At 39.4% G+C, this 57671-nt stretch carries 56 protein-coding genes (2 of these 56 only partly in view); 3 read left to right on the top strand and 53 right to left on the bottom strand.

Going from position 1 to position 57671, the window contains the following annotated elements; translation table 11 throughout:
• The 36 genes from xerC to MHB44_RS05505 all read right to left on the bottom strand — a co-directional run.
• Window positions 1-485, bottom strand: partial view of a tyrosine recombinase XerC gene (gene xerC, locus MHB44_RS05680; RefSeq protein ID WP_341301917.1) — the 5' portion only. The gene continues 415 nt to the left of window position 1, outside the view; 485 of the gene's 900 nt are visible here — the first part of the coding sequence; the start codon lies at window positions 483-485; its stop codon lies beyond the left edge, outside the window.
• A 275-nt stretch (window positions 486-760) separates the two neighbouring features.
• Complete coding sequence (gene trmFO, locus MHB44_RS05675; RefSeq protein WP_341301916.1) at window positions 761-2074, bottom strand: FADH(2)-oxidizing methylenetetrahydrofolate--tRNA-(uracil(54)-C(5))-methyltransferase TrmFO; 1314 nt, start codon at window positions 2072-2074, stop codon at window positions 761-763.
• A gap of 19 nt (window positions 2075-2093) precedes the next feature.
• Window positions 2094-4172, bottom strand: a complete 2079-nt coding sequence (gene topA / locus MHB44_RS05670) for a type I DNA topoisomerase (RefSeq protein ID WP_341301915.1) — start codon at window positions 4170-4172, stop codon at window positions 2094-2096.
• Window positions 4173-4263: 91 nt separating this feature from the next.
• A complete protein-coding gene (gene dprA, locus MHB44_RS05665; RefSeq protein ID WP_341301914.1) occupies window positions 4264-5160 on the bottom strand; it encodes a DNA-processing protein DprA in 897 nt (298 codons plus the stop codon).
• Window positions 5161-5551: 391 nt separating this feature from the next.
• Complete coding sequence (gene sucD / locus MHB44_RS05660; RefSeq protein ID WP_053993909.1) at window positions 5552-6454, bottom strand: succinate--CoA ligase subunit alpha; 903 nt, start codon at window positions 6452-6454, stop codon at window positions 5552-5554.
• Between the two features lie 17 nt (window positions 6455-6471).
• Complete coding sequence (sucC, locus tag MHB44_RS05655; RefSeq protein ID WP_053993908.1) at window positions 6472-7632, bottom strand: ADP-forming succinate--CoA ligase subunit beta; 1161 nt, start codon at window positions 7630-7632, stop codon at window positions 6472-6474.
• A 162-nt stretch (window positions 7633-7794) separates the two neighbouring features.
• Window positions 7795-8097 carry an EscU/YscU/HrcU family type III secretion system export apparatus switch protein gene (locus tag MHB44_RS05650; protein ID WP_053993907.1) on the bottom strand — a complete coding sequence of 101 codons (303 nt, stop codon included), beginning with the start codon at window positions 8095-8097 and terminating at the stop codon, window positions 7795-7797.
• On the bottom strand, window positions 8094-9980 hold the full coding sequence (locus tag MHB44_RS05645) for a hypothetical protein (RefSeq protein ID WP_341301913.1): 1887 nt from the start codon (window positions 9978-9980) through the stop codon (window positions 8094-8096). Before MHB44_RS05645 ends, MHB44_RS05650 begins: the two co-directional genes overlap by 4 nt.
• A 4-nt stretch (window positions 9981-9984) precedes the next feature.
• The gene (locus tag MHB44_RS05640) at window positions 9985-10740 is read right to left on the bottom strand and encodes a ribonuclease HII (RefSeq protein ID WP_341301912.1); all 756 of its coding nucleotides are present in this window, start codon (window positions 10738-10740) and stop codon (window positions 9985-9987) included.
• A gap of 448 nt (window positions 10741-11188) precedes the next feature.
• The gene (ylqF, locus tag MHB44_RS05635) at window positions 11189-12067 is read right to left on the bottom strand and encodes a ribosome biogenesis GTPase YlqF (protein ID WP_053993904.1); all 879 of its coding nucleotides are present in this window, start codon (window positions 12065-12067) and stop codon (window positions 11189-11191) included.
• A gap of 57 nt (window positions 12068-12124) precedes the next feature.
• On the bottom strand, window positions 12125-12694 hold the full coding sequence (gene lepB / locus MHB44_RS05630; RefSeq protein WP_053993903.1) for a signal peptidase I: 570 nt from the start codon (window positions 12692-12694) through the stop codon (window positions 12125-12127).
• A gap of 105 nt (window positions 12695-12799) precedes the next feature.
• Window positions 12800-13144 (bottom strand): 50S ribosomal protein L19, encoded by a 345-nt coding sequence (gene rplS, locus MHB44_RS05625; protein WP_053993902.1) that lies wholly within the window; start codon window positions 13142-13144, stop codon window positions 12800-12802.
• A gap of 116 nt (window positions 13145-13260) precedes the next feature.
• Window positions 13261-13998, bottom strand: coding sequence for a tRNA (guanosine(37)-N1)-methyltransferase TrmD (trmD, locus tag MHB44_RS05620; RefSeq protein ID WP_053994891.1), 738 nt, complete (start codon window positions 13996-13998; stop codon window positions 13261-13263).
• Entirely contained in the window at window positions 13998-14513 is a 516-nt protein-coding gene (gene rimM / locus MHB44_RS05615; RefSeq protein WP_053993901.1) for a ribosome maturation factor RimM, read from the bottom strand. The genes trmD and rimM overlap by 1 nt, the downstream gene beginning before the upstream one ends.
• Before the next feature lie 182 nt (window positions 14514-14695).
• Complete coding sequence (locus tag MHB44_RS05610) at window positions 14696-14929, bottom strand: KH domain-containing protein (protein ID WP_053993900.1); 234 nt, start codon at window positions 14927-14929, stop codon at window positions 14696-14698.
• Between the two features lie 15 nt (window positions 14930-14944).
• Window positions 14945-15217 (bottom strand): 30S ribosomal protein S16, encoded by a 273-nt coding sequence (gene rpsP / locus MHB44_RS05605; protein WP_010858419.1) that lies wholly within the window; start codon window positions 15215-15217, stop codon window positions 14945-14947.
• 94 nt (window positions 15218-15311) lie between these two features.
• Window positions 15312-16670, bottom strand: a complete 1359-nt coding sequence (gene ffh / locus MHB44_RS05600; RefSeq protein WP_053993899.1) for a signal recognition particle protein — start codon at window positions 16668-16670, stop codon at window positions 15312-15314.
• 12 nt (window positions 16671-16682) lie between these two features.
• Entirely contained in the window at window positions 16683-17018 is a 336-nt protein-coding gene (locus tag MHB44_RS05595) for a putative DNA-binding protein (protein WP_341301911.1), read from the bottom strand.
• 171 nt (window positions 17019-17189) lie between these two features.
• A complete protein-coding gene (gene ftsY, locus MHB44_RS05590; RefSeq protein ID WP_341301910.1) occupies window positions 17190-18437 on the bottom strand; it encodes a signal recognition particle-docking protein FtsY in 1248 nt (415 codons plus the stop codon).
• A 2-nt stretch (window positions 18438-18439) separates the two neighbouring features.
• Window positions 18440-22015 carry a chromosome segregation protein SMC gene (gene smc, locus MHB44_RS05585; protein WP_341301909.1) on the bottom strand — a complete coding sequence of 1192 codons (3576 nt, stop codon included), beginning with the start codon at window positions 22013-22015 and terminating at the stop codon, window positions 18440-18442.
• Between the two features lie 3 nt (window positions 22016-22018).
• Window positions 22019-22777 (bottom strand): ribonuclease III, encoded by a 759-nt coding sequence (gene rnc, locus MHB44_RS05580; protein WP_341302927.1) that lies wholly within the window; start codon window positions 22775-22777, stop codon window positions 22019-22021.
• 324 nt (window positions 22778-23101) lie between these two features.
• Window positions 23102-23338: an acyl carrier protein gene (gene acpP / locus MHB44_RS05575; protein WP_053993894.1), complete on the bottom strand. Its 237-nt coding sequence runs from the start codon at window positions 23336-23338 to the stop codon at window positions 23102-23104.
• A 58-nt stretch (window positions 23339-23396) separates the two neighbouring features.
• Window positions 23397-24143 carry a 3-oxoacyl-[acyl-carrier-protein] reductase gene (fabG, locus tag MHB44_RS05570; protein WP_341301908.1) on the bottom strand — a complete coding sequence of 249 codons (747 nt, stop codon included), beginning with the start codon at window positions 24141-24143 and terminating at the stop codon, window positions 23397-23399.
• On the bottom strand, window positions 24136-25089 hold the full coding sequence (gene fabD / locus MHB44_RS05565; RefSeq protein ID WP_341301907.1) for an ACP S-malonyltransferase: 954 nt from the start codon (window positions 25087-25089) through the stop codon (window positions 24136-24138). Before fabD ends, fabG begins: the two co-directional genes overlap by 8 nt.
• 17 nt (window positions 25090-25106) lie before the next feature.
• Complete coding sequence (plsX, locus tag MHB44_RS05560; protein ID WP_341301906.1) at window positions 25107-26099, bottom strand: phosphate acyltransferase PlsX; 993 nt, start codon at window positions 26097-26099, stop codon at window positions 25107-25109.
• A gap of 2 nt (window positions 26100-26101) precedes the next feature.
• Complete coding sequence (fapR, locus tag MHB44_RS05555; protein ID WP_053994890.1) at window positions 26102-26674, bottom strand: transcription factor FapR; 573 nt, start codon at window positions 26672-26674, stop codon at window positions 26102-26104.
• A 120-nt stretch (window positions 26675-26794) separates the two neighbouring features.
• The gene (recG, locus tag MHB44_RS05550) at window positions 26795-28840 is read right to left on the bottom strand and encodes an ATP-dependent DNA helicase RecG (RefSeq protein ID WP_341301905.1); all 2046 of its coding nucleotides are present in this window, start codon (window positions 28838-28840) and stop codon (window positions 26795-26797) included.
• 101 nt (window positions 28841-28941) lie between these two features.
• On the bottom strand, window positions 28942-30096 hold the full coding sequence (locus MHB44_RS05545; RefSeq protein ID WP_341301904.1) for an amidohydrolase: 1155 nt from the start codon (window positions 30094-30096) through the stop codon (window positions 28942-28944).
• A 121-nt stretch (window positions 30097-30217) separates the two neighbouring features.
• Window positions 30218-31126 (bottom strand): L-serine ammonia-lyase, iron-sulfur-dependent, subunit alpha, encoded by a 909-nt coding sequence (gene sdaAA / locus MHB44_RS05540; protein WP_341301903.1) that lies wholly within the window; start codon window positions 31124-31126, stop codon window positions 30218-30220.
• A 14-nt stretch (window positions 31127-31140) separates the two neighbouring features.
• The gene (gene sdaAB, locus MHB44_RS05535; protein WP_341301902.1) at window positions 31141-31803 is read right to left on the bottom strand and encodes an L-serine ammonia-lyase, iron-sulfur-dependent subunit beta; all 663 of its coding nucleotides are present in this window, start codon (window positions 31801-31803) and stop codon (window positions 31141-31143) included.
• 329 nt (window positions 31804-32132) lie between these two features.
• Window positions 32133-33782, bottom strand: a complete 1650-nt coding sequence (locus MHB44_RS05530) for a DAK2 domain-containing protein (RefSeq protein WP_341301901.1) — start codon at window positions 33780-33782, stop codon at window positions 32133-32135.
• An 18-nt stretch (window positions 33783-33800) separates the two neighbouring features.
• Window positions 33801-34160, bottom strand: a complete 360-nt coding sequence (locus MHB44_RS05525; protein ID WP_341301900.1) for an Asp23/Gls24 family envelope stress response protein — start codon at window positions 34158-34160, stop codon at window positions 33801-33803.
• A 240-nt stretch (window positions 34161-34400) separates the two neighbouring features.
• Entirely contained in the window at window positions 34401-36005 is a 1605-nt protein-coding gene (locus tag MHB44_RS05520) for a M20/M25/M40 family metallo-hydrolase (RefSeq protein WP_341301899.1), read from the bottom strand.
• 37 nt (window positions 36006-36042) lie between these two features.
• A complete protein-coding gene (locus tag MHB44_RS05515) occupies window positions 36043-37473 on the bottom strand; it encodes an amino acid permease (protein WP_341302926.1) in 1431 nt (476 codons plus the stop codon).
• A 101-nt stretch (window positions 37474-37574) separates the two neighbouring features.
• Complete coding sequence (locus MHB44_RS05510) at window positions 37575-38336, bottom strand: arginine deiminase family protein (RefSeq protein WP_341301898.1); 762 nt, start codon at window positions 38334-38336, stop codon at window positions 37575-37577.
• A 13-nt stretch (window positions 38337-38349) separates the two neighbouring features.
• Window positions 38350-39222 (bottom strand): arginine deiminase family protein, encoded by an 873-nt coding sequence (locus MHB44_RS05505; RefSeq protein ID WP_341301897.1) that lies wholly within the window; start codon window positions 39220-39222, stop codon window positions 38350-38352.
• Window positions 39223-39428: 206 nt separating this feature from the next.
• Here MHB44_RS05505 and MHB44_RS05500 point away from each other — a divergent pair, with 206 nt between their 5' ends.
• Both MHB44_RS05500 and rpmB read left to right on the top strand, forming a co-directional pair.
• On the top strand, window positions 39429-40172 hold the full coding sequence (locus tag MHB44_RS05500) for an IclR family transcriptional regulator (RefSeq protein ID WP_341301896.1): 744 nt from the start codon (window positions 39429-39431) through the stop codon (window positions 40170-40172).
• Window positions 40173-40344: 172 nt separating this feature from the next.
• The gene (gene rpmB / locus MHB44_RS05495) at window positions 40345-40533 is read left to right on the top strand and encodes a 50S ribosomal protein L28 (RefSeq protein WP_004227417.1); all 189 of its coding nucleotides are present in this window, start codon (window positions 40345-40347) and stop codon (window positions 40531-40533) included.
• A 226-nt stretch (window positions 40534-40759) separates the two neighbouring features.
• Here rpmB and MHB44_RS05490 read toward each other — a convergent pair whose 3' ends face one another.
• The 17 genes from MHB44_RS05490 to MHB44_RS05410 all read right to left on the bottom strand — a co-directional run bounded on the left by MHB44_RS05490 (window position 40760) and on the right by MHB44_RS05410 (window position 55885).
• Entirely contained in the window at window positions 40760-41170 is a 411-nt protein-coding gene (locus tag MHB44_RS05490; protein WP_341302925.1) for an S-layer homology domain-containing protein, read from the bottom strand.
• On the bottom strand, window positions 41164-41286 hold the full coding sequence (locus MHB44_RS05485) for a hypothetical protein (RefSeq protein ID WP_341301895.1): 123 nt from the start codon (window positions 41284-41286) through the stop codon (window positions 41164-41166). The genes MHB44_RS05490 and MHB44_RS05485 overlap by 7 nt, the downstream gene beginning before the upstream one ends.
• 162 nt (window positions 41287-41448) lie before the next feature.
• The gene (gene spoVM, locus MHB44_RS05480) at window positions 41449-41550 is read right to left on the bottom strand and encodes a stage V sporulation protein SpoVM (RefSeq protein ID WP_099805045.1); all 102 of its coding nucleotides are present in this window, start codon (window positions 41548-41550) and stop codon (window positions 41449-41451) included.
• Between the two features lie 18 nt (window positions 41551-41568).
• Window positions 41569-42222: a thiamine diphosphokinase gene (locus tag MHB44_RS05475; protein WP_341301894.1), complete on the bottom strand. Its 654-nt coding sequence runs from the start codon at window positions 42220-42222 to the stop codon at window positions 41569-41571.
• Window positions 42219-42887, bottom strand: a complete 669-nt coding sequence (gene rpe, locus MHB44_RS05470; RefSeq protein ID WP_341301893.1) for a ribulose-phosphate 3-epimerase — start codon at window positions 42885-42887, stop codon at window positions 42219-42221. The genes MHB44_RS05475 and rpe overlap by 4 nt, the downstream gene beginning before the upstream one ends.
• 2 nt (window positions 42888-42889) lie before the next feature.
• Window positions 42890-43774: a ribosome small subunit-dependent GTPase A gene (rsgA, locus tag MHB44_RS05465; RefSeq protein ID WP_341301892.1), complete on the bottom strand. Its 885-nt coding sequence runs from the start codon at window positions 43772-43774 to the stop codon at window positions 42890-42892.
• Between the two features lie 11 nt (window positions 43775-43785).
• Window positions 43786-45765 (bottom strand): Stk1 family PASTA domain-containing Ser/Thr kinase, encoded by a 1980-nt coding sequence (pknB, locus tag MHB44_RS05460; protein ID WP_341301891.1) that lies wholly within the window; start codon window positions 45763-45765, stop codon window positions 43786-43788.
• Between the two features lie 2 nt (window positions 45766-45767).
• Window positions 45768-46517, bottom strand: coding sequence for a Stp1/IreP family PP2C-type Ser/Thr phosphatase (locus MHB44_RS05455; RefSeq protein ID WP_341302924.1), 750 nt, complete (start codon window positions 46515-46517; stop codon window positions 45768-45770).
• A 6-nt stretch (window positions 46518-46523) separates the two neighbouring features.
• Window positions 46524-47666, bottom strand: coding sequence for a 23S rRNA (adenine(2503)-C(2))-methyltransferase RlmN (gene rlmN, locus MHB44_RS05450; protein ID WP_341301890.1), 1143 nt, complete (start codon window positions 47664-47666; stop codon window positions 46524-46526).
• Window positions 47666-49027, bottom strand: a complete 1362-nt coding sequence (rsmB, locus tag MHB44_RS05445) for a 16S rRNA (cytosine(967)-C(5))-methyltransferase RsmB (RefSeq protein WP_341301889.1) — start codon at window positions 49025-49027, stop codon at window positions 47666-47668. Before rsmB ends, rlmN begins: the two co-directional genes overlap by 1 nt.
• Window positions 49024-49965 (bottom strand): methionyl-tRNA formyltransferase, encoded by a 942-nt coding sequence (fmt, locus tag MHB44_RS05440; RefSeq protein ID WP_341301888.1) that lies wholly within the window; start codon window positions 49963-49965, stop codon window positions 49024-49026. The genes rsmB and fmt overlap by 4 nt, the downstream gene beginning before the upstream one ends.
• 1 nt (window position 49966) lies before the next feature.
• On the bottom strand, window positions 49967-50464 hold the full coding sequence (gene def, locus MHB44_RS05435) for a peptide deformylase (protein WP_341301887.1): 498 nt from the start codon (window positions 50462-50464) through the stop codon (window positions 49967-49969).
• Between the two features lie 40 nt (window positions 50465-50504).
• Window positions 50505-52916: a primosomal protein N' gene (gene priA / locus MHB44_RS05430; RefSeq protein ID WP_341301886.1), complete on the bottom strand. Its 2412-nt coding sequence runs from the start codon at window positions 52914-52916 to the stop codon at window positions 50505-50507.
• Window positions 52913-53917, bottom strand: a complete 1005-nt coding sequence (gene coaBC / locus MHB44_RS05425; RefSeq protein WP_341301885.1) for a bifunctional phosphopantothenoylcysteine decarboxylase/phosphopantothenate--cysteine ligase CoaBC — start codon at window positions 53915-53917, stop codon at window positions 52913-52915. The genes priA and coaBC overlap by 4 nt, the downstream gene beginning before the upstream one ends.
• A 200-nt stretch (window positions 53918-54117) precedes the next feature.
• Entirely contained in the window at window positions 54118-54345 is a 228-nt protein-coding gene (gene rpoZ, locus MHB44_RS05420; protein WP_341301884.1) for a DNA-directed RNA polymerase subunit omega, read from the bottom strand.
• A 4-nt stretch (window positions 54346-54349) separates the two neighbouring features.
• Entirely contained in the window at window positions 54350-54967 is a 618-nt protein-coding gene (gmk, locus tag MHB44_RS05415; RefSeq protein ID WP_053993871.1) for a guanylate kinase, read from the bottom strand.
• Between the two features lie 42 nt (window positions 54968-55009).
• A complete protein-coding gene (locus MHB44_RS05410) occupies window positions 55010-55885 on the bottom strand; it encodes a YicC/YloC family endoribonuclease (RefSeq protein WP_341301883.1) in 876 nt (291 codons plus the stop codon).
• A 261-nt stretch (window positions 55886-56146) separates the two neighbouring features.
• On the opposite strand from MHB44_RS05410, the gene MHB44_RS05405 reads away from it, so the two are divergent.
• Window positions 56147-57671: the 5' portion of an NFACT RNA binding domain-containing protein gene (locus MHB44_RS05405; protein WP_341301882.1), read on the top strand. The gene runs 170 nt beyond the window's last position; 1525 of the gene's 1695 nt are visible here — the first part of the coding sequence; it begins with the start codon at window positions 56147-56149; its stop codon lies beyond the right edge, outside the window.

The raw sequence follows: 57671 nt of genomic DNA, 5'->3' as shown, positions 1-57671 counted from the left end.
ACATCCTCTACTTGAATAGAAGTCAGTTCACTCACACGAATACCCGTCGCATATAACAGCTCTAATATAGCTATATTTCTTAATGATTTCAAATCATCACCTATATTTGCATCAAATAACTGTGTCAATTCTTCTTCGTAGAAAAAATTGGGTAAACGCGATTCCTTTTTCGGATGGTAGAGAGAACGAAACGCACTATCATCTAATCCATATTGTTTATTGAGAAAGCGAAAAAAGGAGCGTATCGAGGAGATCTTTCTTGAAACAGAAGCTCTTGCTCTTTTTTCATCGTACAACTTTGTTACATAAAGACGTGCATGTATATATTCAACACTTGCTAAATTATTGATTCCCTCTGCTTGTAAGAAAGCTAAAAAATTCAACAGGTCTGATTCATATTCGCGCACTGTATGAACAGAGAAGTTTTTTTCTGTCTGGATGTAAAGCATGAACTGTTCGAGTGCATCTTGGGACGAAACTAACATAAAAAGATTCACCACCAATGATTATTAATAATTTCCTTCAATAACTAACACTTGTACTATAACGAATAGACAATGTTTTGTCATCTTTTATAAATTTTTATCATTAATAAACATACATATTGACACTATACTTATCTTCATCATATAGCAAGTGTAAATAGCTATATTTCAAAAAAACCTCCATATAAAATTCGAAAAAATGTTTAAGCAAGCATTTTGTCTACATAAAAGAAAAAGCCTCTAAGAGTATATCAACTTTTAGAGGCTCTTGGCAATTAAATTGTTTGTGAATTCACAAAATTGCGAATTACGCTTAATGCACGTGTTGCATGCATCTCAGCGCGTTCTGGTTTAGAACGACGTCCAGGTGGTAGCTCAGGGAAGATGCCGAAGTTCACATTCATCGGCTGGAAGTTTTTCGATTGTGCTTCTGTTATATAACGCGCCATACTTCCTAGTGCTGTTTCAAATGGGAAAATAATTGGCTCTTGCTCTAACGCTAAGCGGGCGGCATTAATACCGGCTATTAATCCACTGCCTGCTGATTCAACATAACCCTCTACACCTGTCATTTGACCCGCAAAGAAAATATTTTTCTGTTCACGTAGCTGGTATGTTTTCTCTAATACCTTTGGTGAATTAATAAACGTATTGCGGTGCATAACACCATAACGGACAATTTCTACATTTTCTAGCCCTGGAATTAACTGTAATACTTCTTTTTGCGGTCCCCATTTTAGATGTGTCTGGAAGCCAACAATATTATAAAGCGTACCTGCTGCATCGTCTTGGCGTAGTTGAACAACCGCATAAGGTCGTTTTCCTGTTTTAGGGTCTTCAAGTCCAACCGGCTTCATAGGTCCAAATAACATGGTTTTCTCTCCACGAGCCGCCATTACCTCGATTGGCATACAGCCCTCAAAGTAAATTTCCTTCTCAAACTCTTTTAATGGCACAACTTCTGCTTCGATTAATGCTTGGCGGAAACGATCAAATTCTTCCTTTGTCATTGGACAATTTAAATAAGCCGCTTCCCCTTTATCATAGCGTGATTTTAAATACACTTTGTCCATATCGATACTATCTTTTTCGATAATTGGTGCTGCTGCATCATAAAAGTATAAATAATCTAACCCTGTTAAGCTTTGAATTTTTTCAGCTAAAGCCTTGGATGTTAAGGGACCTGTTGCAATAACCGTAATGCCTTCTGGAATTTCTGTAACTTCTTCATGAATAACCTCCACGAGTGGATGATTTTTCACAGCCTCTGTCACATAGCCAGCAAACTCATGCCGATCTACTGCTAACGCGCCTCCAGCAGGGACTGCGCATTGATCTGCCGCCTTTAGGATAACAGAATCTAAAATGCGCATCTCTTCCTTAATAACACCTACAGCATTTGTTAAGCCATTGGCACGTAATGAGTTCGAACAAACAAGCTCTGCAAATTTATCTGTATGGTGTGCAGGTGTTTGCTTTACTGGACGCATTTCATAAAGCTTTACTTTAACACCACGTTTTGCAATTTGCCACGCTGCCTCACTACCTGCAAGTCCTGCTCCTATTACATTTACTACTTGTTCAGTCATGTTTCTTACCATCTTCCTATCATTGAGTTGGTGCTTCTTCATAGTCACATTTTGTACATTGAATTTGCACGCCTTTTTTAATCTTTTTCTCCACTAATAATGCGCTACATTTCGGACATGGCCTACTAATCGGCTTATCCCATGATACAAATTCACATTCTGGATATTGATTGCAGCCATAGAATAAACGCTTGGTTTTACTTTTCCGCTCCACAATTTCACCTGTTTCACAGGAAGGACATTTTACACCAATTGGCTTCATAATGGCTTTTGTATTGCGGCAATCCGGGAAGTTTGAGCATGCCATAAATTTGCCATAGCGCCCAAGCTTGTAAACCATTGGTGAGCCACACAGCTCACAATCCTCCCCAGCAGGCTCATCTTTTATCACAACTTTTTCCATCGCTTCATCTGCATGCTTTACATGAACCTCAAAGTCCTTATAAAACGCATCAACAATTTCTACCCATTGACGACTACCTTCTTCAATATCATCCAAATCCTGCTCCATTTTTGCTGTGAATTCGATATTTATGATATCTGGGAAAAACTCTAATACGAGTTGGTGTACGATTTCACCGAGCTCTGTTGGCATAAAGCGTTTTGTATCTAATACAACATAGCCACGGCGCTGAATTGTATCGAGGGTCGGTGCATATGTGGATGGGCGCCCAATACCTAATTCCTCCATTGTTTTCACAAGACGCGCCTCAGAATAGCGTGGTGGTGGCTGTGTAAAATGCTGTTTAGGCTCAATTTCAAGCGATTTTACTTGATCGCCAATTTCCATCTCTGGTAAAAGCTTTGTTGTTTCTTCTGCCTGATCATCAGTACCTTCGATGTAAAGTTTCATAAAGCCTGCGAATTTAACTTGTGAGCCATTCGCACGAAATAAAACATCACCATTTTGAAGGTCTACTGCTACCGTATCCAATATAGCTGGTGCCATTTGACTGGCAACAAAGCGTTCCCAAATCAAACGATACAAACGCAATTGATCTCTACTTAGCACCGCTTTTAAATCCTCTGGCGCACGCATCGTACTTGTTGGACGAATTGCCTCATGTGCATCCTGTGCATTTGAAGCCTTTTTTGCTTGCTTTGCCTCTGTCGCAATATATTCTTTACCGTATTTTGTTTCGATGTAAGCAGTCGCTTCTGTTTTTGCAGTATCCGAAATACGCGTAGAATCGGTACGCATATAGGTGATTAAGCCGACAGTTCCCTCTTTTTTACCAATATCAATTCCTTCATATAATTGTTGGGCAAGCATCATGGTTTTCTTAGCACGGAAATTTAATTTTCGTGCTGCTTCTTGTTGTAGGGAAGAAGTTGTAAAGGCTGGCGCCGCATTACGTTTACGTTCTTTTTTCGATACGTTGACAACTTCAAAATTTGTGCCTTTTACATTTTTTAATATAGCTTTTACTTGCTCTTCATTCGTTAATTTAATTTTCTCTTTGCCATTGCCATAGTAAAGGGCATCAAAGGCTTTTTTACCTTTTTCAAATGTCCCCTCAATTGTCCAATATTCCTCTGGCTGAAAGTTTTTAATTTCATTTTCACGATCAATAATCAAACGTAAGGCTACAGATTGTACACGACCTGCCGATAATCCTTTTTTTACCTTTTTCCACAAAATTGGACTAATGTTATAGCCAACAAGTCTGTCCAATATTCGTCTAGTTTGTTGGGCATCCACTAAATCTAAATTGATCGGACGAGGATGTTTAAAGGATTCAACAATTGCATCCTTTGTAATTTCATTAAAGACAACACGACAATCTGAGTTAATATCAATGTTTAATGCAGTCGCAAGGTGCCAAGCAATCGCTTCTCCCTCACGGTCTGGATCGGCTGCTAGAAATACTTTCTTCACTTTTTTAGCCGCCGTCTTTAATTCCTGTAAAACAGGCCCTTTACCACGAATTGTAATATATTTGGGCTCATAATTGTTTTCTGTATTAACACCCATTTGACTTCGAGGTAAATCTCGAACATGTCCAATTGATGCTTTTACTTTATATTTTTTGCCTAAATAACGTTCAATTGTTTTTGCTTTTGCTGGTGATTCTACAATCACTAAATAATCCGCCATCTATATCTCCCCCTTAGCGAGGTCTATTACTAATTTTTTAAGTTACCTGTTGCAAAATGTATAACAGATTTTAAGATAATGCAACTTTTTTTCAATTTTTGTTAGAAAAGAGTTCCAGTTGTTCAATAATTTGATGACCATTCATGACTGGAAATGCCCCTTCCAAAAGTAGTTGATTTGTTCCTTTGGACTGCTCTGCATCAATAGGTCCTGGTACAACAAATACATCCTTCCCCTGCTCCAAGGCAAGCTCTGTTGTAATCATTGTGCCACTTTTTAATGCTGCTTCTGTCACAACTAAGGCTTGAGCTAAACCACTAATAATGCGATTACGCATTGGAAAATGCCATTTTTCTGGCTTCATGTAGGGAGGATACTCCGTCACCAATAACTGGTGCTCAGTCATTTGCTTGGCAAGCGTTTGGTTTTCTTGAGGATAAAGATAATTAAAGCCATGTCCAAGCACAGCAATTGTTTGACCACCCATCTTTATCGTTGCCTTATGAGCCATTGTATCAGCACCTTTTGCTAGCCCGCTAACAATCGTATACTCATGCTGAACAAGAGGGGGAATCATAAAGTCCATTGCTCTTAGTGAATACGCTGTGGCCTTCCTAGAACCTATAATGGCTATCTGTTTGTTGTCTGTTAATAGGGAATACCGACCTTTCACATACAATACAGTAGGTGGACTAGAGATTTCAAATAATTGCGCTGGATAGTAGGGATGATAAAAAGGTATGGGGAAAATATTAGCCCGTGCATAGGCCTCTTCAAATGGGATTGTCATAATTTGTCGAAAGTTTTGAGAGATTTGGAACGCTTTACGTGACGATATTTGTAAAACTTTCGCAATCTCATTATAATGAATATTTTCAAAGTGGCTCAATACATCCTCTGGGGACAATAATTGCTGAAGCTTTTGAAGTGGTAATGGATATACATAATGCAAAGCTAGTAATCTCTGTGAATCTACTGCAAAGATCATTTAACATGCCTCCTTATTTTATAGAAGAAATGAAATGACCGCATAATGATTTCAACACAACCTCCATCGAAAATCTTTCCCATCATTTATAATTAAAAATATTTGCTTTATCACAGTAAGTAGGTATTTATTGATCATACCATGAATTTTAAACCCTCCATAAACAAATTTGCAAACAATTATGTCCATGCTAAGATAGAAGGGCTTCCTCGTTCGACACTCGCTTTCCATTTATGACCAATGTGAGGCGACAGAAATCCTCTTCCATCACCATTAAAAGCTCTAGCTCATCATTGGAATTAGTAGTCATTAATTTTACTTTTTTAGAAGTATCGTAAGCAATGTATAAATAATGAAAAAGATGTAGCAACAATGCGCTACATCTTTCATTTTAATGGGTTTTACATTTTTCGTATAGCCCTTTTTCTTTAATGACTTTGATTAATGTTTCACCGATAACAGAAGGTGTTTCAGCTACTTCAATGCCAGCTGCGTTCATCGCTTTAATCTTCTCGGCTGCTGTTCCTTTACCACCAGAGATAATCGCACCTGCGTGACCCATACGTTTTCCTGGAGGGGCAGTTTGTCCACCAATAAAGCCAACAACAGGTTTTGTCATATTGGCTTTAATCCATTCAGCCGCTTCTTCTTCAGCTGTTCCACCGATTTCGCCAATCATCACAACAGCATATGTCTCTGGGTCATTATTAAACGCTTCAAGTGCATCGATAAAGTTAGTCCCATTGACAGGGTCTCCACCAATCCCTACAGCAGTTGTTTGTCCGATTCCTGCTTGTGTTAATTGATGTACGGCTTCATACGTTAATGTACCAGAACGAGAAACAACACCTACATGACCTTTTGTATGAATATAACCAGGCATAATACCAATTTTACATTCATCAGCTGTAATAACACCTGGACAGTTAGGACCAACTAGGCGTGTCTTTTTACCTTCCATATAGCGTTTCACCTTCACCATATCAAGGACAGGAATATGCTCTGTAATACAGATTGCTAAGTCTAATTCTGCATCAACAGCCTCTAAAATAGCATCTGCTGCAAATGGTGCAGGTACATAGATAACCGAAGTTGTGGCACCTGTTACTGCTACAGCCTCTGACACTGTATTGAAAACAGGAACGCCTTCTACTTCAAGTCCACCTTTACCTGGTGTTACACCTGCTACGATTTTTGTACCATACTCAAGCATTTGCTTTGTATGGAAAAGAGCTGTTTCACCCGTAATCCCTTGTACAATTACCTTTGTATCTTTGTTAATAAATACAGCCATTGTTCTCCCTGCCTTCCTTAGCCTACTAGTTCCACAATTTTTTGTGCACCGTCAGCCATTGAATCCGCTGCAACGATGTTTAAACCAGATGCATTTAAAATTTCTTTTCCTAGTTCTACATTTGTACCTTCTAGGCGTACAACTAATGGCACAGCTAAACCAACTTCTTTAGCCGCTGTTACAACACCCTCAGCGATAATGTTACACTTCATAATACCGCCAAAAATATTAACAAAAATGCCTTTTACATGTGGATCAGAAAGGATAATTTTGAAAGCCTCTGTTACTTTTTCAGCTGTGGCACCGCCCCCTACATCTAGGAAGTTAGCAGGGCTTCCGCCATAATAACTAATCGTATCCATCGTTGCCATAGCAAGACCAGCCCCATTAACCATACAGCCAATGTTACCCTCTAATGAAATATAGCTTAAATCATATTTCGATGCTTGGATTTCTTTTGGATCTTCTTCATCGAAATCGCGCAATTCGACAATATCCTTATGTCGATATAATGCATTGGCATCAAAATTAAACTTAGCGTCCAGTGCCATTACATCCCCTTGACCCGTGACAACAAGTGGATTAATTTCTACAATTGATGCATCTTTGTCGACAAATGCTTGATATAGACCTAACATTAATTTAACAGCTTTCCCCACAAGGTTTGCTGGAATATTCATATTAAATGCCATACGGCGCGCTTGGAAGCCTGTTAACCCAATTACAGGATCTACTACTTCTTTGAAGATCTTCTCTGGGCTTTCTTCAGCCACTTCCTCAATATCCATACCGCCTTCTTCAGAGCCCATCATTGTAACACGAGATGTTGCACGGTCTAATACTAAACTTAAATAGTATTCTTTTTGGATATCAGAACCTTCTTCAATATATAAGCGTTTTACTTCTTTTCCTTCAGGACCTGTTTGATGAGTCACTAAAATTTTTCCTAATAATTCTTTTGCGTACGTACGTACCTCGTCAAGGTTTTTGGCGATTTTTACGCCACCTGCTTTACCACGTCCACCTGCATGAATTTGCGCCTTGACTACTGTTACATTTGAGCCAAGTTCCTTCGCTACTTTCACTGCTTCATCAGGGGAAAAAGCAACTTTTCCGTTTGGTACAGCAACACCATATTTTCTCAGAATCTCTTTCCCTTGATATTCATGGATATTCATAATACATCCTCCCATCAAACATTTACATAAAATTGTTTTACTAACATAGACTATTCTAACGAAAGATTCTGATAAAGTCTACACTTTGTCTTTTGTTCGAATTTTCTCTATTATTATGACACTTTTTGCTGTTTCGTGTATTAATACAGCTTATAAAAGTAATCAGAATAATCCATTTTTTCTATACTTCTGTGCATGTTGTTGATCTAAACGATAAATAAAGGCAAAAACCTCTGCCACCGCTTGATATAATTCTTCTGGAATTGACTCATTCAAATCTAATTGACCAAGTAGCTGTACAAGGTTAGGATCCTCATAAATCGGCACATTATGCTCATTTGCACGTGCCAAAATATTCTCTGCAATCTTTCCCTTTCCTTTCGCTACAACAGTCGGACTCTCAACTTGTCCCATCTTATAAGTAAGCGCAATAGCCTCTTTACGCGTAAATTTTTCCTCACTCATACGCGGATATCCACCCCACTCTGCTCCTCACGCTGTTCTACTACAGGGTTTATTTTATCTGCTGGCGTCTTATCAAAGGGTTTTAAAAAGACGCCTGAGAGTTGATAATTTTTTTCTGCTAAGCCCATTTTTAAGGCTGCTTTTAATGGTTCTGCCAGCGACTGCATATCTGTATGCTCATTAAAGACCGTTACAGTAACCACTCGATTTTGCACCTGCATATCTATAACCGTTTCTTTCATGGATTCCATTTGTAAATAAAATAAAACACGGGCATAGTTGGCATCAATTTTGCCATCGTCTTTCATACGTCCATTCCATTGTAATGTGGCATCCATTTTCTTGCCAAAGAATTCAAGAGGTACTTGCATCACAAGTTGATGTTGATGCCCATTTTCACCTGATGATAGCTGCATACCATTCATACGTGTCATGAGCATTTCTGTCGCTTCCTTTAACGGCGGTGTAATCACTGTTTCCTGCAATAATGTATGGAGCTGTGGCTTTAGCTGATAGGCAATCATTTGTAAATCTGCTGACTTGCTATTAAGTGTTGCCTCATAGCTAACGCCCAAATTTTTCAAAACTGTTTTTAGCGCGTGTTCCATTGCCTTACTATCCATTGAATTTTGCACAAGCGCGTCTGCCTGCGTGATCATTTGCTGAATCATCGGCTGCGGTGATTCAACACTGCTTTTCACAAGGCTACGCATCAAGGCTTCATTTTGCAAGGGAGAAGCTGCCTCTTGCCTGATCAGGGATAATAAATGTTCCTTACTAGAAAGTGCATTCGCATCCTGTGTAAATAAACGATCCGCAGTGTTTTGGGCAAATGCTTTTAGTAACTGCTCCTGCATCTGTTTAGCAAAAACATCTAATGTTTGCTTAGTTACAGGCAACTGACTAAAACGATCAATTAACTGATTAACCTGCTGCTTTTGCTCATTTGTTAGAAAATTTTGATTCGCTGTCCATAATTTGAGTTGTTCAATAAGCTGACTAGCATTTTCAGGCTTTGTTGCAAGAATCGTTTGTACAACCTGACCAGCCTGCTGCATTGGTTGGGTGGCCTTTGGATCATTGATCGTTGCCCAATTCTGCAATGTAGCCTGCTGGGGCACAATTCCCGCTTCTTTTAAAAGGGCTAATGTTTGCATTTTTTCACTTATTGTTGCGGCATTATTTGTTAATGTTTGGATAGCTCTCCCTAACATAAGGCTACCTGTTTCGACCTCAAAAGGCTTAGCAATTGCCTGAACCTGCTGCATTAAATTTTGCTTAAGCGCTTCAGGTAAAGCTGTATCCTTTGCTAAAAGCTGTGCAAAATTATCCATTATTGTTGTCATACCAGAAGTTTTTTGACCGCTCATCAGCGCTTGAAAAATATCATTGGTCATTGGCATTTTCAGCTCTACCATTTTTTGAATAACCTGCAATGCATCCGCTTTGGAAACATCCTCTGGCAATGCCTTCAGCCATATTTCAGCCTGTGCTAGCTGATCTTTAGAAATTGGGAGCTGCGCCTTCATAAAATGCCCTAGCAATTGCTGCATCTCTGGCGTTTTAGGTAAACTCATAGATTCTAATAATTGGTTAATCTGCTGGCTTGGAGAGGCAGTTTGTGCCATTGGACCAGTGACAACCTTTAATTCCGTTTGTGGATTTGTGCCTGTTACCTGAAAGAAATGGGCGTCTCCAGCCTTTAAAGGAACCTCTAGCTTTGCGACAAATTTTTGGTTGCCTACTTGCACCTCTGCCATTTGATCTGGGTATAACTGCTTAATTGTGCCATGAAATACTTGTCCTTGCTTTAAGGCAAGTGGTTGATTTGCTGTTAGTGCATTTTGTTGCATTTGAATCGGATTAAATGATGTAGATGTCATGCTCTCACCTCTGTAACATAGATTTTATCGGCTCAAAGCTTGTTCGATGGTGAATTGTCGGTCCATATTTAGTAAGTGCCTCTAAATGCTGCTTTGTGCCATAGCCTGCATGCTGCTCAAAGCCATACTGTGGAAACTCTTTTGCTAGCTCCTCCATATAATGGTCACGCGCTGTTTTGGCTAAAATAGAGGCAGCTGCAATTGCTAGGCTTTTAGCATCTCCTTTAATAATTGATTGCTGTGGTGTGATGATAGGTAGCGTCATTGCGTCTACTATTACAAACTTGGGCTGTATGTTTAGCCTCTTTACACTTGCAGCCATTGATTGCTTCGTTGCTTCATATATATTAAGTTCATCAATGCTGTTAACATTTTGAAAATGAATACTATAGCTAAGGGCATGCTCTTTGACCAATAGGCTCATACGCTCTCTGGCATCCTTCGATAGCTGCTTTGAATCATTTAAGCCAAGCAATGCCTGACAATTTTCAGGTAAAATAACAGCAGCCGTCACAACAGGACCAGCCAATGAACCACGCCCAGCCTCGTCAACCCCTGCCACAAGCTGACCAAACTGCGCATCGAAGGCAATTTTTGCATCATGTTCTTGTTGTAATTGCTGTTGTTGCTTCATGCGCTTAATAAATTGCTGCCATGCCTTTTGTACACCTGCACGACTATCTTGCTGTAGCGCCTCCATCCATGGCTCATATGTTGTAGCAGCTTTTAATGCGAGTGTAATTTCTTTAATCGTTTGCATATCTTATAACCTCATCTCTATTACGTATATCGGCTTATTTTATCCATTATAAAACAAAATAAAGAAGGGCGGAGGGAATAAGCCCACACACCCCTATAGACGCTAATATCTCACATTACAGTTTTTAGACAAGATAGAATTGGATACCTCGTCCTCCTTTAATATTGCAGGCTATTAATAATATCAGCATACTAAATAAACGAAAAGTTTTTTTCATCTGAGATAAAATCACCTTTTTTAAAGATTATACTTTATTAGTAATCTTCATGGAATTACTGTCAGACAGACACCTTTTACCATCTAAAGAAAAAGACCTCATCAATAGTAGTGTGCTGTCGACTATTGACAAGATCCCTTATAAAAAGAATGATTGTAATTTTTCTATTTACACTACTATAAAAAACAGCTATCAAGAAAGTGAATAATCTTGACAGCCGTCTCTTTACTTTTAGTCTTCTACGAATGCTTCTTTCTCCAATTGTTCATTCACGAAATCAAATGTGAGCTTGCCTAATTGTAAACCGCGAATATCTCGCACAATTAGTTGTGCAACTTGGTCATAATCAATTTCTCCACCTGCTCCAAAGACACGGCGCAGTTTGCCAATATGATCAAATGTTTCTACTAAATCTTCATGGAGGAACTCAAAACCATAACGCTCCTCCATACGTTTTGGATAATGAATAGATAAAAAGCGCAAGCCGTAAACTGCTAAATCCTCCATATTGGTAATGGTATCTTTAATAGCGCCTGTTAATGCTAATTTATAGCCTACTTCTTGATCCTCAAATTTGGGCCATAAAATACCTGGTGTATCCAATAATTCAAGTTCTTTCCCAACTTTAATCCATTGCTGTGCTTTTGTAACACCTGGTGTATTGCCCGTTTTCGCAATATTCTTTTTTGCTAAGCGATTAATAAGAGTTGATTTCCCGACATTTGGTATACCAACAATCATGGCACGAATGGCTCTTGGTTTCATTCCCTTCGCTTTCATACGCTCAAATTTTTCTTTTAAAACCTCTTGTGCTGCTTTCGTTACTTGCTGTAAGCCCTTGCCCTCAAGTGAATTAATCGCTACTGCTTTATGTCCACGCTGTGCAAAATACTCCACCCATTTACGTGTTTCCTGCTCATCTGCCATATCTGCTTTATTTAGGATTAATAAACGAGGCTTTTGATGAATCACCTCATCAATCATCGGATTACGAGAGGATAACGGTAAACGTGCATCAATTAATTCAAATATAATATCGACCAGCTTTAATTTTTCAGTTACTTCACGTCGGGCTTTCGCCATATGCCCTGGAAACCATTGTATCGTCACAGCTATACCTCCTAAACTAAAAGAAAAAGGGAGTGATTCTGCGCTCCCTTTCTTGCATTACTTTACAATTTTTATGTCACTAAACGGCCAGAAAATCAAACTTGTGTTACCGATAATTTCCTTTTGATCAACAAGCCCAATATGACGGCTATCTTTACTATATCGGCGATTATCCCCCATCACAAAGATATACCCTTTAGGAATAGTATTGCTCGTCAAGGTCACATCGATATCATTTAATGTAAAATCCTCTGTTAATGTGCCTTCTGTAATTTGCGCTTTATATGCATCTAAATAAGGCTCCTCAATGGCTTCACCATTAATATACAATTGATCGTCTTTATATTCTAATGTATCTCCTGGCAATCCAATAACACGCTTTATGTAATTTTTTTGCTCAGGTGCATGAAACACCACAATATCAAAACGTTTAGGCTCACCTATTTTATAACCAATTTTATTGACAATCATACGATCACCATCTTCAAGGGTTGGCATCATAGACTCTCCATCAACCGCAATCGGTGTAAATAAAAAATAACGAATAATTGCAGCAATCGCAAATGCAATTAATAGTGCCTTTGTCCATTCCCATAACTCATTTTTTTCTTTCACTTGTTTTTCCATCGAGAATTGCCCCCTTGTCTATCACCATTTTAGATGAAAGTGAATTAAGATGACAAGCAAAAAGAAAAGGGGCTTGCCACACAAGCCCCTCTCTTTACACCATAATTATCGAATTTCTTTAATACGAGCAGCTTTACCACGTAGGTTACGTAGGTAGTAAAGTTTAGCACGACGTACTTTACCACGACGTACAACTTCTAGGTTAGCGATTTTTGGTGTGTGTACAGGGAATGTACGCTCAACACCTACACCGTAAGAAATTTTACGAACTGTGAAAGTTTCGCTAATACCGCCACCACGACGTTTAATTACGACACCTTCGAAAACTTGGATACGTTCACGAGTACCCTCTACTACTTTCACGTGTACCTTAACAGTATCACCAGGGCGGAAAGTTGGTAGATCCGTGCGAAGCTGAGATTTTGTAATTTCTGCAATAATGTTTGACATTGTTTTCTCTCCTTAGACAGATGCTCTTGCACGCAATCTATGCCACAGCGGAACACCGTAATTCAGTACTTCACATAGAAGTACAGAATAGATGTTATCATAAATAAAGCAGGCAATCAAGCATCTTGTTGATTGTTTTTTAGTTTTTCTATATACAGTTTTTGCTTGTCTGTTAATGGATAATGCTCAAGTAGATCAGGGCGGCGCTCAAATGTTCTTTGAAGGGACTGTTCCTCTCGCCATTGCGCAATTTTAGCATGATTCCCTGATAATAAAATATCAGGTACTGTCATCCCTCGAAATTCTGCTGGGCGTGTATAATGAGGATGTTCTAGTAGGCCTGTTGAAAAGGAATCCTGTATATGCGAGTCTTCTTGACCTAATACGCCTGGTAATAACCGCACGATACTATCAATAACCGTCATTGCCCCTAATTCGCCTCCTGTTAGAACGAAATCTCCAATTGAAATCTCATCTGTTACAAGGTGCTGGCGAATGCGCTCATCATAGCCCTCATAATGACCACATAAAAAGACTAATTCCTTTTCCTGTGCTAGCTCTTCTGCTTTCTTCTGTGTAAAGCGTTCACCCTGAGGACACATTAAAATAATGCGTGGTTGTTTACCAGCTGTTATTGTCTCAACAGCCTGAAACATCGGCTCTGGCTTTAACACCATACCAGCGCCACCACCATACGGATAGTCATCAACCTGATTATGCTTGTTGCCTGAAAATGTCCTGATATCCGTTACCTCTAACTTTACTGCACCTTTTTCCTGTGCCTTTTTTAAGATGGATGCACCAAAGACACCTGAGAACATATCAGGGAACAAGCTTAAGACATGAATATTCATCATAATAAGCCTTCCATAACATGGATCACTATTTTCTTATTCTCCACATCAATGTCCTTCACAATCTCTTCTATATAAGGGATATAATACTCCTTCTTTGAGTCTTTCACTACCCATACATCATTTGCCCCTGTTTGAAGAATATCATGCACAATACCAATTGTTTCGCCTTCCTCAGAAATCACTGTACAGCCAATTATCTCATGGAAAAAATATTCATTTTCCTCAAGTAAGTCATCTGTCATTTGATCCTTTGTTATTTTTAGCATGCCTTCTTTAAACGGCTCGACCAGATTGATATTATTCATGCCTTCAAACATTAATAAAATAAAGTTTTTATGACGACGCATGGATGTAATCGTTATCCATGTTGGCTTCTTATCACCTTTTTTAAAGGCAGCAAGCTTATTGCCCACTGCAAAACGCTCTTCCTCAAAGTCTGTCGTTGACAATACACGTACCTCACCATGAATGCCATGTGTATTGACAATACGTCCTACATTAAACCATTCCATTCAACGATCACCTCAATTAAAACGTACTTCTCTCGGCATAGATATCGTTAATCATATGCCAAAAAAGGAAGGAACCCACAAGCTCCCTCCTCCTTCGTTCAGACTTTACATATTCTACATCAAGTATTCAAACATCTCTTAAAATGTTCTAGGACTTGTTAGATATATATACATCTTTTCATTTAATCCAATATATCGACGTAGGTCTTTTTTTGATGGTGACTACCTGCCGCTGAATAAACAATTGTACGAATCGCTTTCGCTACTCGCCCTTGCTTGCCTATGACTTTCCCTCGATCCTCTGGATGAACAAAAAGTTTATAAACAATTCGATTTGCATTTTCATCCGTCTCAATACGAACTTCCTGTGGATAATCGACTAGTGGTAAAACGATTGCTTCAATCAGCTGCTTCAAAAACGTCGCCCCCGATTATTTACTGAATTTTTGGTTATGGAATTTTTCCATGATACCTTGTTCTGAGAACAGGTTACGCACTGTATCTGATGGTTTTGCACCGTCAGTTAACCATTTAAGAGCTTTCTCTTCATCAATGTTTACAGTAGCTGGTTGAGTTAGAGGGTTATAAGTACCTACTGTTTCAATTTGACGACCGTCACGTGGTGAACGAGCATCTGCAACTACGATACGATAGAAAGGAGATTTTTTAGCTCCCATACGTTTTAAGCGAATTTTAACTGCCATTTTAATAGCACCTCCGAATAAGTTTCACACAAGATAGTATATTATCAATGTTTAGGTTGTTTGTAAAGTGTTTTTTCTTAACACCTAAGAATTATTATTTAAACAATGAATCAAGGCCTGGTAATTTCATTTTTTTCTTCCCTTTACCACTTGCCATCCCAGTCATTTGCTTCATCATTTTTTTCATATCCTCAAATTGCTTGAGCAAACGATTAACCTCTTGAATAGACGTTCCTGAGCCTTTCGCAATACGCTTTTTACGGCTACCATTCATAATCTCTGGATTTGTCTTTTCAGCAGGTGTCATCGAATAAATAATAGCTTCGACACGACCCATTTGTTTATCGTCTACCTTCACATTATCTAAGCCTTTTATTTTGTTTGCACCTGGGAGCATTTTTAAAATTTCGTCTAATGGTCCCATTTTTTTTAACTGCTGTAATTGCTCAACAAAATCATCAAATGTAAAGGTTTGGGACTTAAATTTTTCTTCAAGTTCCTTCGCCTTGGCTTCATCAACATTTGCCTGCGCTTTTTCAATCAATGATAGTACATCACCCATACCAAGAATACGTGATGCCATACGCTCTGGATGGAATGGCTCAAGCGCATCCATTTTCTCACCCATACCGACAAACTTAATTGGTTTTTCTGTAACAGAACGGATGGATAATGCTGCACCACCACGTGTATCGCCATCAAGCTTTGTTAACACGACCCCAGTAATACCGATTGCCTCATTAAAGCTCTCTGCAACATTAACAGCATCCTGACCTGTCATCGCATCGACCACAAGGAAGACTTCATCTGGCTCTTTTAATGCACGAATATCCTTTAACTCCTGCATTAAGTCTTCATCTATATGCAAACGGCCCGCCGTATCGATAATGACAACATCATGGTGCTCTTCTTTCGCTTTTTCAATTGCCTGACGTGCAATTTCTACAGGAGAAATATCAGTGCCTAACGCAAAAACAGGTAAAGATAACTGCTTACCTAATGTCTGTAATTGTTGAACAGCTGCTGGGCGATAAACGTCAGCGGCAACTAGTAATGGCTTACGATTATATTTTTTTCTTAAAATATTCGCCAGTTTACCTGTAGTTGTCGTTTTCCCTGCCCCTTGTAACCCAACCATCATAATAACAGTTGGGGGCTTGGTATTAAATTTAATGGGACTTTGTTCGCCTCCCATTAGTACTGTTAATTCATCCTGTACAATTTTAATCACTTGCTGACCTGGCGTTAAACTTTGCATAACATCGACGCCGACAGCACGTTCACTTACTTTTTTTACGAATTCTTTGACTACTTTTAAGTTAACATCCGCTTCAATTAAAGCAAATCGAACTTCTCGCATCATTTCTTTTACATCTTGCTCTGATACTTTCCCTTTGCCTTTAATCTTTTGGATCGTTCCTTGGAGTCGTTCCGCTAACCCTTCAAAAGCCATTGCCTTCGCCTCCTAATCCCATTCTTTCAACTGCTCAATAAGCGCTAGCTGCTGTTCAACTGTCATACTTTGTTGTGCAATCCCCTCTGTTAACTGTGAAAGCATTTGGGTACGTTGTTGAAACTTTTCCAGTAAACATAGTTTTTCTTCATATTCCTCAAGCATCGCCTCTGTTCGACGAATATTATCGTAAACAGCTTGACGTGAAACTCCATATGATTCAGCGATTTCTCCTAATGAGAGATCATCCAAATAATAGAGCTCCATATAACTTCTTTGCTTATCTGTTAACAATGCTTGATAAAAGTCGAAGAGAAAGTTCATGCGTGTTGTTTTTTCAAGTAGCATCGAATATTTCTCCTCCCGCTATTAGTCATTTGTATCATAACGAAAAGCGCCTGTTTGTGTCAAGGTAATCTCCTTGTCTAAAGGCTTTCATTATAGCATCGAGGTATTTCCTTTTTTCGGAAGATCATTCACCTTTACCACAGCCCTAGCGCTTTATCGCAATTATGACAATTAATCTTCGCTATTTTGCAGCTCTTTATCTAAGCCCTCTGCAAATAAACCATAAACATAGCGTTCTGCATCAAATGGCTGTAAATCATCCATTTTCTCACCTAGACCAACAAATTTCACTGGAATATGCAGCTTATTACGAATCGCCAATACAATCCCACCCTTAGCTGTACCATCCAGCTTCGTTAAGACAATACCTGTTACATTTGTTGCTTCTTTAAAGGTTTGTGCTTGCACAAGGGCATTTTGACCTGTTGTTGCGTCTAATGCTAATAATACTTCATGTGGTGCATTTGGAATTTCACGTGAAATCACACGATGCACCTTTTCAAGCTCGTTCATTAAATTCACTTTGTTTTGTAAACGTCCAGCCGTATCACAAATTAACACATCGGCTTTTCTATTTTTCGCTGCACGAATCGCATCGTACATCACCGCTGCTGGGTCGGAGCCTTCTGATTGTTTAATAACCTCACAGCCAACTCGATCTCCCCATACTTGTAATTGATCAATCGCACCCGCACGGAATGTATCACCAGCCGCTAACACAACTGTTTTTCCTTGAGATTTTAAACGATGAGCAAGCTTCCCAATTGTTGTTGTTTTCCCAACACCATTTACCCCAACAAATAAAATAACGGTTAGCTCACCAACAGGCTGCATATTTAGCTCAATTAAATCTTCTTCACCTTGCTCATAGATTTCAACAAGCTTCTCAGAAATAACGGCTTGAATCCCATTTGTATCTTTTATATTTTTACGTTGAACCTCAAAGCGTAATTTATCCATCAGCTCCATCACTGTTTCAAAGCCAACATCAGCCTGTAATAATAAATCCTCTAATTCTTCAAAGAAATCCTCATCGACTTTACGATAGCGTGCAACAAGGTCATTTACTTTGGATGTAAAGGAATTACGGGTTTTTTCAAGCCCAGCCTTGAATTTTTGTGTAATGGACCAGGCAGAAGGCTTTTTCTCCTCCACTGGCTCTTCTTCAATAATAGTAAGCTCCTGTACCTCTTGTTGGTCCTCCACTATCACTGGCGGTTCTGTTGCTTGCTTGCTTTCATTTTCTAAAGCTTCCTCTAGTTGTTTAGCTACCTCTACAACATCTGTTTCAATAGCAGCAGGCTCATTTTCTTCTAGTGCTTGTTGGTCGGTATCCTGCTCTGCTTCAACATCTTGTAATTTTTCTTCCTCTGCTGGATTGCCCATTAATTTATCTTTTAAGCGTTTAAAAAAACTCATCCTTATTTGCTCCTTTGCTCCGCAAGTACGGGTTCATCTTCTAATTTGACGGATACAAGCTTAGATACACCTGATTCCTGCATTGTTATACCATACAGAACATCGGCTCCCTCCATTGTTCCTTTACGGTGTGTAATAACAATAAATTGTGTATCACGACTAAATTTTTTCAAATATTGACTATAACGAACAACATTTGCTTCATCTAATGCTGCCTCTACTTCATCGAGAATACAAAATGGTACAGGTCGAATATTTAAAATCGAGAATAATAAAGCAATAGCTGTTAGTGCGCGTTCACCACCAGAAAGTAAACTTAAGTTTTGTAACTTTTTCCCTGGAGGCTGTGCCACAATTTCTATACCTGTTTCTAGTAAGTTTTGCGGATCGATTAACACTAAATCAGCTTGCCCACCACCGAACAATTCACGGAATACATGTTTAAACTGCTCGCGAATCGCATAAAATGTTTCACTAAAGCGCAATGTCATTTCTTCATCCATTTCTTTAATCGCTTCATGCAAGGTTTCTTGTGCAGCAAGTAGGTCCTCGCGTTGTTCTGTTAAGAAGGTATGACGCTCAAGCACTCGTTCATATTCCTCAATCGCACTAATATTGACAGGACCCAGCTCTTCAATTGATTTTTTAAGCAGTTTCACACGTCGACGTACATGCTCCTCGTCCTCTACTATAAGAGCCTCTGCCTTCGCCTCCTCTATTGTGAGTTGATAGTTTTCTTCAAGTTGCTGTTGAAAATTATCCATTTCAAATTCTAAACGATGACGTTTCAACTCATTGGCACGTATAGCTTCAAGGTATCCTTTATGAATACGTTGTACTTCCTTCAATTGTTCTTCTAATGTGGCAAGTTCTTGCTGTTGCTTCGTTTTATCCTCTTTTTTCTGAGAAATCGTTGCTTGGAGTGTATCTCTTGTTGCCTTCCATTGTACAGCCTGTTCATCAATTTCTTCATCACTTAAATGATTTGTCGACGCATCAGATTGCAGCCATGCTATTTCCTGAGAAATATTTTCGACTTTTTGTTGCGCTTTGTTTAATTGTAGCGCTATCTCTGCTGTTGCAATTTGCACCTGTGACATTTGTTCCTGCATAACAGCTAATTGTGAGCGCTTTTCAGCTAGCTGCTCACGCAATACATCCTTCTCTGTTTCACCTTGCAGCTTGACCTTTGTTAATTGCTCTACTGTATGATTAATGTCAATAAGCTCGGCTGCAAGTGCATGTAATCGCTCTGTTGCCATTTGTTTTTGTGTTAACAGTGCTTCTTCACGCGTTTTTACATCCTGTGTTTCGGTTGAGGCAAAAGATACGCGCGCTGATAAGCTTTTTTCAATTGCCTCAAGCTCACGAATACGACCAGCCTGTTGCATTTCATCTTTTCGTAGCTGCTCGCCCTCAAGCTTTCGTTGCTCTACCTGCTCTCTTAATGTGGCAAGCTTAGCTTTTTCTACTGCAACAGCCTGCTCAGCACTGTAAATGGAAGCGTGTAACGACTCTAGTTTAACAATTAAATCTTCTAGCTCAGCTTTTCTTGAGAAAAGAGAAGATTGCTGTTTGCTTGCACCACCCGTTAATGAGCCACCTGCATTGACAATATCTCCATCAAGTGTCACAACTCGGTAGCGAAACCCACATAGTCTAGCAATTTGACTGGCTCCTTCCAAGTTTGCTGCCACGATCACATTTCCTAAAAGATTTTCAACAATTGTGCGATTCGCTTCATTAAATGTCACTAGCCCATCTGCCATTTGAATAAACGCTGGGTGCTCAGTTGCCAGTTGAATGGTTGCTATATTTATTTTACGCGACTTCATAACCGTCTTTGGTAAAAAAGTAGCTCGACCAGCCCTTTTTTGCTTTAACCAATGGATCGCCTGCTGTGCATGACGTTCATTCGTTGTCACAATATGCTGAGAAGCTGCACCTAAAGCCGTTTCAATTGCTTGCGAAAACTTACCCTCCACTTGGATTAACTCAGCCACTGCACCTTCGATGCCCTGTAATTCACCTTTATCACGTGCTAGTAAGACTTCTTTGACACCCTGGAAAAAGCCTGAAAAGTCTGCCTCTAGCTCAGCTAGTGTATCCTTTCGAGCCTTAAGCTGCTGTTGATGCTGGTATGCTTTATAAAGCATCTCTTGCTTATCAGTAAAGCTAGCATTGCTCTTTTTTAATTGTTGTTGTAAGGCATCATGCTGTTCGAGTTTTTCCTGTAGGTTATTCATCGTTGTTGTATAAGCAGCTAGTAGCTTATCTTTTTCAGCAACAATTTGCATAAGCTCCTGTCCAATTTCATTCGTTTGGTCAGACATTCGTGCAGCCATTGCCTTATGCTGTGTTAATTGCTGATCAATATTTTTCAATTCATTTTTAATGGTTGCTTCTTCATTTAATGAATCAATATAACGATTTTTAGATTCTTCAATTTCTTGTTCAATTTCCGTTACTGAGCGATTTAATGATTGCTCTAATTGCTTAATGCTTTGCTTAAGCGTTAACACGGCTTGCTGCTTTTCAGAGAATTGCTCTTTTTTGTCCTGCTCTTGCACAAGCAGTGTTTCCACCTCTGCCTTTGCTTCTTGGAGGGCTCCTTGCAATTGCTGTAGCTGATTGGAGGCATTTTGCCGTTTTTCAGCCATTAATGCCTTGCGTCCATCCCAACGCTCTACCTCCATTGTTGCAACAACAAGCTCAGCCTGTGCAGTATCCAAATACTTATCAAATTCTGTTAAGAGCTTACGGATATTGGTTGTTTGTTTCTCAATAGTCGCAATATTTTGTGCCTGCTTTTGCTCTGTGGCGGATAGCTCTGTAAATTCGGCTTTCAGTGCATGCAAAGATTGTGCACAATTGTTAAAATCATGCACAAGAATCGCAATATCAAAATCTTTTAGCTCTGTAGACATTTGTACATAGTCTCTTGCGTTAGATGCCTGCATTTCAAGTGGCTCTAATCGGTTGTCTAATTCATGGAGAATGTCTAATACGCGATACAAATTTTCATCTGTCTCAACAAGCTTGTGTTCTGCTTTCTTTTTTCTTATTTTATACTTTAATACGCCAGCTGCCTCTTCAAAAATAGCACGACGGTCATCGGGTCGGCTATTTAAAATCTCATCGACACGACCTTGTGAAATAATTGAAAATGCTTCTTTGCCAAGCCCCGAATCCATAAACAAGTCCGTAATATCCTTCAGGCGACACTGTTGGTTATTTAATAAATATTCACTATCACCTGAACGGTATACGCGTCTTGTTACGCTGACTTCTGTATAAGAAAAAGCAAGTTGCTCGTCTGTATTGTCTAATACAAGTGTTACCTCTGCAAAATTAAGTGGCTTACGAGAGTCACTTCCCGCAAAAATAACATCTTCCATTTTTGCTCCACGTAACGACTTTGCCGATTGCTCCCCAAGTACCCAACGAATCGCATCTGTGACATTACTTTTGCCACTGCCATTTGGTCCAACAACTGCTGTAACACCAGGTACAAAATCAATACCAATGCGCTCCGCAAAAGATTTAAAGCCAATCACTTCTAGTCGTTTTAGGAACATCTATTAAGCCTCCTCTTTTGCCGCTTCTTCACGCATTGTTTGCATGGCGCTTTGTGCGGCTTGTTGCTCGGCTTCTTTTTTTGATTTTCCACGACCAACACCTAGCTCCTGTCCATTTAATAACACGCTGGATACAAAGGTACGGTTATGGGCTGGTCCTTTTTCATCAATAATCTCATAATGTAGTAGTCCATTATTAGCTTGCTGTACCATTTCCTGTAATTGACTTTTAAAATCCATTACATGCGAAAAAGCACCGACTTCTACTTTTGGAAACACAATACGTTCTAAAAATGCTACAACTGTTTGTAAATCTTGGTCTAAATACAATGCACCTACAAATGACTCAAACACATCTGCAAGTAATGCTGGGCGCTCTCGTCCCCCTGTGAGCTCCTCGCCTTTTCCAAGTAACACGAAACGTCCAAACCCTAATTCATTTGCAAAAATAACAAGCGATGGCTCACAAACAATGGACGCTCGTAGCTTTGTTAGCTCACCCTCACTCATATGTGGGTATTTCTCAAACAGATATTTAGAAACAGACAGTTCAAGTACTGCATCTCCCAAAAACTCAAGACGCTCATTATCCGTAAATAATTTACGGCGATGCTCATTCACATATGATGAGTGTGTGAATGCTTGATACAATAAATTTTTATTATTAAATGTGATATTTAATTCATGCTGTAATAGCTCGAATTGTTTGCGCACTTTTTCAGGAAGTACGCCAGATTTCTGCATAGTTCCTTTTCTTTTCATAGCCATTGAACAATCTGCCTTCCTAATAGTTTCTACCGTTTTAGTGTACCTTTTTCAAGACGTTTATGCAAAAGTATTTCGGCTTAAATACAATGTTTTGGAAATTTTTTCGCTCATTACAAAAAAGGGGGCGTCTGTAGATCGAAAAACGATCTATTTCGCCCCCTTTAATAGCATCTTCGTCTATTAGATCTGCTTCTTCTAACAAGTAAAAGCAGCAAAACAAATTTCTACTTTATTCAACCTATCATAAATATCTTTATAGATAATGACGATCACATCAATAGAGGTGATAAATTTCTGCTAAATAAAGTGATCATGAAATTAGTTTAATTTACCTTCGATGTATGAAATAGCAGAACCTACTGTTGAGATTTTTTCAGCATCTTCATCAGAAATTTCCATATCGAATTCGTCTTCAAGCTCCATAACAAGCTCTACTACGTCTAATGAGTCAGCACCTAAATCATCACGGAAAGAAGCTTCAAGCGTTACTTCGCTTTCTTCAACACCTAAACGGTCCACGATTACCTTTGTTACACGTTCTAATACTGTAGACAATTGATTCACCTCCCCTCAAATGATTATACAAAAAATTAACGCCTATGCCTAATTGAAATTACATAACCATACCGCCATCAATATGAAGCGTTTGTCCTGTCATATAATTTGCGTCATCTGATGCAAGGAAAGCAACAGCCTTGGCAATATCCTCTGGTTGTCCAAGCTTAGCAAGTGGAATTTCTGTGAGCATCCCTTGTTTAATATCCTCTGGAAGCTGATCGGTCATTTCTGTTTCGATAAAGCCTGGAGCAATGGCATTGACTAAAATATTACGAGAAGCTAATTCTTTTGCAGTCGTTTTCGTTAGTCCAATAACCCCTGCCTTAGCTGCTACATAGTTTGCCTGTCCTGCATTCCCTGCTACACCTACAATGGATGAAATATTAATAATGCGCCCTGCACGCTGCTTCATCATTTGACGTGTCACCGCTTTTGTACAAAGGAATACACCCTTAAGGTTTGTATTTAAGACATCATCCCATTCATCTTCCTTCATACGCATAAGTAAGTTATCTCTTGTAATCCCCGCATTATTGACTAAAATATCAAGCGTACCAAATGTTTTGATAGCCGTATTCATTAATGTTGTTACTTCCTCTGTCTGCGAAACGCTAGCTTGCACTGCAATGGCTTCACCGCCATTTTCCTGAATCATTGCTACAACTTCTTCCGCCTTCGCCTGTGAGCCACTATAATTGACGACAACCTTAGCACCCTCGTCTGCAAGCTTTAAGGCAATCGCACGTCCAATACCACGTGAAGCTCCTGTCACTACTGCTACTTTACCCTCTAATTTACGCATTCACTGACCACTCCTTTGCCGCTTCTACAACCGCTTGTAATGATGCTTCATCATAAACACAATAAGCCGCAACAGAGCGATCAATTTTTTTCAATAAACCTGTTAATACTTTACCTGGTCCACATTCAATAAAGACATCCACACCTTGCGCAATCATTTCACGCATAGATGCTTCCCATTGTACAGCGCTATATACTTGTTCCACAAGCTCATGCTGGATAGCAGGCACATCCTGTAATTCCTTCGCCTCAACATTGCCAATCACAGGAATTTGTGGGGCCGATAGTGGAATATCTGCTAAAGCTGCCTGTAGCTTTTCTGAGGATGGACGCATAAGCTCTGAATGGAATGGGCCACTGACCACTAAAGGTATTGCTCGCTTTGCTCCTGCTTCCTTGGCAGCGATTGAGGCCTTGTCAACGCCAGCTTTTGTACCTGAAATAACGATTTGTCCAGGACAGTTAACATTGGCAACCTGTACAGAATCACCTTCCGCAGACACTTGCGCTGTTACTTCATTTAACGCCTCTAGCTCCATACCTAAAATAGCTGCCATTGCCCCTTGTCCAGCAGGTACGGCTTCATTCATATACAACCCACGTTTATGCACAATCGCTACAGCATCATCAAATGACAGTACGCCTGCTATCACTAATGCGCTGTACTCTCCAAGTGAATGCCCAGCAGCATAGTGAGGCTGAATACCTGCTGCTCGTAGCTTCTCTGCCACCATTACCCCTGTAGTCAGCAAGGCTGGCTGCGCATGATACGTTAATGTTAATTCTTCAGCTGGTCCTTCTAACATTAGCTTTGATAGTTCAAATTGCAGTGCTTGATCCGCACGCTCATAAAAAGCTTTGCTCTCTGCCGCATTGTTAACAAATTCTTGCCCCATGCCGACTACTTGAGAGCCTTGTCCTGGAAAAATAAAAGCTATTTTCGTCATGTAACTAATCCCCTTTATTAATCAATTTCTAAATGACGTACTGTTGCTGTAATCGTTGAAATAACGGTATGCTCAACCATTGTATTGGCTTGGCGGATGGCACTAAAGATTGCTTTGGCATTCGATGATCCATGCGCCTTAATGACAGGTGCTTGCAAGCCGAATAGCCCCGCACCACCATATTCTGTATAGTCCATTTTATGTTTTAACTCACGCAAATTATTTTTCATCAGTGCTGCTGAGATTTTTGTTTTAATGGAGGACATAAACGCTTCTTTTAGCATGGAAAACAAAGCACCAGCCGTTCCTTCAATAGACTTTAACACCATATTTCCTGTAAAGCCATCTGTCACAACAACGTCTGCCACACCCTCTAATAAATCACGTGCCTCTACATTGCCAATAAAATTCAAATCAGCTTCCTTGAGTAATTCAAAGGCTGCCTTTGTTAATTCATTGCCTTTTTTATCCTCTGTACCGATATTTAATAAGCCAATACGTGGTTTTTGTAATCCTCCAACCTTTTTCGCATAAATATCACCCATAATGGCATACTGCACTAAATGCTCTGGTCGGGCATCTGCATTTGCGCCTAAATCAAGCATTAAAAAGCCCTTGCCATCAAGTGTTGGCAATGTTGTTGCTAAAGCTGGACGGGCAATCCCTTCAATACGACCTACTTTAAATAAACCGCCTGCCATCAAAGCTCCTGTATTACCAGCGGATAAACAAGCATCTGCTCTTCCCTCATCAACAGCATCCATCATGCGAGCCATAGAGGAATCCTTTTTTCGACGAACAGCTCGTGCTGGATCATCTGTTCCTTCTACAACTTCCTCACAATGCACAACCGTTAAACGATCATGCTTTTTTAAGAAAGGTTCAAGTTTATCTTGCTGACCATATAATTGAATTTCCAAATTAGGAATTTGCTCTAATGCTAAAAATGCCCCTTCAATCACTGATTTTGGCGCATTGTCGCCACCCATTCCATCAAGTGCTAGTTTCATTATTACTCACCTTCACCTTTCGTACGGTACATATCAAATTCACCCACAAAAACGGTTTCACCATTAACGGTAGACGTTAGCTCTACTTTTGTGCGATGCTTTTTATTATCTTGCTCGATAACTATCGCCTTTGTAATAACACGATCTCCAGCACGAACAGGTTTCACAAACGTTACATTGGCATGTACGGTTAACGCCAGTTCATCATCAATCACAGCTACCGCTAAGGAGTTGGCTTGGGCAAATAAATGATGCCCACGTGCAATACCATTACGTTGAAACACATGCTCTTCCTTTACATCAAAAATCGAGATGGCTCGATAATCTAATTCAATATCAACAATTTCTCCGATAATTTCATCAATCGGTAGAGATTTTACTTCATTTTCATAGTTTTTGGCAGCAACATCTTTAATTCGCTCTCGAAGCTCTGGTATTGATAGCTCCATACGATCTAAGCGAATGGTTTGGACACTTACCTGAAACTTTAGTGCTAGCTGTTCATCTGTGACGAATGGATTTTCAGCTATCGTTTCAGATAGAAGCCGTTGTCGCTCTTTTTTCGTTCGTCTCAACATCATTCGCCACCTTTTGAGTTGTTATTAGCACTTGGTACTAATATCAGTATATAGAGGTTAAAAAAAGAATGCAAGACTTGTTTTGCAATCAAGTGCTTACATTCTAAGTTCAGTCTACTAGTCAAAGCGTTCTCCTTGTAAAACGCCACTTTGCTCTAACATTTTGCGCAAATATTGATAGTCACGATCATGCCAAAATGCATCTGTTTCAAGCAACTCTGTGGCATCTTTACGAGCGGTTTCCAAAATACGATAGTCATGTACTAAATCAGCTACTTTAAAATCTGGTAAGCCGCTTTGTTTACGCCCAAAGAAATCTCCTGGTCCTCTTAATTCTAAATCTTTTTCAGCGAGACGGAAGCCATCATTTGTTTCTGTCATAGACTGCATTCGCTCTTTGCCTTCATCAGATTTAGGATCAGCAAGTAAAATACAGTACGATTGATGCTCGCCCCGCCCTACACGTCCACGTAGCTGATGAAGCTGAGCTAAACCAAAGCGTTCAGCATCATAGACGATCATAAAGGTGGCATTTGGTACATTGACACCTACCTCAACCACCGTTGTAGAAACCAATACCTGAATTGTACCTTCACTAAAAGAACGCATGACCGTATCTTTTTCATCGGTTGCTAAGCGACCATGCATTAAGCCGACATGAAAACGATCCTTCAAAAAAGTTGCTAGCTGTTCATAGATATCAACAGCATTTTGCACATCAAGCTTATCAGATTCCTCAATAAGCGGGCAAATTACATAAGCTTGCCTTCCTGCTGCGAGTTCCAATTCTAGCTTCGTCATTATAGAACTAAATTGTTCCTTTTTCATCCAATGTGTTTCAATTTGTTTACGTCCTGCTGGCATTTCATCAATCATGGATACATCCATTTCTCCAAATGCTGTAATGGCAAGTGTTCTTGGTATTGGTGTAGCTGTCATAAAAAGCACATCTGGATTTTCACCCTTATCTCGCAATATACGACGTTGCTCAACACCAAAGCGATGCTGTTCATCTGTAATAACAAAGCCTAGCCTTTTAAACACGACATCAGGCTGAATCAATGCATGTGTACCAATTACAATATCGATATTGCCATTTGCCAAATCCTCTAAAATTAGGCGACGCTCCTTTGTTTTCGTTGAGCCTGATAATAAAGCGATCCGAAGACCAAATGGTTGAAGCCAGTCCATTAAATTTTCTAAGTGCTGCTCGGCTAAAATTTCAGTAGGGGCCATTAATGCGCCTTGAAAGCCTGCTGTTACGGCTGCATATAGACCTATTGCTGCTACTATGGTTTTCCCTGATCCTACGTCCCCCTGTAGCAAACGATTCATGCGATGCGGCTCCTTTAAATCCTTACAAATTTCATTGACCACTCGCTTTTGTGCATTTGTTAATTCATAGGGCAATGAAGCAATAAAGTCGCGTAGCTTATGCACATCAAACTGAATCACTGTACCATGCTCATTATCCTTCCTCACCTTGCGCAATGCCTGAATACGTAGTTGGAAGTTTAATAGCTCCTCATAGGCAAAGCGTCGTCTTGCTTGCTTAGCATGCCCAGCATCAAGTGGAAAATGCACGCCCTCTAAGCCCTCACGCATAGACACAAGCTTATAAGCATCTTGTAAATGCCGTGGAAGAGCATCTGGCAGCTCTGCCCCAAAGTCATCTAATACTTGACGCATATATTTACGAAATCTTTTTTGCGGAATTAAGCCCTTCAAGCTATAGACAGGCTCAAAATCAACCTGATCTGTTTTAGGACCAAATACAACGGATGTTCCATTAATGACCTGCCTACCACGGTCCCATTTTCCTGTTACTGTAATAATAGCACCAGGTATTAGCTTTGGCTTTAAGTAGCCCTGATTAAAAAACACAACCTTTACTAAGTGGCGTCCTGCTAAAACGGTAACCTGCAAGCGTGATTTATTGCGCCCTAAAAATAATACGGTGGGCTCACGTTCTACTTTACACTCCACTGTAACACGTTCATTATGCGGCGTTTGTGCTAAATCTTTTAAACGAAAATCCTCATGGCGATGTGGAAATGTCCATAATAAATCGGTAATTGTATGGATACCAAGTGCCTCAAGATGTGCTGCTGTTTCTTTCCCGATGCCCTTTAATTCGGTGACGGGACTATATAAATCAGTCACCTCATTCCACAACTCCCTTCATTATTTTTTCTAAATATGTAGCCGTTTTAGCTTATATTCAATGTATCATAAATCTAGTATCTTTCCCTACAAAAAACCTACTAAGAGGGATGATGCATAATAATTTCAATAAAGAGGCGAATAGCATCAGGGAACACCCCTTCATCTATATCAAATTTTGGATGATGGTGTGGATACTGGCTTTTTTCGCCACCCATCCCTACAAAAATAAAAGCACCAGGTTTATGCTGTAAATAATACGAAAAATCCTCTCCGCCCATAACAGGATCAACTAGTTTAAATACATCTGCACCAAACTTTTCACATACAATTGATTCGATCAAGCGTGATTGCTTTGGATCATTTATAAGTGGTGGTGTACCTAAAATAAATTCGATCTTCCCCTGTGCCCCAAATGTCTGACAAATGCCCTCTGTTAAGCTCACCATATTTGTTTGAATCGTTTTGACTGTTTCGGGGGTTAACGCTCTAATTGTTCCACTTAACCTCGCTGTATCTGGAATAATATTGTACGTTGTACCTGCCTGCATAGTGCCAATTGTAATAACACCCGCCTCAATTGGGTTGATGCTTCGGCTAATAATGCTTTGAAAAGCTTGCATTAACTGGCTCGCAATATAGATAGGATCAATGGTTTCATGCGGCATTGACCCATGCCCTCCAGACCCTTGAATAACAATATCAAAATCATCAACGGAAGCCATCATCGCACCATGTGTTAAACCTATTTTCCCTTTTTCTAGCCCCTGCCATAAATGAATACCAAAAATAGTGTCAACACCCTCTAGTACACCTTGTTGAATTAAGGCATCAGCCCCACTTGGTGTAATTTCCTCAGCCGATTGGAAGATTAGCATAATATTTGGCTCGATTTTTTCCTTGTTTAAGGTAATCCACTCTGCAACTGCTAATAAAATCGCTGTATGCCCATCATGACCACACATATGTGCGATACCTGGCTTGTTAGAGCTATAAGGTTTATCGCCCTCTTCCACGATTGGCAATGCATCAATATCTGCTCTTAAAGCAATAGTCTTTGTTCCTTTTGTACCATTAATCATTGCTACAACACTAGGAGAATTATAGTCTAAGATTTTAATAGCAAGCTGCTCTAATCTTTTTTGAATAAATTGACTGGTTTCATATTCTTGACCAGAAAGCTCTGGATATTGATGCAAATAACGTCGATCCTTTATCGCTTGTTCTACTAAATATTGAAAATTTATAATATCCATATTGAAAATGCTCCATCCTGTATTATGATACAAAAACATGCTACCTATATAAGATAGCATGTTTAATAAGCTTGATCTCGTATTAATAAGCTATGAAAACCCCACTAATTAAAGGTTCACATTATTGAATGGCTTTAATACTTTGTAATCCACCGTTTTCGAGGATGGCTTTACTAATCGCCTTACCTGTTGGTGTTGCCGCTAGACCCCCTCGTGCAGTTTCTTTAAGATTTGGACTCATGGATTGTCCAATACGATACATAGCCCCAATTACCTCATCACATGGGATGCGGCTTGTTACACCTGCTAGTGCCATATCTGCTGCTACTAGTGAATTAGCAGCACCCATTGCATTCCGTTTAACACATGGTACTTCCACTAAGCCTGCAACAGGATCACAGACAAGACCAAGCATATTTTTTAAGGTAATGGCAAAGGCTTCTGCACATTGCTGAGGCGTGCCTCCCGCCATTTCTACAATCGCTGCAGCTGCCATACCAGCGGCTGAGCCCACCTCAGCCTGACAGCCACCAGCTGCACCTGAAATAGAAGCGTTATTTGCCACAACAAAGCCAAATGCGCCTGATGTAAATAAATAACGAATCATTTCCTCACGTGTTGGGTTAAGCTTATTTTTCACGGCAAAAAGTGTTCCTGGTACAACACCTGCTGAACCCGCTGTTGGTGTAGCACAAATTGTTCCCATTGCTGCATTGACTTCATTAGTGGCAACGGCTTTACTAACAGCGTCTAATAATAAATCACCTGATAGCGAATTCCCTTGGGCAATGTAATTTTGCAGCAATACGGCATCTCCACCTGTTAAGCCTGTTACTGATTGTACACCTTGTAACCCGCGCTCAACCGCTTCCTCCATCACGGTTAAATTTCGATCCATTTGCTGAATAATTTCTTCACGCATTCTGCCAGTTATCAACATTTCTTGCTCAATCATAATTTCTGATATTAATTTTTCTTCTTGCTCCGCTCGTTCTACAAGCTCACGAACATTATGAAACAAAACATCCACTAGGAAACACCTCCTTAATTATTAATTTTTGACACTTTTGTAATATATGGTATTAATGAAATTTGCTGTAGCACTTTATCCTCAATATTTTGATCGACTTCAATGACCATTAACGCTGTTAAACCACGTTCAATACGAGACACTTCCATATGCCCTATATTGACACTATGCATTGCTAAGCAATTGGCAACGTTTGCAATACAGCCTGCACGGTCATCATGGACAACTAAAATAGCTGGCATACCGCCTGTTAAACGAAGCTTAAAGCCATTTACTTCACTAATTTCGATTTTTCCTCCACCTATCGAAATTCCTTCAACGCTCATTTCCCCTTCATCATCACCCATGACAATACGAGTTGTATTTGGATGCTCTTTGTGTGCCTCCTCTGGAATAAACTCAAAGGATAATTCTGCCTTTTTCGCATCCTCAAATGCTGTTTTAATCCGTTCATCATACGTATCATAATCTAGTAAACCACCAACGATGGCTATATCTGTTCCATGTCCTCTATACGTTTCTGCAAAGGATCCATATAAATGAATTTTTGCCCATTTAGGTTGTCTTCCAAATAAATCTCGTGCAACACGCCCAATGCGAGCAGCACCTGCCGTATGAGAGGAGGAAGGCCCAATCATAACTGGTCCAATAATATCAAACACTGAAGTGAACTTCATAAAAACACCCCTCTACTTTATTTATATATTTTATCTATATAATGCTTGATATTTATTATAAAAGTAAAGCATTTAATTTATCAACTTTTAGACAATTACCATTGCTATAGTAAATAGAAGATATTTAGTTGATTCTCTGTCCATTCCCTGCATACAAATTATTTAATTTTTTGATATTTCCATTTTTTTCATCTTTTATAGATAGACAATCCCTTTACTATCTTTATTAGATTTGCTCATCATTTACGCGGCATTATCCTTTTACCACAAACAAAAGCAGTACACATCGCGTGTACTGCTTTCTTTCTCAATTATAACATAACATGTAGTTATTCTACTGAAATAATATATGGGTACAATGCTTGTTTACCGTTAAATAACTCAACTTCAACATCTGGATAATGCTCTTCAATCCATTCAACCAATTGTGAAGCATTTTGTTCAGTCGTATCTTCCCCATAAATAACTGTAACAATTTCTGTATCTTCATCTATTAAATCTGTAATAACTTTTTCAGCAGCATCCTTTAATGCTGGTGTAGATAGTATGATTTTGCCCTCGGCTAATGCCATAAAATCGCCCTTGTGTATAGCAACTCCATCAATCGATGTATCACGTACAGCATATGTTACCTGACCTGTTTTGACATTTGCAAATGCTTCTGTCATCGTTTGTTGGTTAAGCCCAACCGCTGCCTCTGGATTAAACGCTAAAATCGCTGCCATTCCTTGAGGAATCGTCTTCGTAGGGACAACTGCTGCGTCAATTTCTAATAGTTCAACCGCTTGCTCCGCTGCCATCACTATATTTTTATTGTTTGGTAAGATTAATACTTTCTCTGCGCCAATTTCTTGTACAGCTTTAACGATATCTTCAGTTGAAGGATTCATTGTTTGACCGCCTTCAATGACATAGGATGCACCGATAGAACGCAATAGCTCTGCCACACCCTCACCCATAGCAATTGTGACAATCGCATATGGTTGTTTTTCTACTTTTTTAGCAGACGCTGGTGCTTTATGTTCTTCCCCAACGATTGCTGAATGCTGCTCACGCATATTATCCACTTTTATTTTAATAAGACTGCCATATTTTTGCCCAATGGATAGAACAGAACCCGGTTGCTCGGAATGGATATGAACCTTCGCAATTTCCTCATCTGAAATAACAAGTAAAGAATCGCCTAAAGGATTTAACTCATTACGGAATTGTTCCTCATTAAAAGGTTCTTTTCCTTCCTCTAAGCGTACCATTATTTCTGTACAGTAACCAAATTCAATATCGGCAGTGTTCATGAAATCTTGCGCTCTATGATGTTCTGCATTGATTAAATCATCTAATGTCGCATCATTTTTCTCCGGAAGAGCCTCCCCCTTCAAGGAAGCTAAAAATCCTTCATACACAAATAATAAGCCTTGACCACCACTATCTACCACACCGACTTCTTTTAAAACAGGCAGTAGGTCAGGTGTACGATCCAACGATGCCTTTGCCTCTGCTGTAAAAGCTTCCATTACAGCAATGATATCGGTTTCAGTTTCTGCCACTTCGACACCTTTTTTTGCCGCCTCACGTGCCACTGTTAAAATCGTTCCTTCTACAGGTTTCATAACAGCTTTATAGGCTGTATCGACACCTGCTTGGAAGGCTCCTGCAAAGCCTTTTGCATCAATTATTGTTTCTTTTTCAATAAACTTTCCAAAGCCACGGAATAATTGCGATAAAATAACGCCTGAATTCCCACGCGCGCCCATTAATAAGCCTTTTGATAATGCCTGTGCTGTTTTACCAATATGCTCTGAAGCCAAAAGCTCTGTTTCCTTTGCGCCAGATGTCATTGATAAGTTCATATTTGTACCTGTATCACCATCTGGTACTGGGAAAACATTTAATGAATCTACATAATTTGCATTTTGGTAGAGGTGATGCGCACCCATTTGTACCATTTCAGCAAACTTTATACCGTCTAAAGACTGCATTCGATTTAGTTCCTCCTCTTAATTCGCTACACGAACGCCCTGCACAAAAATATTGACAGATGTAACGCTCATCCCTAGTGTTTTATCAACTGTATATTTCACTTTTGATTGTACTTGGTAAGCAACTTCTGAAATTTTTGTTCCATAACTCACAATAATGTACATATCAATATGTAAATCGTCATCCTGTTGTCGAACTACAACACCTTTTGCGAAGTTTTCTTTACGTAAAATATCTGTTAAACCATCACGAATCTGATGCTTCGATGCCATGCCAACAATTCCGTAGCATTCTACAGCAGCCCCACCAGCAATTTGTGCAAGTACATCTGTTGAAATATCAATTTGGCCGAATTCATTGTTTAATTCAATTGACATAGAAATGCCTCCTTGGCTCTTTTTGACTAAACTATATTGTAACATTGTCGTTATAATTTAAGCAACCTAAGGACAGAGGAAAGCCCTTTATAGCAACGTTTTCTAACAATATATAGCAGCTCTCTTGGACAAGTCATAAAGAAGCAAGGATAACAACCATGCTGAAAAGCCAAAAAAAGCTGATACCTTTATAAAGTATCAACTTCCTTCGTTTATAAAAAGTTTATGCTAGTACATCTCTTAAAATAAGCTTTTAATCAGGGTATCCAGCATGATTGGCATTTCTTTAAAGGCACTATCCACATGCAGTCTTTCTGTTTTTTGATGAGCATCCTTGCCAAAGGGACCAACATTTAATACAGGGCCTTGTAAGGCTGCCATTTCCTTAAAAGGAATGCTGTACGTATCCCCCCATACAGGGGTATTGCGCTCAAAAGCCTGCCATTCATTTGTGTCATCTGTATAGTTGACATAGCTTAAATCACAAATTCCATTAAAATAATGAATCTGCTCCACTTCAATATCAAATGTTTTTGCCGTTTTTTTCATCAAGTCAATGGCCTGAATCACAAGCGGATGCTTAGATGAATTAATAGCAGGATAATAAGGCGGGGCATATAACAGCACGGTTGCTGGTGCTAGCTCCTGACAGCGAATCATAAGCTGATCGACAATGCGAATAGATTTCTCACGATCATCCCATGTGCTATGTTGCAAAATTTGCTGTTTAATAGCCTGTACTTCTTCAGCGCCTAATTTGTCAATCGCATGTTCGAGTAGTGCCTCATAGCGTAATACTTTTACTTGTCCCACACCTTGTACTTGTTCTCGCATACAGATTTGTTGGTATTGCTGGTTACAAGCCCGCATCGCTTCTGCAGCCACTTGTTCAAAAATCTCCATTACTTCCGAAGCGCTGCGTTTTAATAAAAATACATTGTAAAGAGCAGCCGCACGATAGGGTGTTTGCGTAGAATATTCCATTTTCAAATCTTTTAATTGTAATGATACTGGCAGGGGGGTACTCTCTCCTAAATCTGTTTCACGGAAAAGAGGGTTCCATTCCATATGCTGTGTCATATACGATGCAATAAAGGTTGCCGTCATTCCTTTTAATGGTTCACCAACATGCGTCTCTTTACCATAAAATAAGGCTGCAGGCATAATTTTCCCAATTGTCCCTGAATAGATATATTCATTAATATCAGAGGGACCTTGTGAAAAGGATGGTTCACTATTTAAAAACAGTTTATACGTCAAGCCATGCTGCTCTCGAAGTTTAACAAGCTCTACAACGGCTGCTCGCATTCCAGCAGAGTTCACTTCCTCATCAGGAACAGCCGTTAAAATTAAATTGATTGGCCATTGCTCAAAGCTTGCCTTTTCCATTAACTGCATGTGTAACGCCAGTCCCATTTTCATATCCATTGTGCCACGCCCAAATAAATAATTGCCTGATTCCAAATCAATTCTAGCTGCCTCTGGTAAATCCTTTTTATATTTAGGCTCCATTAGTTTTTTCGTTAATGCCTCAGGATGACAGGCTAATGGTTCAAGCTCCCCATATTCCTCTGTATGCACCGTATCAAAGTGACTGATTAATACCACAGTTTCTGTAGCAGTTGGATGCTTATATAGTGCTGTCACAGCATGTCGACCAAGACCTGCATCATGCAATTCAATCCGCTCAGGATGCTTCTCAAAATGTGGAAGCGTTAACAATTTATCTTTTAATTTAAAAGCAAAATCATTTTCACCCTCTGTTAATGTTCTGCTTTCCCAGCTAACAAGTTCACATAATAATGCACGTAATTTTTCAGGTGTATGCCACATATAAGTATTCATAAAAATTCTCCTTTAAAGCCCTTTGTTACAGGCTCTTTTAACGAATATCTAATGATTCTTTATTTTTATCCTCTATATCTGTTGGCAGGCTTGCCGTTTTCTTTAATTTCAATTGATAGAAAATCATACAAGCGATAAAGAAGCCAACGCCATATAATAAACCAATTCTTTGTGTTGGGTCAAATGCTAAAAACGCTAAAATTAATAGACAGAATAGTATACAAAATACTGGAATTAATGGAAACAATGGTGTTTTAAATTTCAAAGCATTTATATCTCCACCAGACTTTATATAACGATAGCGGAACATTAATTGAGAAGCACAAATCCCCATCCATGAAATTGTAACGGATATTCCTGCAATGGACATAAGTAAAACAAATACCGCATCTGCCTCCATCACGCTTGTTAATAATGATAAAAGCGAGAAAAGCATCGTAAAGATTAGTGCATTTAATGGCACTTTATTTTTCGTAAGGCGTCCAAATAGTCTTGGTGCCATACCCTCTCGGGACATGGACCATAATAAACGAGTTGATGCATATAAACAGGAATTACCAACCGATAAAATCGCCGTCAGTATAACAAAATTCATGATACCTGCTGCATAAGGAACCCCTGCTAAATTCATTAACGTTACAAACGGACTTTCCATCAAGCCAAGCTCTGATGCTGGGAAAATCGCAGATAGCACGATAATGGATGCAATATAAAAAACAATAATTCTAAAAATAATGGTCCGTATAGCGCGTGGAATATTTTTTTCGGGATTTTCCGTTTCACCTGCTGCAATCCCAACAAGTTCAGACCCTTGATAAGAAAAAATAACATTCATCATTGTTACAAAAATAATGGTAATACCTGCTGGGAATAGGCCAGAAGGTGCTAAATTTGTCAGATGTGGTGTTGGACGATCAGCCAATGGAATTAAACCAAAAATGGCTGCTCCACCAATAATAATAAATGCAATAACTGCAATTACCTTGATACTAGCAAACCAAAATTCTGCCTCAGCAAACCCTTTTGTTGTTAAAGCATTTAGCACAAATAACAGTACCATAAAGACAGCACACCATATCCAAATTGGTATATCTGGAAACCAATGCTGCATTAATATGCCTGCAGCTGTAAATTCCACACCTGCTGTAGCAGCAGAGCCAACAAAGTACATCCACCCTAATGAAAATCCCGCTGAAGGGCTAATAAAACGTGTCGCATAGGTTTGGAAGGAGCCCGTAACAGGCATGTACACGGCTAATTCCCCCAGACAGTTCATCACCATAAATAAAATTAAGCCACCGAATAAGTACCCAATTAAGGCACCTCCTGGACCTGCTTGATTAATGGTATAACCAACATTTAAGAATAGGCCTGTCCCAATAACTCCCCCGAGTGAAAGCATTAATAAGTGACGGCTCTTCATGGAACGATTTAATTGATTGTGAAGCTGGTCTCCGTTATTCAATATCCATCCCTACTTCCTATATAATGTAAATATTCTGATATTTCAAGAACGAAATTACCCAATCAATTTGCTCTGTTAAATTGATTGGGTAATGTTCGAATTACTTAAAAACGCAATGACAAGCAGCTTAAGCCTCCATCATGCTTTCTAAACTCAGACATCTCAAGTTCAATTGTTTGATAGCCTAGATCATGCAATTTCTGGTTTGTAGCTTGGTAACCCGCTGGAATAATTACATAATCATTGACCTGAATACAGTTCGCTGAGTATTCATCCTCTTTTGGAATAATGATTTTCTCATAAGATTCAAATGCAGGATGGTCAATAAACTCCCCAGCTACTACCATTCGATTTTGTCCTACATAGGCAATGCCTGTTTTTAAATGGAAAAATTCTTTTAATGGAATAATCGTTGCCTCATAGCCCTCTTGTTCAACAATTTCTTTAAATTGTTGGGCGCCTTCTTCATTTGTACGATCTGAAATACCTACATAAAATTTCTTTTCAGCCTGTAATACATCTCCACCATCAAGCGTGCCAGAGCCTTTAATATAATAAATTTTATCGTAGAATTGCTTTACAGCTGGTTCAATATCCTCAATCTCACGATTACGAGCCTCTGCCCCAGGGTTTGAAATAATAGCAAACTCAGAAGTTAAAACAGCCGTATCCTCTACAAATGTTGAATCAGGAAACGCTTCATTTGCTGGTAGCCGTGTTACCTCAACACCGCATTTTTTTAAAGCCTCTACATATTTTTCATGCTGTTCAAATAATTTTTCTAAAATTGGTTTTCCTAAATCACTTGTTGTTAAGCCATTTACAAAGCTATTTCCTGGATTTTTGACAATAACATTTTTAAACATATTCTCTGCTCCTTTATGCTCTGACTACTGGACAAGTTAGACATGTTGGTCCACCTGTTCCCTTTACAGTAATTTCATCACCTTTATATTCAAAAACCGTTGCACCAGCATCAAGTAGCTGTTGCTTCGTTACATGATTTCCTTGCGGGATAACACATAGCCTTGGTGCAAGTGCCAAAACATTACAGCCAAGTGCATCATATTCATCCTTTGGCACTTCCACTAATTGAATCCCTCGCTCTATTAGCAGCTGACGGAAAAATACTGGCATTAAGCGTGAATGCACAACAGCTAAATCCTTGTCTACCATGCTAATAAAGGACATTAAATGTAAACATTCATCCTCCCCTATATCATGCGGGAGCTGTACAACAATAAAGTCATCCACCATATCTGCTGTCATTTCTTTTAGCTGACGGATTGCCTCATCATTGGTACGATAGCCACGACCAACAGCAAGTGTTCGATCATCAAGCCAAACAATATCGCCACCATCTGACACAGCATCTCCTGTTAATTGTCCGACAATTGGAATGCCTTTTTCTTGTAAAAATTCCTTATAGACTGCCGCTTCTGGCTGTCTTAATTTTTTACCTGATTTTAAAATAATGGCTCCATAAGGAGTAAATTTCACAGGATCATGTGCATAGAGCGAATCTAAGCCTACCTCATGCGAAACTGGTAAATAATCAATAGTTTCCACGTAATTTTCAAGAATTGCAATAAATTTAGCATATTCTATTAAAGCTTGATCAAAGTTTGGCTCTGATAGGTAATTAAATGTTTTCCATTCATCGCTAAGATGCTGCTGGCTTCGGAAAGCATCTTTTGGATGTTTGACGATTACATGTTTTAAAGGTGCATACATTGATGAACAATAATGCATTCCTTTCACCCCTTTTCCGTATAGTGGAAAACGTTTCCGTATAGAGGAAAGTTTATATGAAAAATATATGCGTTTTATGTTATACTGTCAATATATTTAGAAAAATTTTTATTTTCCGTTTAATTTCTAAAAATATTAATAGGCTACTCGAAGTCTTATAGACGCGGCTAAAAAATGACAATAGAATAAAGAGGAGAGGTGAGCAAATGCAATTAATAGAACGAGCAATGACAATTGCGAAAGTTTTAGCTGCTGAAGCCAATAACAGTGGTTTGTCTATTTCGGAGCTTACAACAAAATGTGATTTACCTTTAAGTACCTTACATAGAATTTTAAAAGCGATGATTCAGCAAGGAATGATTGAACAAGATGAGCAAACAAAGCATTATTATCTTGGTACAATATGGATGGAATTAGGCTTGCAAGTATATGATACGATGGATTATATTAGCAAAATTAGACCTGAATTAGAGCGGTTGGCAAGACGGGTAGAGGAAAGTGTCTATTTAAGTAAACCAGCTGGTTTAGATACCATTATTATTGAAAGAATAGACAGTGCTGCAAACCCAATTCGTATTTATGACCAGCTAGGTATTCGTATACCGATGCATATAGGCGCTGCCAATAAAGCCATTCTTGCCGCTATGTCTAGCGCTCAATCGAAGGAAATAATCGTGCAATTAGTAGCAAAAGAGGACATGGCTACATTTGAACAGCAGCTTGATCAAATTCGACAGCAAGGCTATGCAATAAGCCATGGCGAAAGAACAGCAGGCACCTCCTCAGTAGCCGTTGCGATTTTAGATGGTTTTGGTGAGGTAATTGGTGCAGTTAGCATCGGTTTTGTGACGTTTAATAGCACACAGGATGACATCAACACACTAATAGAACAGTTATTGGAAACAGGCAAGCGTGTATCCATGAAACTTGGTTATCGCGGAAAAGGATAGTATGACGCCATCGACGATCCATCACAGTTTTAGGACTGTAAAGGTTTTTTTCTTGAAAGGTTATGTGAAAACTGTTGCGCTGAACGCCATCGTATGGTAAATTATTATGGTATGTGAAATACCGAACTGAAATAGTAATCTTTCAGCATTAACAGTAAGGAGGGAATACAACATGCCAAAACAATGTGTAATCACTGGTCGTAAAGCTCGTACTGGTAACAACCGTTCCCACGCTATGAACGCTAACAAACGTACTTGGGGTGCTAACCTTCAAAAAGTTCGTATCTTAGTTGACGGTAAACCAAAACGTGTATGGGTTTCTGCTCGTGCATTAAAATCAGGTAAAATTGAGCGCGTTTAATCGCTGCTTCTAAAAAATCGATTTCGCCCTAAGCGTAAATCGATTTTTTTCATGCTGTTTTTCATATCTAGTTTATTCAGCATTAATTGATCATTACTGTTGCCCTAAAGATACTCAAATTGACACTCTTACCGCTTCCTTAACATCATCCCTAACGCAATTCTTCTAGTACAAGCTAGAAAAAACAGACATAGAGCTAATGCCCATGCCTGTTTCGCCTACTTGCTTATTCAGCTAGCTGTTCATTGCCATCCTCGTCTACATAATAAGCATGTGCCCTTACTGCTTCTTCAATCTCTTTAAATGCCCAGTGGGTTTCTTTAACATCTGGGAAGCTTGATGTAGTAACACCATGTAATGGACCGCGCTCAAACATGCGATTAATCATGACTACTGCCTGTGCACGTGTTAATGCTGCATTTGGTGCGAAGCGATCATTTTCTAAACCATTGATAATGCCTGCTGCATGATTTGCTTCAATAATCCACTGTGCCCAGTGTCCTTTTGTATCCTTAAATGTTAAAGATACATTTTCTTCCACAGCCAGCTCTTTAAAGTTCGATACGACCGTTGCCATTTCCGCACGTGTAATGTTTGCCCCTGCATGGAAGTTGCCTGCATTATCACCATTCATGATGCCTTGCTCCTTGACAAACGCAATCGCGCCTGCTGCTGGATGATTTGTTTGGACATCTTTTTAAATGGTGCTTGATTCACTTGTTCCTCTGTATAGCCTAAAATACGTGCTAGCATAAATGCTACTTGCGCGCGTGTTACGTTTTTATCCGGACCAAACGTGCCAACAGATAATGCTTCCTCACATCATCTGTTTCATATTTCTTACTTTTTATAGGGACCGCTTCAAGGAGTCTTTTGGCGAATATTCTCTATTATAAAGTAAAAATCCGACTGCTATTAGTCGGATTTTTTTACTTTCTTATCTTTTTTAAATAGGTTTATACACGTACGCGTAATACTACTCACAAATTTCGGCAGCTGGAACGTATATACTTTCAGGACTCTCTCCCCCTTACGCTAATCTATGCTTCTTATCATTAAACATATGCCTTGCGAGAAAGATATAGACCCTGTAGCACCTATTATTTCATTACTTGTAAATCGAGAGGTTCCTAAAGAAATTTCTTCATTCGTTGTTTCATATTTTACTTGCCTCAACGTTACATCTTGGACAGTCTCCCCATAAGCAAAGAAAGACAAGTAACGATACCTATCATCTGCATAAATGGTATAGGTACCTGGTAAGAAAAATTGCAGCATATTTGTAGCATTCATAATTTTCAGCTCAACAGAGGGGTGCTTTTTTTGTAAACGATAGATGGAACGCACTGCCGCCTCATAATGATCTAAACGTCCACCCGTCACACCTGTCAGTACAATTTCCTGCGGTGTATATGTCAATGCTTTCAGTAAGGCTAAATCTGTATCTGTCTCATTTTTTTCTTGCTGAAAACGTTGCTGATTCTTTGTCTGTGCTAAAACAGCTTGATACTCTTCATCTGTTAAGGAATCAAAATCTCCTACAATAGCATGAGGTGTAATTCCCTGCTCCACTAAATAAAAAGCGCCACGATCTGCACCGATAAACACGATATCCTGTTGTTGCCGAAACGTTGAAAATGAACAAAGCTCATTTTTTGGACCACCTGCACAAACAACGACTGTCGTCATCTTTTAATCGCTGCCTCGCCAGCTAATAAAATCTCTTGAAGAGCAGCTGTTCGATCTTCTTTACTATAGATGGCTGAGCCAGCTACAAAAATTGTCGCTCCCGCCTGTGCACATGGCACAATTGTTTCAGCTGTGATACCGCCATCAATTTCAATGGCAATATCTAAGCCTCGCTCTTTAATCATCGCTGATAATGCTTCAATTTTAGGCACAACAGAATGAATAAACTTTTGTCCACCGAACCCTGGATTAACAGTCATCAATAATACCATATCGATATCCTCTAAAATATGTTGAATAGACTCTATCGGTGTATGTGGATTTAATACGACACCTGCTTTTACACCGTATGAACGGATTAATTGAATTGTTCGATGTAAATGGCGACACGCTTCTACATGCACCGTAATATAGTCTGCTCCAGCTTTTGCAAACTGTTCAATATATTGGTCTGGATTTTCTATCATTAAATGTACATCTAATGGAAGTTTTGTTAATGGTCGGATAGCATCTAAGACGATGGAGCCAAAAGAAATATTTGGCACAAAATGACCATCCATTACATCAATATGAAGAAGCTTTGCACCTGCTTGCTCTACTTCCTTTACTTCCTCTCCTAATTTTGCAAAATTCGCTGCTAAAATTGATGGTGCTATTTGTATCATAGTTAATACCTCGGCTTTCGATCCATAATTTCTTGCATAAATTGTTCATAATGCTTATAGCGGTAGTCACGAATGTCTCCTGCTTCTACTGCTGCCTTCACTGCACATTTAGGTTCCTTCAAGTGCAGGCAGCCTCTGAATTTACAATCCTCAGCTAGTCTTGCCATTTCAGGAAAACATAAGCCTAGCTCTTCTTTTTCAATCTCATCAAAATCAAAAGAGCTAAATCCAGGTGTATCTGCTAATAGACCATCGCAAACCTCAATAAGCTCAACATGGCGGGTTGTATGTTTACCTCGTCCTAAGCTTTGTGAAATAATACCTGTTTTTAAATTTAATTCAGGAATTAATGTATTGAGCAATGTTGATTTACCAACACCTGATTGCCCTGCTAATACTGTTGTTTTACCCTTTAAAATAGGTTGTAATCGTTCAATTAATTCTTCTTCATCTTTATAAGTTTGTAGAACGGTATAGCCTATTTGTTGATAATCCTTAATATACCCTTGTAATTCCTCACGTTCATCATTTTTTAGTAAATCCATTTTTGTTAAACAAATAATAGGATGTACACGGAATGATTCTAAAACCACTAAAAAACGATCTAATAAAACTGTATTGAAATAGGGTTCTTTGACGGAAAATACCAAAATCCCCTGATCAATATTAGCAATGGGCGGGCGCACCAATTCATTTTGACGTTCTAAAATCTTTTGAATCGTTCCATCTGAACCTTCTGTTTCCATTGTATACTCTACAATATCGCCGACAAGCGGGGATTCGCCACGATTACGAAATACCCCACGTCCTCGACATTGAATCAGTTGATGTCCATCATATACATAATAATAGCCGCTTAATGCTTTTCTTATTTGGCCTTGCGCCATCCAATTCCTCCTTAGTTCACATCATCATAATTGAATTTTTCTTCGAGAATAATTTCTGAGTCGCGAATAATACGATACCCTGCCTGCTTGCCTTCTTCAATGACAAGCTGGATCTTGTAAGGCGTATCGCTTAAAATTGGAAACTCATCCGCTGGCTCTGACATTGTATGATTTTTATCTTGTATTTCAACACGAATGTTTTGTGCAATTTCTTCTTCTGTAGCGAGATATTCAATCATCACAGTCTTTATAAGCGTTTTGTTAGGTTTTTCAGCAGGCCCCTTACTTAAAACTACGGATATTGTTGAACCTGCCTCAACCTGAGTGCCCGCTTTCGTCAATTGAGATATTACGCTGCCAGCGGGAATCGTATCATGATAATCTTCGCGGGAAACACGCCATTTTAAGCCTACTCTTTGCACATAGTCATCCAGATCAGCTTTTGTATAATTGACAACATCTTCTACACGTATCATTTGAACGCCTTGACTAACTTTAAACGTGATGACTTCATCCTGTGCCACTACTTCTTCATTAGCAGGGATACTTTGTTCAATAATGCGCCCTTCTGGTTCGTTCGAAAAAATATACTCTGTGTTGACCTCTAAAAATTTCCCTTTTAATAAGGCTTCCACCTGATGAATATTTTGTCCCACATAATTACCCACTACCATCATTACAGCACCTTGGCTTACGACTAAATCAATTTCTGAGCCCTTTACACGCAGCGTTCCTGATGGTGGATCGGTTTCAATTACCTTACCTTTTTCCACTTCTTCAGAATTCCGCTCCTGATGCTCCTCACTAACAATAAAGCCTGCTTCTTCCAATCGTTTTGTTGCTTCATCAACCGTTAAATTAGCCACTTCAGGAATCGCCTCTTTTTTCGGGCTAAATAAGTCTGTGGCATAGAGAAGGAATAAGAAAACAGCTATTGTGACAACAAGCAATCCAGCTATATATAAAGGCCATCTTTTCTTTGCTTTGGCAGGTACTGGCTTATTGGCTGGCTTTTTAGGCTGCTCTACAGGTGGCATTTCTTTAATAGGTACAATCGCTCTCGTTTTTTCCAAGTCTTCCTCTTTCTCCAAAGGCTGTTCCTTAATAATGGGAATTGCTTTTGTGATGTCATCATCAATGGGGATAACAAATTTTGGCTCATTAATACGAGAGGGTGCTAACACCGTTTCCAAGTCCTCATACATTTCTTCTACCGTATTGTAACGATGTGAGGCATCTTTGGCAGTAGCTTTTAGTACTATATTTTCCACGCTTTGTGGAATGGTTGCATCAAAAGCCCGAACAGACGGTGTTTCTGCCTGTAAATGCTTGAGGGCAATTGAAACGGCTGATTCGCCCGAAAACGGCAATTCACCTGTTAATAATTCATATAACACAATACCAAGTGCATAGATATCCGATTTATTTGTTGCCGTTCCACCACGAGCTTGCTCTGGCGATAAATAATGGACCGTGCCAAGCACAGAGTTTGTTTGTGTAAAGGAGGTTGCACTAAGCGTCATCGCAATCCCAAAATCAGTAATTTTTACATTGCCCTCCGCATCCATTAAAATATTTTGCGGCTTAATATCACGGTGGATAATATGATTTTCATGCGCATTGGCAATAGCAGAGGTTAACTGCTTCATAATATGCACACTTCTCGCAGGAGAAATTGGTGCAAACTCTTGTATGTACTGCTTTAAGGTTTTTCCTTGGACGTACTCCATCACAATATAATGTAGATCACCATCCTCACCTACATCATAAATACTAACAATATTCGGGTGTGTAAGACTTGTAGCAGACAGTGCCTCACGTTGAAAACGTCGATGCAATTCCTCCTCATTGGAAAAATCATAACGCAATATCTTTATTGCGACATCACGGCTTAGTATCATGTCATGCGCTAAATAAACATTTGACATACCTCCGCCACCAATGAGTCCTAAAATTTTATAGCGGTCACTAATTCTTTTCCCTACAAGCATTCTTACACCTCCTCATCCCTTTTTGTTAGTAAGACGAGGGAGATATTATCTTCTCCCCCGCTATCATTTGCTAATCCAACAAGTTTACGCCCCTTTTCCTGGATAGAATCTGGGTACGTAATAATCGAAGCCATTTCATAAACTGTTAATTTATTGCTTAATCCATCTGAACAAATCAGTAAATACGATTGCGAAGCTAGATCGACCTCATAAAAGTCTGGTTCAATGGTTTCCTCTGTACCAATTGCTTTTAAGATAAAATTTTTCTTTGGATGTGTTAAAGCTTCTTCTTCGCTTATCTCACCATTTTCCACCAGTACATTGACATAGGAATGATCTCTTGTTATTTGTTGTGCGCCATCTTCAAAGAAATAATACACACGACTATCTCCAACATGTGCGATGGAGCAATGGTGGCCTTCAATTAATACCGCAATAAGCGTTGTGCCCATTCCTTTACAGTCTTCATGTGATAAAGAATAGTCATAAATATTTTTATTCAATTGCTTAACTATATACAATAACCATTCTTTTTTTGATGTTTTTGATACAAAATGATGAGTGTCTGCCTGTAAAAAAAAGGTTTCCATCTGCTTGATTGCCATATCACTCGCTACATCGCCAGCATTATGACCACCCATGCCATCCGCTACAAGTGCTAGTGCAAGCCCATCTGGACGCTTAAAAAATGCAGCACGGTCTTCATTAATGGATCGTTTTAACCCAATATCACTTTCGACTGTATATTCCAACACAGGTCACCTCGTTTCCTCAGCTCTCTCTTGCGCACGTAATTGACCACATGCAGCTGCAATATCAGCACCTTGCTCTCTGCGGATCGTTACGTTAATGCCGTTTTTCTTTAATGTTTTTTCAAAGGCAAAAATTTGACTACGAGCTGTACGAACATAATCACGCTCTGGCACATAGTTGACGGGAATTAAATTGACATGACATTTAATTCCTTTAATTAATGCCGATAATTCCTCTGCAATTTCCACTGAATCATTTTCACCAGACATTAACCCATACTCAAAGCTAACACGTCGGCCTGTCTTTTTTGTATAGTAACGCACAGCTTCCATTAATTCATCCAATTTATAAGCACGTGCAATTGGCATTAGCTTTTGACGGGCCTCTTGGTTTGGGGCATGTAGTGATACAGCAAAATTGATTTGTAGCTGCTCATCAGCAAATTGATAAATTTTCGGTACAATGCCTGATGTTGACACGGTAATATGGCGTGCTCCAATATTTAACCCTTTTTCATGGTTAATTACCTTTAAGAAGTTCATCATGGCATCATAGTTATCGAACGGTTCGCCAATCCCCATAATAACAATATGTGATACACGTTCACCTAGCTCATCTAGTGTTTGCTGTACCTTAACAACTTGCTCCACGATTTCGCCTGCTAATAAATGTCGCTTTAAACCGCCTAAAGTAGAAGCACAAAATGTACAGCCAATTCGACAGCCTACTTGTGTTGTTACACAAACAGAGTTGCCATATTCATGGCGCATTAACACGGTCTCAATAGAATAGCCATCCTGCAATTGAAATAAAAACTTAATTGTGCCATCCTTCGATTCTTGCTGAATAATCGTTGATAATGTTGTTAATGCGAAGTTAGCAGTTAGCTTATCACGTAGGCTCTTTGAAAGGTTTGACATCTCTTCAAAGGTTTTTACTCGTTTATTATACAACCAATCAAAAATTTGAGCAGCACGGAAAGGCTTTTCACCATTTTCCTTTAGCCATTCTTCTAATTGATATGGTTGTAAGGAGTAAATAGATTCTTTTAAATTTGGTTTTTCCTTTTTCCGACGTTGAACGGGCTTGTCCTCTGCTTCTTCCACTAAATCATTAATACGTTCATTAAATCTCTCTTGATCCACCATTAATTGGATTCTCCTTTTTTACGAAAGGCGGCAACGAAGAAACCGTCACTGCCAAAGTCCTGTGGAAAGACTTGAAGCATGCCATTTGCTTGCTTTTCCGCTAATTTTGTTGGTAAAGATTCTAGTTGTATCGCTACCATTTCTGGATGCGCTGCTAAAAAGGCTTGTACAGTGCCCTCATTTTCTTGTTTATCGACTGTACATGTACTGTACACAAGCTTACCATTTGTTTTCAACACTTTTGTTGCGGCATCTAGCAATGCTAATTGTATCTTTTGCAAGCTTGCTAAGTCTTCTTCTCGCTTGGTATATTTAATATCAGGCTTACGTCGCATAACTCCTAGACCACTACAAGGAGCATCCACTAAAATAGCATCAAAGGACGCTGCTTGTAAAAATTCTGATGCTTTCCGTCCATCAATTGGGGCTGTTTCGACAATAGCAAGCCCTAGACGTTCTGTATTATGGTCGATTAAATCTAATTTATGTGGATGAAGGTCTGTTGCTAAAATAGAACCTTCATTGTTCATTATTTCGGCTAAATGTGTTGTTTTTCCTCCTGGAGCTGCACACATATCCAAAACACGCATACCTGAAGCTGGATTTAACACTTTAGCTGGAATCATTGAGCTTTCATCTTGAATCGTAATCATACCTTCTTTAAACGCTTTTGTGCGTGCTGGCTGACCATTTGTGATGTGTAAGCATTCTGGTATAACATCGCTTTGTTTGGCTGTTAAACCTTCCGCTTCTAGTTCAGCAATCGCTTGAGCAACCGTTGCCTTTGTTAAATTAACACGTACCGTTTGTACAGGTGGCACATTATTGTCATGCAACATTGCTGTTGCGACATCTATACCATAGTTATCAATAAAGCGTTGTACTAGCCAGTGTGGATGGCTTGTTTCAATGGCAAGACGTTCAATTGGATCTGCTATATCGCCTGTAGCACGAACACCATTCCGTAGCACGGATCGTAAAATACCATTGACCGTTGAAGCAATACCACGATGGCCTCGACGCTTGGCAATTTCTACAGCCTCGTTGACAGCAGCGTGTGCTGGTATCCGTGTTAAATAATGCATTTGATAGAGCGATATTCTTAATAGCCAGCGCACCCAATGATCTACCTTACCACGAATAAAAGGCTCTAAATAATAATCAAGGGTCATTTTATGCTGTAATGGTCCATACGTAATTTCAGTTAATAAGGCGCGATCCTTCGCTTCTATTTTATGGCGTTTAATCGTTTCATTGAGCAATAGATTGCTATAAGCTTGATTTTTATCCACTGCTAATAGTATGGAAAGTGCGGCATCTCGCACATTGCCATCCCAAATCACTACACTTTTTTTACTCATTGAAATTGGTCCCCAATCTGTAATTTAGAACCTGTACCACGCAAATATTCCTCTGCTGTCATGCGCTTTTTACCCGCTGGCTGCACATCATATAATGCGAGAGCTGTTCCATTGCCAGCAGCTACTTCAAAATGATCCTTTGCAATGGCAATCACTGTACCTGGCATAGCCTCATGCTTATTAGTGCCAATCGTTGCCCACCATATTTTAAAATTACCATCCTCAAATGTTGTATAGGCGACTGGCCATGGATGAAGACCACGTACTTGATTGTATAAAGCTGTGGCATCTTGCGTCCAGTCAATACGTTCTTGCTCTCTGGAAATATTGCCAGCAAATGTGACCTGTGCTTCATCTTGCACTGTGCGGCTATTTGTTCCGTTAATAATAGAAGGAAGTGTCTCCTTTAATAGCTCACAGCCAACCATACTGAGTTTTTCAAAAAGCTTACCTGTATGATCGCTTTCTTCAATTGGAATTGCCTTTTGAGAGATAATATCACCTGCATCAAGCTTTTCTGCCATATACATAATCGTGACTCCTGTTTCTTTTTCACCATCTATCACGGCTTGATGAATAGGCGCTCCTCCTCGATATTTTGGTAATAGAGAAGCATGCACATTGATACAGCCAAGAGAAGGGGCATCCAGTAATTCCCGTGGCAAAATTTGTCCAAATGCTGCTGTGACAACTAAATCAGGCTGCAAGGCAAGAATTTGCTGTAATTCCTCAGAGCCACGTAGCTTGTCAGGCTGAATCACTGGTAATCCAAGCTCTAGGGCAGCCGCTTTTACTGGAGGAGGCGTTAATACACGCTTGCGCCCAACTGGACGATCCGGCTGTGTCACAACTGCTTTAATGGTATAGCCCTCATCATGCAGCATACGTAAAATAGGTGCGGAGAAGTCAGGTGTCCCCATAAAAATAATTGATGTCATATCATTCCTCCTCCTCTTCTGCATACAGTTCTTCAAGCTCTTCTGCTGTGACAATACGCTTAATTTTTGCATCGAATAGCACACCATCTAAATGATCGATCTCATGTAAAATGGCTCGAGCATCAAAGCCACCTGCCTCTACTTCATAGACACGCCCTTCACGATCACATGCTTCAATTTTTACATAGCTAGGGCGCTCAACCTCACCATATAATCCTGGGAAGCTTAAGCAACCCTCAATATCTACTTCTGCTCCATCTGTTTCAATAACTGTTGGATTAATCATTTCTAAAATATCGCGTTCCTCACCTAACTCCACAATCGCCACGCGTAAACCTACATTTATTTGCGGTGCCGCAATACCAACACCATCATATTCCACCATTGTGTCATATAAATCATCCAGCAATGTAAGCAGATCATCATTAATCTCTGTTACTTCTGCACACGGTGTTGACAGTACCTGCGCTGGATGCTCAATTACTTTTTTAATGGCCATTTTCCGATTTCCTCATTTCTATCACACTGTTATTCATACACTATATAGTAGACGGGTCTAAATCGACCGTCATTAAAATCCCTTGTTTAATCCATTCTGCTCGATACATCGCAAGCAAACGCTGTAACACTGAAATTAGATTTGGTTCAATTTTATATTTTATCAAACATTGATAACGATATCTATTTTGAAGTCGAGCAATACTTGCCGTTGTCGGACCAATAATGGCTGCCTGATTCGATAAATTTCCACGAAGCCAATCTGCCACACGTCCAGCATATTCGGCAGCCATCATCACATCCTCATGCGAAATTTGTACAAGTGCTACAAAATAATAAGGTGGATAGCTGGAACGACGTCGTAAAAACATTTCTCGCTCATAGAACGGCTCATAGTCCTGCGTTTTTGCTAATTCAATCGCATAATGCTCAGGTGTATACGTTTGAATAATTACTTCTCCCGGCTTGTTATGTCGGCCAGCCCTGCCACTGACCTGTGTTAATAGCTGAAATGTACGCTCTGCTGCACGGTAATCTGGTAAATGGAGCGACGTATCGGCACTGAGCACACCGACAAGCGTAATATTAGGAAAATCAAGCCCTTTTGCAATCATCTGCGTTCCAAGTAAAATATCTGCCTGTCCCTCGCCAAATGTTTGCAGTATTTCCTCATGTGCCCCTTTATGCCTTGTTGTGTCCACATCCATCCGCAATACCCTTGCTTCGGGAAATAGCTTATAGATTTCCTCTTCCACCTTTTGGGTACCTGTACCAAAATAACGAATATGATCACTTTGACATTGTGGACATGTCTGAGGAATATGCTCCTCATAGCCACAATAATGACATTTCAATTTCTCTGTTGTTCGATGATAGGTTAAAGAAATATCACAATTTGGGCATTGTACCACTGTACCACAATCTCGACATAGTACAAATGACGAATAGCCTCGACGATTTAAAAATAATACCATTTGTTCCTTCTTTTCCAGCCTTGCACGCATAGCCTCAATAAGTGATATTGAGAACATAGAACGATTTCCTTGTCGCAGCTCCTCACGCATGTCGGCAATAAAAACAGTTGGTAGTGTTTGATGTAATGCGCGACGTTTTAACGAAAGAAGTGTATAAACGCCCTTTTTCGCTCTAGCATAGGATTCTAATGCTGGCGTTGCACTGCCTAAAATCACAGGACATTGATAAAATTCACTGCGCCAAATAGCGATATCCCTCGCATGGTAGCGTGGAGAGTCTTCCTGCTTATAGGTGGATTCATGCTCCTCATCCAAAATAATAAGCCCTATATTGGTAAAGGGGGCAAAAATAGCAGAGCGAGCACCTACCACTACCTTGACCTTCCCCTGCTGGATTTTTCGCCATTCATCATACTTCTCCCCAACAGATAAGCCACTATGCATCACTGCGACCATCTCTCCAAAGCGGCTACGAAACCGCTCTGTCATTTGCGGTGTTAAAGAAATTTCAGGGACCAGCATAATTGCTTCTTTGCCTTCCTCTAACACCTTTTGTATGGACTGCAAATAAATCTCGGTCTTACCACTCCCTGTGACACCATGCAATAAAAATGTCTGTCCTTTTGGTTCTTCCATGGCGGCTGTAATCGCTTGGAGGGCAATGACTTGCTCCTCTGTTAGTTGTAAAGAATACGTCCGTGAAACCTCCTTTGTAAATGGGTCACGGTATACTTCCTCTCGAATAAATTGAGCAGCTCCTTTGGCAATCACTGCCTCTAACACTGATGAGGAGACGCCTGTTTCATTATAAATTTGTTGTGGTGATAAAACGTCACCTAGATGCTGACACATCCATTGCAAAAGAAGGCGCTGTTTCACTGCTCTTGATGATTGTTCAATCACTTTTTCAATAAGGTGCTGATCCTCTGTAATCTTCACCATTCTTATCTCTTTCACATTGCCTTGCTGCTTCACAATATTGTCAATTGTCACGCTTTCTTGCGCAACTAGCTGCTTTAATAAAGGAAGTAAGCCTGCTCGCTCAAACTCTTTAAAATTAGCCTGCTGACGCTTGCCGAATATAGCTTGCACTTCCTCTGGTAAATTTTGTGGCTCTTGTAGCTTAATAATTTTTTCATATTTTGCACGAAGCGCTGATGGTAGCATCACTTGCAAGGCATCAATTTCATAGCAAATCGTGTGATTTTTTAACCATCCTGCCATTTGTAGCATTTCCTCTGTTAGCACTGGTTCCATATCTAAAATTTGCGTGATCGGCTTTAATTTATGAAGCGGTACATCGGTTTCCTTTTTCAAGCCAATTACAAAGCCTAGAACACTTCTTGCTCCAAATGGTACCTTTACTCGACAGCCTGTTTCTATCACATTTATCCATTCTGCTGGTACTTGATAATCAAATGCACGATCAACATGGTACGTAGAGACATCTACAATGATCTCTGCTATCAGTAAATTCATTGCGCCTCACCCTGTAAAAGATGACGCCAAAGGGCCTGTGCAAAAAATGTAGGATTTGTTATATCTACTAACTGTCCATCTAGCTGCGCTTGTGCACTAAAATCAATCCAGCTATCGGATATAACTGTTAACATCGGAGTGCCTTGTACCTTTTGACCAAATGTAATAGCCTTGAAACCTTCTATCGAGACAAGCGGTGTTCCTTCAAAGGTTGGTGCATTCGCCGCATGGATGAATAATACTGGAGGATTTCGATCTTTATATTCCTCAAGCTTTTGCATAAAATGATTTACACTGCTATTTTCTATTTGGACAACCTGTGCTCCAAGTGCTCTTGCCTCATGAGCCAAAGCCTGCCCAATAATACCATTCGCTGGTGCACTCACAATATGCTGTTCATCATATGGTACATGTAAGGCACCCACTGCTACTACCACAGTTTGACCTGCGAGTGGTTGCGTCTTCTCAGCAAAATAATCCTTGACAATAGCCGTTATTTTTTCAGGTTCCTCTAAACGTCCCTTGCCAACATAGCCACATGCCAAAAAGCCTTCCGATGGTTCTATAAATTGATAGCCATCGTCTGCTAGCCTAGCAATATTACGTTTCACGGCTGGATGATCATACATATGGACATTCATTGCTGGTGCAAGCCATACAGGTGCAGTTGTAGCAAGTAGTGTTGTTGTGACCATATCATCTGCAATACCATTAGCGATTTTTCCAATAATATTAGCAGTAGCTGGTGCCACTAAAATTAAATCAGCCCAATCTGCTAAGTCAATATGAGCAATCACATCGGAATTTTTTTCATCAAATGTATCAAAATAAACATCATTTTTGGACATTACTTGAAAGCTTAATGGATTGACAAATTGTTTAGCAGAGGCAGTCATGATTACTTTTACATTGGCTCCTGCTTGTGACAGCTTACTAACAAGAGCGACAGCCTTATATACGGCAATCCCACCTGAAACACAGAGTAAAATATTTTTATTCATGCTACGTATCATCCTTTCAAATGATAAGCTCCCAAAGGACAATTTCCCTGGGAGCTTCTCGGCATTCTGTATAATCAAAGTCTAGGACAGACTTTCGCATTCATCGTCTTTTATCAGTACTAAGGTTAAAGCTTATTTTCATCCATACCTATAAACCCAGTCTTTGATAATCAACTAAAAATGACTTTTTGACATCCAAGTTAGATTTCGTCTTCGTATACCGCTGACTCATCCTGTGATACTTTTGTCAGTACACCTGCCGCTACTTCTTCAAGTGCTTTTCCTACATACTTGTAAGATACATACTTGTGCAAACGATCTGTACCTGGCTCTTCTTGCATTTGACGAGCACGCTTAGAAGCAAGGCTCACTAATGAATACTTTGAATCAATTTCTTTTTTTAATGCATCTACTGATGGATATAACATGGGTTTATTCTCCTCTCAACATTGACAAATATCTTTTTTCCACACGTTCTCTACGACAATGCTCAGCTTTAATAATCGCATTAATACGATCGCAGGCATTTGTCACTTCGTCATTTTCCACAACATAGTCGTACAGGCTCATCATTTCAAGCTCTTCACTAGCAGTGGCAATACGTTTTGCAATAATATCCTCTGTTTCTGTTCCACGTCCAACTAAACGATCTTTTAATTCCGTTAAACTTGGAGGGGCTAAGAAAATAAATAAGGCATCTGGTGCTTTTTTGCGAATTTGTGCTGCACCCTGTACCTCAATTTCTAAAAATACATCACGACCTGCATCCAGTGTTTCATTCACATAGGCTAGTGGTGTTCCATAGTAGTTCCCTACAAATTCAGCGTGCTCCAGTAAGCCACCCTGTTCAATTAACACTTCAAATTCTTCACGTGTCTTAAAAAAATAATCTACACCATCTACTTCACCTTCGCGAGGTTTTCGTGTTGTCATTGAGATGGAATACTCATAATTCGTATGCGGCTGAGAAAATAATTCTTTTCGCACTGTCCCTTTTCCTACACCAGATGGGCCAGACAGAACAATTAATAATCCACGTTCTTTTATCATTTATTCCTATATCTCCCTTAATTTATAACAGACACGTGTCAGTTATTCGATATTTTGAACTTGCTCACGCATCTTTTCTAATATTGTTTTTGCCTGAACAACAGCAACAGCTGCTTCTGTTGATTGATTTTTCGAACCAATTGTATTAATCTCACGATGAATTTCCTGCATTAAAAAATCTAATTTGCGTCCAACTGAAATAGTTTCAAGCAAAGTCTCCTTCAGCTGATTGAAATGACTCTCTAATCGATCTAGTTCTTCGGAGATATCGATTCGTTCTGCAAAAATCGCTACTTCAGCTAATAAGCGATCTTCTAGCAATGCGCCATCTGCAACTTCAGCAATTCGTTCTACTAAACGTGTACGATATTTTTCAACAGCCAGAGAGGAGTATGAACGTATTTTATTCACTTGCTCCATCAACTGTTTCTTATATTGTACAACAACCTCTTGCAATTCCTGTCCTTCACGCTCACGCATTTGTACAAGCTGTTCAATTGCTTGTGAAATTGCTTGTTCAACAGCTTGCAGTAAATCCTCTGGTGTAAGCTGTGGTTTTTGTTGTACAAGTGCTTGCTCTAGCGATAAAAGCTCTTGCATCGTCCATTTTTCTTCCAATGGTACTTTACTGGCTAATTGCTCTTTTGCCTTACGATACGCTTCAATTAATGACCAATTAATTTCAATAGATTGCTCTACATTATCTAAATCCTTCACATATACCATCACATCAATTTTGCCTCGTGACAAAGCTTGAGAAATTAGTTTCTTTGCAAAAATTTCTGCTTCAAGCCACTCTTTCGGAAATTTTGCATTAATTTCTAAAAAACGATGGTTGACCGATCGCATTTCTACGGTTAATTGAAAGTTTCTAGTTGTTGTGACACCTCTGCCAAAACCAGTCATACTACGCACCAAGGTTCGTCACACCTTTCTTTGCATACTGGGATTATTATAACATATGCGCTGTCAATTATAACGCCTCTTCCAAAAAAATTGGGGAGAGTAAAAGCTAATTCTACCACAATTGAAGCTATATTTTAATATTCACCTAAAAAATGCTATGATAAACATACAAATCGTGCATGGGTGGACACTTTGATAACCGTGAAAGCTATTGCATGATGAAAAAATACGAAAGTACCAAGATGCTTGATATCGTTGGAAAGAGGAATTCATATGGCATTTGATGGCTTATTTACTTATTCAATAACAGCCGACCTACAACAGCTTGTCACAGGTCGCATTACAAAAATACATCAACCAAACGCTCAAGAGGTTATTTTACACATTCGTGCAAATGGAAAAAATCATAAATTACTTTTTTCCATTCACTCTTCCTATGCGCGCGTCCATTTGACGGAGCAAACAATTGATAATCCAGCAGAACCTCCAATGTTTTGTATGCTATTACGCAAACATTTAGAGGGGGGCTTTATTGCTTCCATTAAACAGCATGATTTTGATCGCATTATAATAGTAGAAATCAACAGTAAAAATGAAATTGGTGACCCAATTGTTAGGGAATTGCATGCTGAAATTATGGGTAGACATAGTAATTTGCTATTAATTGATCAGGAGCAGGGAAAAATTATTGATAGTTTAAAGCACTTACCCCCATCTGTAAATAGCTTTCGAACGGTGCTACCTGGTCAGCCCTATATTGCCCCACCCACACAGCATAAATGGAATCCTTTAACCGTAACAGATGAAGAACTCACTCTATTTTTTGCTGAGCTTAAAAACGTGAAAGAAGTTGTGGCACAGTTTGCAGGCTTTTCGCCTCTTCATGCGGAGGAATTAGTGTCTCGACTAGCAACAGCCTCAAATACAATTGCATGTTTTAGAGAGTTTATGACATCCTTTGCGAACGGTGGCATAAAGCCTATGTACGTGCTTGCAAACCGTAAAACCTACTTTTCTCCTATCGAATTAACTCATTTACAGGGAGAGGTAACCGTTTATCCAAATGTTCATGCATTATTAGATCGTGTATTTTTTGCACGTGCAGAGCGAGATCGTGTGAAACAGCAGGCAGGTGATTTAGAACGATGGCTACAAAATGAAATTGATAAACTAGCCTTAAAAACGAAAAAGCTGACGAAGGATTATGAGCGTGCCTCTAAGCTCGATCAATTCCAATTATATGGTGAGCTATTAATGGCAAATATTTATGCCTTTGACAAGGGCGCAAAAGAAGTAACTGTTACAAATTACTATAGCGAAACTGGCGAGGAAATTACCATTCCGATCAGTGAGCGCAAAACCCCAATTGAAAATGCTCAAAGCTATTACACAAAATATACAAAAGCAAAAAATGCTTTGATTATGGTGCAAGAGCAGCTTGAAAAAACAAAGGAAGAGATTGCTTACTTTGAAATGCTCGCACAGCAAGTTCAACAAGCTTCTCCTGGCGATATTGAGGAAATCCGTGAAGAGCTAGCAGAGCAAGGTTACTTAAAATTACGTCATGCCAAGAAAAAGAAAAAACCAGTGAAGCCTGAGCCTGAACGCTATCTGTCCTCTACAGGTATAGCCATCTCTGTTGGCAAGAACAATAAGCAAAATGATATGCTGACATTTAAGCTAGCGAAACGTACAGATATTTGGCTGCATACAAAGGATATTCCAGGCTCCCATGTTGTAATTCATGCAAGTGAGCCTGATGAAACAACATTACGTGAGGCGGCTATACTAGCAGCAT

The organism is Lysinibacillus sp. FSL H8-0500 (assembly GCF_038051955.1).
Classification (GTDB): domain Bacteria; phylum Bacillota; class Bacilli; order Bacillales_A; family Planococcaceae; genus Lysinibacillus; species Lysinibacillus macroides.
This window is presented reverse-complemented; position numbering and strand designations above follow the sequence as displayed.

Coding starts and splice junctions, on each gene's coding strand:
- lepB (WP_053993903.1), bottom strand. CDS start 12,694: ATGGAAAAACAAGTGAAAGAAAAAAATGAGTTATGGGAATGGACAAAG.
- MHB44_RS05485 (WP_341301895.1), bottom strand. CDS start 41,286: ATGCTAGCACGTATTTTAGGCTATACAGAGGAACAAGTGAATCAAGCA.
- sucC (WP_053993908.1), bottom strand. CDS start 7,632: ATGAATATCCATGAATATCAAGGGAAAGAGATTCTGAGAAAATATGGT.
- MHB44_RS05650 (WP_053993907.1), bottom strand. CDS start 8,097: ATGAGTGAGGAAAAATTTACGCGTAAAGAGGCTATTGCGCTTACTTAT.
- topA (WP_341301915.1), bottom strand. CDS start 4,172: ATGGCGGATTATTTAGTGATTGTAGAATCACCAGCAAAAGCAAAAACA.
- rpsP (WP_010858419.1), bottom strand. CDS start 15,217: ATGGCAGTTAAAATTCGCTTAAAACGTATGGGAGCTAAAAAATCTCCT.
- MHB44_RS05500 (WP_341301896.1), top strand. CDS start 39,429: ATGCAATTAATAGAACGAGCAATGACAATTGCGAAAGTTTTAGCTGCT.
- def (WP_341301887.1), bottom strand. CDS start 50,464: ATGGCCATTAAAAAAGTAATTGAGCATCCAGCGCAGGTACTGTCAACA.
- rsgA (WP_341301892.1), bottom strand. CDS start 43,774: ATGGCGCAAGGCCAAATAAGAAAAGCATTAAGCGGCTATTATTATGTA.
- MHB44_RS05645 (WP_341301913.1), bottom strand. CDS start 9,980: ATGACATCTACATCATTTAATCCGATTCAAATGCAACAAAATGCACTA.
- plsX (WP_341301906.1), bottom strand. CDS start 26,099: ATGAAACTAGCACTTGATGGAATGGGTGGCGACAATGCGCCAAAATCA.
- dprA (WP_341301914.1), bottom strand. CDS start 5,160: ATGATCTTTGCAGTAGATTCACAGAGATTACTAGCTTTGCATTATGTA.
- rpmB (WP_004227417.1), top strand. CDS start 40,345: ATGCCAAAACAATGTGTAATCACTGGTCGTAAAGCTCGTACTGGTAAC.
- rpoZ (WP_341301884.1), bottom strand. CDS start 54,345: ATGTTATATCCATCAGTAGATGCATTAAAAAAAGAAATTGATTCAAAG.
- MHB44_RS05505 (WP_341301897.1), bottom strand. CDS start 39,222: ATGCATTATTGTTCATCAATGTATGCACCTTTAAAACATGTAATCGTC.
- MHB44_RS05530 (WP_341301901.1), bottom strand. CDS start 33,782: ATGCAGTCTTTAGACGGTATAAAGTTTGCTGAAATGGTACAAATGGGT.
- rimM (WP_053993901.1), bottom strand. CDS start 14,513: ATGGAATGGTTTAATGTAGGACGTATTGTCAATACACATGGCATTCAT.
- fmt (WP_341301888.1), bottom strand. CDS start 49,965: ATGACATCAATTATTTTTATGGGGACACCTGACTTCTCCGCACCTATT.
- MHB44_RS05510 (WP_341301898.1), bottom strand. CDS start 38,336: ATGTTTAAAAATGTTATTGTCAAAAATCCAGGAAATAGCTTTGTAAAT.
- pknB (WP_341301891.1), bottom strand. CDS start 45,765: ATGCTTGTAGGGAAAAGAATTAGTGACCGCTATAAAATTTTAGGACTC.
- fabD (WP_341301907.1), bottom strand. CDS start 25,089: ATGACGAAAATAGCTTTTATTTTTCCAGGACAAGGCTCTCAAGTAGTC.
- trmD (WP_053994891.1), bottom strand. CDS start 13,998: ATGAATATTCATGTCTTAAGCTTGTTCCCTGATATGTTCTCAGGTGTC.
- rplS (WP_053993902.1), bottom strand. CDS start 13,144: ATGTCAAACATTATTGCAGAAATTACAAAATCTCAGCTTCGCACGGAT.
- MHB44_RS05520 (WP_341301899.1), bottom strand. CDS start 36,005: ATGAATACTTATATGTGGCATACACCTGAAAAATTACGTGCATTATTA.
- ffh (WP_053993899.1), bottom strand. CDS start 16,670: ATGGCTTTTGAAGGGTTAGCGGAACGACTCCAAGGAACGATCCAAAAG.
- MHB44_RS05640 (WP_341301912.1), bottom strand. CDS start 10,740: ATGCAAACGATTAAAGAAATTACACTCGCATTAAAAGCTGCTACAACA.
- MHB44_RS05475 (WP_341301894.1), bottom strand. CDS start 42,222: ATGACGACAGTCGTTGTTTGTGCAGGTGGTCCAAAAAATGAGCTTTGT.
- trmFO (WP_341301916.1), bottom strand. CDS start 2,074: ATGACTGAACAAGTAGTAAATGTAATAGGAGCAGGACTTGCAGGTAGT.
- rpe (WP_341301893.1), bottom strand. CDS start 42,887: ATGATACAAATAGCACCATCAATTTTAGCAGCGAATTTTGCAAAATTA.
- fabG (WP_341301908.1), bottom strand. CDS start 24,143: ATGCGTAAATTAGAGGGTAAAGTAGCAGTAGTGACAGGAGCTTCACGT.
- rsmB (WP_341301889.1), bottom strand. CDS start 49,027: ATGAGTAAAAAAAGTGTAGTGATTTGGGATGGCAATGTGCGAGATGCC.
- MHB44_RS05545 (WP_341301904.1), bottom strand. CDS start 30,096: ATGGATATTATAAATTTTCAATATTTAGTAGAACAAGCGATAAAGGAT.
- coaBC (WP_341301885.1), bottom strand. CDS start 53,917: ATGAATAAAAATATTTTACTCTGTGTTTCAGGTGGGATTGCCGTATAT.
- rlmN (WP_341301890.1), bottom strand. CDS start 47,666: ATGGTGGATCAAGAGAGATTTAATGAACGTATTAATGATTTAGTGGAA.
- sdaAB (WP_341301902.1), bottom strand. CDS start 31,803: ATGAAGTTCACTTCAGTGTTTGATATTATTGGACCAGTTATGATTGGG.
- MHB44_RS05595 (WP_341301911.1), bottom strand. CDS start 17,018: ATGCTACTTGAAAAAACAACACGCATGAACTTTCTCTTCGACTTTTAT.
- sucD (WP_053993909.1), bottom strand. CDS start 6,454: ATGGCTGTATTTATTAACAAAGATACAAAGGTAATTGTACAAGGGATT.
- ftsY (WP_341301910.1), bottom strand. CDS start 18,437: ATGAGTTTTTTTAAACGCTTAAAAGATAAATTAATGGGCAATCCAGCA.
- MHB44_RS05525 (WP_341301900.1), bottom strand. CDS start 34,160: ATGTCAATTGAATTAAACAATGAATTCGGCCAAATTGATATTTCAACA.
- rnc (WP_341302927.1), bottom strand. CDS start 22,777: ATGAAAAGAAAAGGAACTATGCAGAAATCTGGCGTACTTCCTGAAAAA.
- priA (WP_341301886.1), bottom strand. CDS start 52,916: ATGAATTTACTGATAGCAGAGATCATTGTAGATGTCTCTACGTACCAT.
- smc (WP_341301909.1), bottom strand. CDS start 22,015: ATGTTCCTAAAACGACTAGAAGTGATTGGCTTTAAATCTTTTGCGGAG.
- gmk (WP_053993871.1), bottom strand. CDS start 54,967: ATGATAAAAGAACGTGGATTATTAATTGTTCTGTCTGGCCCATCTGGT.